This window comes from Bradyrhizobium sp. UFLA01-814, from assembly GCF_046718885.1.
GTDB lineage: Bacteria > Pseudomonadota > Alphaproteobacteria > Rhizobiales > Xanthobacteraceae > Bradyrhizobium > Bradyrhizobium elkanii.
Genome location: NZ_JAQOSR010000004.1, coordinates 57,672 through 113,533 on the forward strand (window position 1 = coordinate 57,672; position 55,862 = coordinate 113,533).

The window sequence follows — 55,862 nt, forward strand, 5'->3', positions numbered from 1 at the left end:
GTGGCGGCCAAGCCGCGCCGCAAGCGGCCCTCATCAAAGCCGGCCCCGAAGGCCGGTCCCGGCATGGTCGATACCGCACTTGCTGCCTTTGCCCATGAGGTGCGGACGCCGCTCACCGGAATCCTTGCGATCAGCAATCTGCTCGCGACATCCGATCTCGGCGAGCGCGAGCGGCGCTGGGTCGATACCATCAAGGCCGGCGCCGAGCATCTGGCGAGCCTTGCGACCCTGTTCGTCGACGCCGCCCGAAGCGAGGGGCCGGGGCTCGAGATCCGGCAGGATTTCTTCGACCTGCGCACCTTGGCGCGCCACGCCGCGGATTCGCTGGCCGGCCGCGCGGCAGCCAAGGGGCTGCAGGCTTCCGTCGAGGTCTCCGACCAGCTGCCTGCCTTCGCGGTCGGCGATCCCGTCCGCCTGCGCGCGGCGCTCGAAAATCTGATCGACAACGCGGTGAAGTTCACCGAGCAGGGCAGCATCGAGCTGCGTATCGCGCCGGTGGGCGCGGCCAAGGGAAGGTCGGGCGACAAGATCGGCGTTGCGTTCGCGATCTCCGACAGTGGCATCGGCCTGACGCTATCGGAGGTCAAGCGCCTGTTCCGGCCGTTCTCGCAGGCCAACGTCTCGATCGCCGCGCGGTTCGGCGGCGCCGGGCTCGGCCTGTCGTCCGTCAGGCAGCTCGCGCGCGCCATGGGCGGCGACATCGTCGCGGACCGGCGCGCCGGCGGGGGCACCACCTTCACGCTCAAGGTGGAGCTGGCGCCCGCCGAAGGGCCGGACGGCAGCGCCTCCGGCGAGCGCGCGGCGGCGCTGATGTCGCAAGGGCTGCGGCTGCTCAGTGTCGAGGACAATCCGTTCGGCCGCGTCGTGCTCAACACGATCCTGACGGAGCTCGGTCACCACGCCGAATTCGTCGGTCAGGGCGAGGCCGCGCCCGACCGGCTCGTGCAGGGCGCCTTTGACGCCGTGCTGATGGACATGGTGCTGCCCGGCATCGGCGGCATCGAGGCGATCAAGCGCATCCGCGCGCTGCCGCCGCCGCACGGCCGTATCGTGATCGTCGGGATTTCTGGCCGGGCCGAGGACGAAGCCGCGGCGCGCGCTGCCGGCGCCGACGGCTTCCTGGTCAAGCCTGTCTCTCCGCGGGCGCTCGCGACTGCGCTGCATGAAGCGACACGCCGTGCGGCAGCCGCGACTTGATGATCGCCGCGTTCAACTCGCCGCCGAACACGAAGATCGCGGCGATGAAATATAGGAACACCAGTGCGATCACCACCGAGGCCAGCCCCGCATACATCGTGACGTAGTTGTTGGCGAAGCGTGCGAGGTACATGCCGAAGCCGATGCCCGAGAGCAGCGAAGCCACCATGGTGAAGATGATGCCGGGCAGGATCTGCGTGAAGCTGCGACGGCCCGCCGGCAGCCAGGCATGCAGGATGAAGAGCGCGACGACCAGCGCCAGGATCGTGACGCCGTAACGGGCGGTGTTGAGCAGGCTCTCGTTCGATTCGACGAAGAACGGGATATAGCGCCGCGCCGCCTCGATGATCAGCGGTCCGAGCACGATCAGGAAAGCCATCGCGAGCGAGGTGAACGCCGCGACCAGCGTGTAGCCGATCGATTCCAGCCGCAGCCAGTACCAGCGCCGCGGCTCGATCACGGCATAGGCGCGGTTCAGCGCCACCCGCAGCGCCTCGACGCCGTTGGAGGCGAAGTAGACCGCGAGCACCGCGCCGATGGTCAGGATGTCGCCGCGGGTGTTGGTCAGCACGTCGTGGATCTGGCCAGACAGCGCTTCGGCGACCTGCTGCGGCCAGACCTGCAGCATCAGCCCGACCGCCTGGTCGGCGAGCTGCTTGGAGCCGAAGAAGCCGGCCACCGAGGTCAGTACGATCAGGAACGGAAACAGCGCCATCAGCGTCGACAGCGCGATGTGGCTCGCGATCGCCCAGCCGTCGTCGGCGAGGAACGTGTAAAAGGCATCCATCACGACGTGGGTGACGTAACGAAGCTGCTTCACATTCCACCCGGCATTGTCGAAAACCGCTCGGCCCGAGAACGGACCCAGCATCTGATATTACGCGCTGAAAAGCCAGTTGGTTGCATGGCGGGGCTGTGTGGAAGTCCGCGCCCTGCGGTGTTATGTACCGCAAATGACATCTCTCCTCAGCACGATCATTCTTCCCATCGCCGTCGGCGCCGTCGCGCTGGTGCTCCTGCTCGGCCTCATCAATATGATGAAGGGCGGCTCGCCGAACACGTCGCAGAAGCTGATGCGGCTGCGCGTGCTGCTGCAGTTCGTCGCCATCGTCATCGCAATGCTCGCGGTCTGGGCGATGGGGCGCTAGGTGAGGTAGATTTGTCGGGCTATTCTCCACCTCTCCCGATCGGAGTGGTGGACTCGAACATCGAACACCGGAGCCTGCCATGGTCGTTCTCAATCGGATCTACACGCGCACCGGCGATGACGGCACCACCGCGCTCGGCTCCGGCGAGCGGCGGCCGAAATACGATCTGCGCATTGCCGCCTATGGCACGGTCGACGAGACCAATGCCGCGATCGGCGTGGTGCGGCTGCATCTTGCCGGCAGCCCCGAGGTCGATGCGATGCTCGGCCGGATCCAGAACGATCTGTTCGATCTCGGCGCCGACCTCGCGGTGCCCGAGCGCGAAGGCAAGGCCGAACGTCTGCGGATGCTGGCAAGCCAGGTCGAGCGGCTCGAGCGCGATATCGACAGCCTGAACGACCAGCTCGCGCCGCTGACCTCGTTCGTGCTGCCCGGTGGCACGCCGGCCTCTGCCTATCTGCATCTCGCCCGGACGATATGTCGCCGCGCGGAACGGATGATGGTGGAACTCGCCGCCCAACCCGATGAGCCGGTCAATCAGGCTGGCATCCAGTATATGAACCGCCTGTCGGATTTCCTGTTCGTTGCCAGCCGCTTCCAGAACAATAAGGGAGCGGGGGACGTGTTGTGGGTGCCGGGCCAAAACCGCTAAACTGGTTCAAAACCGGGGGACGGTTTTTTTGGCTTTGGCGCGTTGACCGGGAGAAACGGGACCTTTAGGTTCCGCGCCAGCCAACCGAAACCCATAAAATCAAAGCGAAAGAGGATCGATGAAGGTTCTTGTGCCGGTAAAGCGGGTCGTCGACTACAACGTCAAGGTCCGCGTCAAGAGTGACGGGACGGGCGTGGAGCTCGCCAACGTCAAGATGTCGATGAACCCGTTCGACGAAATCGCCGTCGAGGAAGCGCTGCGGCTGAAGGAAGCCGGCAAGGCGACCGAAGTGGTGGTGGTGTCGATCGGACCCGCGCAGGCCTCCGAGACCATTCGTACCGGACTTGCGATGGGCGCCGACCGCGGCATCCTGGTCAAGGCTGAAGGCAATGTCGAACCGCTCGCGGTTGCCAAGATACTGAAGGCGGTGGTCGAGGCGGAGCAGCCCGGCCTCGTCATTCTCGGCAAGCAGGCGATCGACGACGACTCGAACCAGACCGGCCAGATGCTGGCCGCGCTGCTCGGCTGGTCGCAGGCGACCTTCGCCTCCAAGCTCGAGGTCGAAGGATCCGACTTCAAGGTGACCCGCGAAGTCGACGGCGGCCTGCAGACCATCAAGCTCAAGGGCCCGGCGATCGTCACCACCGACCTGCGCCTCAACGAGCCGCGCTATGCGTCGCTGCCCAACATCATGAAGGCGAAGAAGAAGCCGATCGACGACAAGAGCGTCGCTGACTACGGCGTCGATGTGACGCCGCGTCTGGAAGTGCTGAACACCGCGGAACCGGCAGGCCGCAAGGCGGGCGTCAAGGTCAAGGACGTCGCCGAACTCGTGAACAAGCTCAAGACCGAAGCCGGGGTTCTCTGATGACGACGCTGTTGATTGCTGAACACGACCACGAGACGCTGAAGGACGCGACCAACAAGGCGCTGACCGCGGCGAGCCAGCTCGGCGGCGATGTCCATGTGCTGGTTGCCGGTGGCGGCCAGGGCACCAAGGCGGCGGCGGAAGCAGCCGCCAAGCTTGCCGGCGTCACCAAGGTGCTGGTGGCCGAAGGCCCCGCCTATGAGCACGACCTTGCCGAGCCGCTGGCTGCGCTGATCGTTGCGCTGGCTCCCGGCTATGACGCGTTCGTCGCGCCCGCGACCTCGCGCTTCAAGAATGTGATGCCGCGCGTTGCAGCCTTGCTCGACGTCATGCAGGTCTCCGAGATCATCAAGGTCGTCGCGCCCGACACCTATGAGCGGCCGATCTATGCCGGCAACGCGATCCAGACCGTGAAGTCGAAGGACGCCAAGAAGGTGATCACCGTGCGCACCTCGACCTTCGCCGCCGCCGGCGAAGGCGGCAGCGCGGCGATCGAGAACGCCGCATCGGCCGCCGATCCCGGCCTGTCGACGTTCGTCGGCGAGGAAGTCGCCAAGAGCGACCGTCCGGAGCTGACCTCGGCCAAGATCATCGTCTCGGGCGGCCGCGCCATGCAGAGCCGCGAGAACTTCGCCAAGTACATCGAGCCGCTCGCCGACAAGCTCGGCGCCGGCGTCGGCGCCTCGCGCGCCGCGGTCGATGCCGGCTATGCGCCGAACGACTGGCAGGTCGGCCAGACCGGCAAGGTGGTAGCCCCGGAACTTTATGTCGCGGTCGGCATCTCCGGCGCGATCCAGCATCTGGCCGGCATGAAGGACTCCAAGGTGATCGTCGCCATCAACAAGGATGAGGACGCGCCGATCTTCCAGGTCGCCGATTACGGCCTGGTCGCCGACCTCTACCAGGCGGTTCCGGAGCTCACCGAAGCGCTCGGCAAGCTCGGAAAGTAAGCGACAAGACACCGGCCGGATGGGTAAGCTCCGGCCGGTGTTATTATTTTCGAGGCAATGATCCGGAAACGTTTTTCCGAAAGGATCATGCCCGACAGGGGAAATATGGGATCCGGGTGCGATTACCTGTAATCACATCATGGTCCCGGGAAACGTTTTCCGGCGGATTGGGCAACCCGGAAGGCTTCGCTTCGGGTATCGTTGGAATTGGGCAGGCGCGATGTGCGCGCCGTTCCGGTGGATGACAAGATGACGGTGGCAATCAAAAAGGTCGGCGTGATCGGTTCGGGTCAGATGGGCAATGGCATTGCCCATGTGGCGGCGCTGGCCGGCTTCGACGTGGTGCTCAACGACGTGTCCGGCGACCGGCTGAAGTCGGCGCTGGCGACCATCAACGGCAATCTGACCCGCCAGGTCGCCAAGAAGGCGATCAGCGAGAGCGAGCGCAAGCAGGCGCTCGACCGCATCACCTCCGCCGAGTCGCTCGACGCGCTCGCCGATTGCGATCTCGTGATCGAGACCGCGATCGAGAAGGAAGAGACCAAGCGCAAGATCTTCCATGAGGTCTGCGCGGTGCTGAAGCCCGAGGCGATCGTCGCGACCAACTCGTCGTCGATCTCGATCACAAGGCTCGCCGCCTCGACCGACCGCCCGGAGAAATTCATCGGCATTCATTTCATGAATCCGGTGCCGGCGATGGAACTGGTCGAGCTGATCCGCGGCATCGCCACCGACGACATGACCTTCGACACCGCCAAGGCGTTCGTCGCCAAGCTCGGCAAGCAGGTCGCGGTGTCGGAGGATTTCCCCGCCTTCATCGTCAACCGCATCCTGCTGCCGATGATCAACGAGGCGATCTACACGCTGTATGAAGGCGTCGGTAACGTCGAGGCGATCGATGCCGCGATGAAGCTCGGCGCGCACCATCCGATGGGCCCGCTCGAGCTCGCCGATTTCATCGGCCTCGACACCTGCCTGTCGATCATGCAGGTGCTGCACGAGGGGCTCGCCGACTCCAAGTACCGGCCGTGTCCGCTGCTGGTGAAATATGTCGAGGCCGGCTGGCTCGGACGCAAGAGCCAGCGCGGCTTCTACGACTATCGCGGCGACAAGCCGATCCCGACGCGGTAATCCATCGCGCCTTCAGGTCAGCGCCCGCAGCAGCGCAAGCGCCGCGGGCACCAGACCGATAATCATCGTCACACCCGTTCCAAGTCCGAACAGATGCGCCGCCAGTGCGAGGCGCTGGCTCTGTGCGTGAGGCGTCATTGCAGCGCCGCGCAGGCGCGCTTCAGCCGCCTTGCGGCCTCCTCGATGGTCGATGACGGGTTGGCGAAGGTGAGGCGGATATAGGGCGACAGCCCGAGATCCTCGCCGGGAAACACCGCGACATCGGCGGCCTCGAGCAGATAGGCCGAGAAATCGCGGTCGGTCCGGATCACCCTGCCATCCGGCGCGCGCTTGCCGATCACGCCGGCGCAGGCGACCAGCAGATAGAACGTGCCTTCCGGCGGCGTGCAGGATAGCCCGGCGCATTCGTTCAGCAGGTCGGCAAAGCGGTCGCGCTTGGCGCGCAGGATGGCGGCGCGCTCAAGCAGCACATCCTGCGCGCCGTCGAGCGCGGCAACCGCGGCGGCCTGGCTGATCGACGACGCGCCGGACGTGGTCTGCGACTGGATGGTGATCATCTCGCGGATCAGCGTCGATGGTCCGGCGGCATAGCCGATGCGCCATCCCATCATCGCGTAGCTCTTGGCGAGGCCGCTGACGGTCAGCGTCCGCGGCTTGAGGCGCGGCTCGATTTCCGCAAGCGTCGGCGCGGGCGCGCCGCCGAACACGATGTGCTCGTAGAGCCCGTCGGCCAGCACCCAGATGTCCGGATGCCGCAAAAGGACCGCGGCGATCTCGGACAGATCCTCACGCGAATACAGCGCGCCGGACGGGTTGACCGGATTGTTGACGATGATCCAGCGGGTTCGCGCCGAAATCGCCGCCTGCAAATCCTCTGCGCGCAGCTTGAAGCCGTTGTTCTGTGCGCACGGCACCACCACCGGCGCCGCGCCGGCAAGCCGCACCTGATCGAGATAGGGTGCCCAATAGGGCGCGGGGATGATCACCTCGTCGTCAGGCGCCAGCGTCGCCAGCAGCGCGTTGAACAGCGCCTGGGTCGAGCCGTTGGTGATGACGATCTCGTCCAGCCCGTAGTCGAGATGATGGTCGCGCAGCAGCGCGGCCCGCACCGCCCGCTTCAGCTCCGGCGTGCCGTCGACATCGGTGTAGCGGGTCTCGCCGCGCAATGCCGCTTGATGCGCCGCCGCGATCACGTGATCCGGCGTCGGGAAATCCAGATTGCCCGACGACAGCTCGATGATGTCGCGCCCGGCCGCGCGCAGTTCGCGGGCACGGCGCCGCAGCACCGACGCGGGCGATGCCTTGATGCCCCTCATCCGCGGCGAGAGGGATGGCAAGACGGATGGCAAGAAGGATGGGATGGCTGAAGCGGGCGCCATGGCGGTTCTCCTGTCGGGTTGGACCCAACCTAGGAGCTTCTTGATCATTGAAAAATCATATGGAATAGTATTTCAATGATTATGATTTTAAATGTATGACCATGAAGGCACTCGATATCGAGGCAGTGCAGGCCTTTGTGCTGGTCGCCGATCTCAGCAGCTTCACGCGTGCTGCGCAGGCGATGGAGACCACGCAGTCCGCGGTCAGCCTGAAGATCAGGCGTCTGGAAGACGGCCTCGGCCGGCGGCTGCTGGAGCGAACGCCGCGGCTGGTTCGGCTGTCAGCTGAAGGTGCCGCCTTCCTCGGCGCCGCGCGCAATCTGGTTGCCGCGCATCAATCGGCGATCGGCTCGTTTGCCGTCGAGCATCGGCGACTGGTCGTCGGCATCAGCCACCACATCGTCGGATCGGAGCTCGCCTCGCTGCTGAAGCGGATGAACACCACCGATCCCGGGCTGGTGATTCAGCTGCACGTCGATACGTCGCGTTCGGTGCTCAGCGCATTCGATGACGGCAAGCTCGATGCTGCGATCGTGCTTCGCCACGACGCCAAGCGCCGCGATGGCGACGTGCTGTTCGAGGAATCGTTCAGCTGGATGGCCGCGCCTGATTTTCACCATCGGCCGGGCGAGCCGTTGCGCCTCGCCACGCAAGCCGCGCCGTGCAGCGTGCGGGCCATGGCAGTCGAGGTTCTCGACGCCGCCGGCATCGCCTGGACCGAGGCGTTCGTCGGCGGCGGGCTGTCGACGATCGGAGCCGCGATCTCCGCAGGCCTTGCGATCGCGGCGCTGGCGCGGCGCGTGGCGCCGGCCGATACCGTCGACCTCGGGCCGCGGCTTGGGCTGCCGCCGCTGCCGTCCCGCGACGTGGTGCTGCACTCAAGGCTGTCTGACGCGCGGACACGGCAGGCGCTGCGCACCCTCGGCGCGGCCTTCGCGGCGAACGCGGCCTGAGACGCGGATCATCGAGCGAGCGGGAGCGTCGAGGCCTATGCGTCAGCCTGACGCGGCCATCGATTACCCAAGCATTAACTTTCGCGCGTTACCTCAAACCCCAGTTTTGGGAGTGCCGCGTATGGACATGATGAGCATGGTCACCAGCATCCTGTCGATGCAGCAGGGCAATTTGCAGGGCGAGATCGCGACCCGCGTCACCAAGCAGAACCTCGACGCCGAGAAGTTCGCGGTTCAGACCCTGCTCGGCACGCCTTCCACCGCGAATTTGTCGCCCGGCATCGGCGACAACCTCAACGCCGTCGCCTGATCCCACACTCCAAGCGCGCTTGTCCTCATCCTGAGGAGCCGCGCAGCGGCGTCTCGAAGGATTGAGGCCACCGACGGGCCGGCATGGTTCGAGACGGCGCTCCGCGCCTCCTCACCATGAGGGTCTGAGATCTCTAGAACCCGGCTGCGGCCGGCTGCAGCGCGGCCTTCACCAGCTTGATCGCGTCGTCGCTCGCCCACTCGGCGGGACCGGCGATATTGGCGATCTCGCAGCCGTTGCCGTCGACCAGCACCGAGGTCGGCATGCCGAGCGCCTTGCTTATGTTCTTAAGGTCCTGAAAAACCTTGGCTTTCTGATCCGAAAAATAACCGAGACTGGTCAGATTGGCCTCTTTCAGGAAGTTTTTCGGCTTGTCCGGGTCGCGGGTGTCGATGTTGATCGCGACCACCTCGAAATCCTTGCCGCCGAGCTTGGTCTGCAGGCTGTCGAGCGCCGGCATTTCCTTGCGGCAGGGCACGCACCAGGTCGCCCACAAATTGACCAGCACGGTCTTACCGCGCCAGTCCGAGAGCTTCTTCGGCTGGCCGTTGGCGTCCTCGAAGGTCAGGTCGGGCAGTCTCAGGGGGGTGGTCGCCATGGTCAGCGCCGCGACCTCGCCGTGGGCGAGCGGAGCGATCTTCTTCGCCAGAGCCACCGCGCTGTTGCAGGCGATATCGCCGCCCGCGGGATGCTTGAGGCTGGAGACCCCGACATAGCCGATCACGGCCCCGGCCAGCACGGCGCCGATCACCAGCGGGATACGCCACTTGGCGGTCGGCCTGGCGGTCGGGTTGGGTGGGGTCGTCTCGGGCATATCGTTTGTCATCCTGGGTCAGATGTGGCTAAGCAGTGCCGGGAATACGACCGGAACTGCGGTGCTGTTTCGCCGCCTCCGGCCATGAAACCGCAAGGCTGAAATACGAATTCGTGAGCGAGATGTCATGAGCAACAAGATGTGGGGCGGCCGATTCTCGGAACGTCCCGACGCGATCATGGAGGAAATCAACGTCTCCATCGACGTCGACCGTCACCTTTATGCCCAGGACATTGCCGCGTCCAAGGCCCACGCCGCGATGCTCGCCGCGCAGGGCATCATCACGTCAGCTGATGCGAAAAATATCGGCAAAGGTCTAGACACGATTTTGTCAGAGATCGGCAAGGGCGATTTCGATTTCAAGCGCGCGCTCGAGGACATTCATATGAATGTCGAGTCGCGGTTGTCCGAATTGATCGGGCCCGCGGCGGGCCGGCTGCACACCGCGCGCTCGCGCAACGACCAGGTCGCGACCGATTTCCGGCTCTATGTCCGCGACACCATCGATGAGACCAATGCGGCGCTGGCCGCATTCCAGCAGGCGCTGGTCGCCCGCGCGCTGGAGCATGCCGGCACGGTGATGCCGGGCTTCACCCATCTGCAGACCGCCCAGCCCGTGACCTTCGGTCATCATCTCCTGGCCTATGTCGAGATGGCCGGCCGCGACCGCGGCCGCTTCGCCGACGCACGCAAGCGGCTGAACGAATCGCCGCTGGGAGCGGCCGCGCTCGCCGGCACCTCGTTTCCGATCGACCGCGCCGCGACCGCCGAGGCGCTCGGCTTCGACCGTCCGATGGCCAATTCGCTCGACGCGGTATCCGACCGCGATTTCGTGCTGGAGACGCTGTCGGCGGCCGCGATCTGCGCCGTGCACATGTCGCGCTTTGCCGAGGAAATCGTGATCTGGACCTCGCCCTTGGTCGGCCTCGTCAAGCTCAGCGACAAGTTCACCACCGGCTCGTCGATCATGCCGCAGAAGCGCAATCCGGACGCGGCCGAGCTGGTGCGTGCCAAGACCGGCCGCGTGATCGGTGCGCTCACTGCGCTCCTGATCGTGATGAAGGGCCTGCCGCTCGCCTATCAAAAGGACATGCAGGAGGACAAGCAGGGCGCGATGGAGGCCTTCGAGGCGCTGTCGCTCGCGATCCGCGCCATGACCGGCATGGTCGAGGACCTGGTGCCGGACGAAGCAAAGATGAAGGCCGCCGCCGGCGAGGGCTACGCCACCGCGACCGACCTTGCCGACTGGCTGGTGCGCACCCTGAAGATGCCGTTCCGCGACGCCCACCACGTGACCGGGCGCATCGTCGGGCTGGCCTCGAAGCGGGGCGTGCCGCTGCACGAGCTGCCGCTCAAGGCCATGCAGGAGGTCGAGCCGAAGATCACGGCCGACGCGCTGAAGGTGCTCAGCGTCGAATCCTCGGTGCAGAGCCGGACCTCGTTCGGCGGCACGGCGCCGAAGAATGTGATGGCGCAGGCCAAGGCCTGGGCCAAGCGGCTGGAAAAAGAGCGAAAATTGGGCTGAACCGGAAAATTTGGCCGTGATTTCATGGCGCTCCGCCTCTCGCCAGAGCACGCCAATGTTTGTATGGTGCCGCCCGAATTGGGGAATTCGTCGTGATTAGCAAGAACCGCCTGACCCCGTCGGGATGGGCCATCATTGTGCTGGGCGTATCAGCGCTGGCGCTCGGCGGCTGCGGCCGCAAGGGACCGCTCGACCTGCCGCCGACCGCGAACGTCGCGCCGGGCGCAGCACCGAGCGACACCGAGAGCGAACGGGCGGCACAGCCCAGCGTGTTCAATCCGACCTACGGCTCGGATGCCGCGCCGGCCGCGCCGCGAGGCAATAAACGGTCTTTCCTCCTCGATCCGCTGCTCGGCAATTAGTATCTGGAGCATGATCCGGAAAAGTGGAAACCGGCTTTCCCTCGCGACAAACGCGGAAGGCGTTTGCGCGGAGATCATGCTCAAACAATCCAGCGTGTCATGAACCATTTCGACTATCGCGACGGCGTGCTGCACGCCGAGGCGGTCAATCTCATTGAGCTGGCGGAGGCCGTCGGCACGCCGTTCTATTGCTATTCGACCGCGACGCTGGAGCGCCACTACCGCGTCTTCACCGAAGCCTTCGCCGGCGAGAAGGCGCTGGTCTGCTACGCCATGAAGGCGAACTCCAATCAGTCGGTGCTGCGCACCCTGGCCAAGCTCGGCGCCGGCGCCGACGTGGTGTCCGGCGGCGAGTTGAAGCGGGCGCTGGCGGCCGGGATTCCGCCCTCGAAGATCGTGTTCTCCGGCGTCGGCAAGACCGAGAGCGAGCTGCGCGCCGCGCTCGCCACCGACATCCTCTGCATCAATATCGAGTCCGAGCCGGAGCTCGAGATGCTGTCGCGTCTCGCGGTCGAGATGAAGAAGACGGCCCGCATCTCGGTGCGGGTCAATCCCGATGTCGAAGCCGGCACCCATGCCAAGATTTCGACCGGCAAGTCCGAGAACAAGTTCGGCATTCCGATCGCGCGCGCCCGCGAGGTCTATGCCCGTGCGGCAACGCTGCCGGGCATCAAGGTCACCGGCACCGATGTGCATATCGGCAGCCAGATCACCGATCTCGGGCCGCTGGAGGTCGCTTTCCGGCTGCTCGCCGAATTCGTGCAGACGCTCCGCGCCGATGGCCACGACATCTCGCATATCGATTTCGGCGGCGGCCTCGGGATTCCCTATTACATGGATCGCGCCGCGCCGCCGGCGCCGGACGCCTATGCCGCGATGGTCAAGCGCGTCACGCACAATCTCGGCTGCACGCTGATGTTCGAGCCGGGCCGCATGATCGTCGGCAATGCCGGCATCCTTGTCACCCGCGTGATCCATGTGAAGCCGGGCGATGCCAAGAACTTCGTCATCATCGACGCCGCGATGAACGACCTGATCCGGCCGACACTGTATGAGGCGCATCACGACATTCTGCCGGTGCGTCAGCCTGCACCCGGCACCCCGACCATGATCGCCGACGTGGTCGGCCCGGTCTGCGAGACCGGCGATTACCTCGCGCTCGACCGCGCGCTGCCGCAGCCGAAGGCCGGCGATCTCCTGGCGATCATGACCGCCGGCGCCTACGGCGCGGTGCAGTCCGGCACCTACAACACGCGGCCTCTGGTGCCCGAAGTGCTGGTCAAGGACGACCAGTACGCCGTGGTCCGCCCGCGCATCGACGTCGACGCCCTGATCGCGATGGACAAGCCCGCGCCGTGGCTGTGAGGCACTGGCGTGCCGCATCGTGGTGTCGTCCCTGCGAAAGCAAGGACCCATAACCACCGCTCTTGATTGTTGTACCGAGCTGGGGCCCCAGCTCAGCTAAACCACGAAGTCCTGTGGTTATGGGTCCCGGGTCGCGCTTCGCTTGCCCGGGACGACAACGTTTATTTCGGCGAGAGCGCTATTTGGCTGCGTGAGCCCCGCCCTTACCACCACCGACGATCACGCCCGCGGCCTTCTCGATCGGCTTGATTGCCGCGGTGAAGTCCGAATCCGGTCCCTCGTCGCGGATGATGACTTCCCAGAGCCGGCCGACCGCTTCGGCGACTTCCATCGAAAGCCCGAGCGAACGCATTTCCTCGACCGCAAGCCGCACGTCCTTCACCATCAGCCCGGTGGCGAAGCCGAAGTCGAAGCTGCGCGGCAACACCGAGCGCGGAAACTTGTCGCGGCTCGCGGTGTTCAGCCCGGAGCCGGCATTGATGACGTCGATCATCACGGCCGGATCGAGCCCGGACTTCACGCCCATCACAACCGCCTCCGAGGTCGCCACCATCGCGGTTGCCGACAGGAAGTTGTTGGCGAGTTTCATGGTCTGGCCGGAGCCCGGCTTGGTGCCGATGAAGAACACCTTGCCGATCACGTCGAGCGCGCCCTTCACCAGCTCGAAATCGGCGCGCGGGCCCGACACCATCACCGCGAGCGTGCCCTTCTCGGCGCCGGAGACGCCGCCGGAGACCGGGCTGTCGATCTGCACGATGTTCTTCTTGGCCAGCAGATCGTGGATCTTCACCGCCATCTGCGAGCCGACGGTGGAGAGGTCGATGAAGCGTTTGACGCGCTTGCCCTCGATCACGCCGCCCGCGCCGGTCGCGACCTCGAGCGAAGCCTGCAGCGAAGGCAGGCTCGCCATCACGGTCTCGACGCGGTCGGCGATGTCCTTGGGCGAGCTTGCGGCCGCCGCGCCGAGCGCAACCAGTCTGTCGAGCGCGTCCTTGCTGGTGTCGAACACGGTGAGCTTGTGGCCGGCCTCGATCAGCCGGCGCGCCATCGGGAAGCCCATCTTCCCAAGGCCGATGAATCCGATTTCCATGAGTCGTTCCTCTACGTCGTTATGTGGCGAGCCGTGCACCCCGTACTCGATGTCGTCCCTGCGAAAGCAGGGACCCATTACCCCAGGACTAAGTTGTTTGGTTCCGCTGGGGCCACAGCCGTCGTAGCGACAGCGAGCTGTGGTTATGGGTCCCTGCTCGCGCTGCGCTTGGCCGGGACGACAACGAGTGGAGTTCGCTCACGCCTTGTCGAGTTCGGCGAACACCTCGCGCGCGATGCGGAAGCTGTCGACGCCGGCCGGGATCCCGGCATAGATCGAGACCTGCATGAAGATCTCGCGGATTTCGTCGCGGGACACGCCGTTGGTCAGCGCGCCCTTGATGTGGGCCTTCAATTCGTGCGGCCGGTTCAGGATCGAAATCATGGCGAGGTTGAGCATGCTGCGGGTCTTGCGCGGCAATTCCTCACGGCCCCAGACCGCGCCCCAGCAATATTCGGTGACGAGTTCCTGGAATGGCTTGTTGAAGCTGTCCGAATTCTTCAGCGCATTGTTGACATAGGCTTCGCCCAGCACCGCCTTGCGGATTTCGAGCCCCTTGTCGTGCGTTTTTTGGTCCATATCGCGTTCCTCATGCGTTAATGCGATGGTTCGGCCGCGACGTTACGGGGTCGAACCGCCGCAGTCACGCCTTCGTGTTATGCGTATTTCCCGGTGTGGGTTACGCCTTGGAACGGGTGCCTCAAAGCCGCCGCCGTGCTAGGCTGACCTGCCGGCTACCCCGGAGATTTTATTGAGCGGAGCCAACATCGATCCCTCTGACCCGTCACGCGCCGTCCGCGACAGCGATGCGGTCGCGCGGCTGAAACTGACAGAGGCTCTGCAGCGGGCAAGGTTCGCGATTGCGTGGGAACGGGCCTGGCCGCATCTGGCGCGGTTCCTGACGGTCGCAGGATTGTTCCTGGTCGCGTCCTGGGCCGGCCTGTGGCTGGTGCTGCCGTTTGTCGCACGCGTGGCTGGCGCCGGCCTGTTCGCGATTGCCGCGCTCGCGGCGCTGTCGCCGCTGGTGCGCTTCCGCTGGCCGAGCCGCGAGGAGGGCCTGAGCCGGCTCGACCGCGGCGCCGGCATCCGCCATCGCCCGGCGACCACGCTCTCCGACACGCTCACCAACAAGGACCCGTATGCGCTGGCGCTGTGGCAAGCGCAGCGCGAGCGCACGCTGGCCTCGATCAAGCGCATCCGCGCCGGCTTGCCGCGGCCGCGCGTCTCGCTGCACGACCCCTGGGCGCTGCGTGCGCTGGTCATCGTGATGCTGGTCGCGAGCTATGTCGCCGCCGGCGACGAGCGCGGTCTGCGGGTCGCTTCCGCATTCGACTGGAACGGCATCATGGCGCCGGCCAATGTCCGGGTCGATGCCTGGGTGACGCCGCCCAACTACACCGGCAAGCCGCCGATCATCCTGTCGAACGCCAACAAGGACGCCAACGCGGCCGACACCGCCCCGCTCGCGGTCCCGGCCGGCAGCACGCTCCTGGTGCGCTCCAGCGGCGGCAGCATCGACGTTGTCGTCGGTGGCGGCGTCACCGAGGTCGCGCCGGATGGGCAGGCGCCCAAGGGCACCAACGAGCGGCATTTCAAGATCACCGGCGACGGCACCGCGCATGTCCGTGCGCCGGCCGGCCAGCCGCAGTGGAAATTCACCGCGACGCCGGACCGTCCGCCGTCGATTGCGCTCGCCAAGGATCCGGAGCGGCAGGCGCGCGGCGCGCTGCAGATGTCCTACCGGCTCGAGGACGATTACGGCGTCAGCGAAGCGCGCGCGCAATTCGCGGCGCGGCCGACCGATGCGCCGAAGGATGCTGACGGCAAGAAGGATGCCGACGGCAAGGCGGCGCAGCCGCGGCCGCTGTTCGAGCCGCCGCAATTCGCGCTGGTGCTGCCGAATGCGCGCACCCGCAACGGCGTCGGCCAGACCGTGAAGGACCTCAGTGAAGACCCCTATGCCGGCGCCGACGTGACCTTGACGCTGACGGCCAAGGACGAGGCCGGCAATGAAGGCAAGAGCGAGCCGTTCAACATGCGGCTGCCGGAGCGCCTGTTCACCAAGCCGTTGGCGCGCGCGCTGATCGAGCAGCGCCGTATCCTGGCGCTCGACGCCAACCAGAACGGCCAGGTGTTCGCCGCGCTCGAGGCGCTGATGATCGCGCCGGAAATGTTCATGCCGGAGACAGGCCATTATCTCGGCCTTCACACCGTGAGCCGGCAGCTCGAGGCGGCGCGCACCGACGACCAATTGCGCGAGGTCGTCGCCAGCCTGTGGTCGCTCGCCGTCACCATCGAGGACGGCAACATCTCGGACGTCGACAAGGCGCTGCGCGCGGCGCAGGACGCGCTCAAGCAGGCGCTGGAGCGCGGCGCGACCGACGAGGAGATCAAGAAGCTCACCGACAATCTGCGCGCGGCACTGGACAATTTCCTGCGCCAGATGGTCGAGCAGTTCCGCAACAATCCGCAGCAGCTCGCCCGGCCGCTCGATCCCAACGCCAAGGTGTTGAGCCAGCAGGATCTCAAGAACATGCTCGATCGCATGGAGCGGCTGTCACGCTCCGGCGACAAGGATGCGGCGCGGCAGCTGCTCGAGCAGATGCAGCAGATGCTGGAAAACCTGCAGATGGCGCAGCCCAATCAGGGCGACGACGACATGCAGCAGTCGCTCAACGAACTCGGCGACATGATCCGCAAGCAGCAGCAATTGCGCGACAAGACCTTCAAGCAGGGTCAGGATTCCCGCCGCGACCGCATGCGCGGCAAGCAAGGCGAGCAGTCGATGGGCGACCTGCAGCAGGACCAGCAGGCGCTGCGCGACCGCCTGAAGAAGCTGCAGGAAGAGCTCGCCAAGCGCGGCATGGGACCGGACCAGCGCGGCCAGAAGGGCCAGAAAGGTCAGGGTCAGAAGGGCGACCAGGCGCAGCAGGGCGATCAAGGCGGCGACCAGGGCGATGACGGCGATGATGGGCTCGACCAGGCCGATTCCGCGATGGGCGACGCCTCCGGGCGGCTGGGCGAGGGCAATGCCGACGGCGCGGTGGATTCGCAGGGCCGTGCGCTGGATGCGCTGCGCAAGGGCGCCCAGAGCCTTGCCGACGCGATGCAGCAGGGCGACGGCGACCAGCCGGGCGACAGCCCCGGCAACCGCGCCGGCCGCCAGCAGAGCGGCGGCAACCAGACCGATCCGCTCGGCCGTCCGTTGCATGGTCGCGAATTCGGCGACGACTACACGGTGAAGATCCCCGGCGAGATCGACGTGCAGCGCGTCCGCCGCATCCTCGAAGAGCTGCGCCGCCGCCTCGCCGATCCGTCGCGGCCGCAGATCGAGCTCGACTACATCGAGCGGCTGCTGAAGGATTATTGAGGCCCGCGCCTCGTCCTCGACTGTCGCCGCGAAAGCGGGTGACAGCATTCAAGAGACATCAACGCCTGAATCGAACGGCCGTGGCAAGTTGGATGCCGCGCTTTCGCGAGCATGACGCGAAATCTGCACGACGGCCGTAAGCCGGCAGACGTCAGCTTCCGCGGGCGACGCACCTCGCGTTGCAATCGGTGCGATCGGGTCCGCCGGTTTCGCACAATTTCATTAAAATTGTCGGGTTCCCGTTGGTGCGCATTTAAGTCGCTTGCGTCACCTTACTTCGGAAAATTGGCAAGCGTCTCAGGAGAGCACATGAGGCACAGCCGTTTATTCATTGCTTCGTCATACCGGCCATTGGGTATTACTCGCCGGCACCAACATCAGACCAGCTTGGTTCGACACTTCGGTCGAGACCAGTCGGGCAGCTATGTCATCATTTCAGCGCTGCTCATGCCGGTCCTGGTCGGCACGGCAGGGCTCGGTACCGAAGTGGGATGGTGGTACTACAAACACAAGAACATGCAGAGTGCCGCCGACTCCGGCGCGGTCAGCGCCGCAACCGCGGCAAGTGCAGGCGCCGACCTTTTGTCCGAAGCCAACGCGGTCACGGCAAACTACGGTTACGCGAACGGGGCGAACAACGTCACGGTCACGGTCAATCAACCGCCGAAAACCGGCAGTCAGACGTCGAACCTGCAGGCGATCGAAGTCATCGTGAGCCAACCGCAACAGCGGTTGCTGTCGGCCTTGTTCGGCTCGGCCCCTGTGCCGGTCACCGCGCGCGCGGTCGCCCTGCCGAATTCCGGGACGGGCTGCGTACTTGCGCTCAACGCCAGCGCCAGTCCCGCGGTCAACGTGAGCGGCGGCAACCAGCTCAACCTGATCAAGTGCAACCTTTACAGCAACTCGGGTGCAAGCCCATCGCTCAACGTGGCCGGCAGCGCGACCGTCTCTGCGAATCAGGTCGGCGTCGTCGGCGACGTCTCCGGCACCAGCAACATCACCGCCACCAACGGTGTCAAAACGCACATGCAGCCGATGGCTGACCCGTATGCGACCGTCTCTCCGCCATCGAAGCCGAGCTGCACCAACGCCAAGATCACAGTCAATTCCAACGGAAAGACGAACTCGCTCAGCCCCGGCTGCTACTCCGGCAGCATTACGGTCAATGCCGGCGCAACGCTGAACCTCGATCCGGGCATCTACTATCTGGACGGCGCCAATCTGAGCGTCTCCGGGAACGCCACGATCACGGGCAGCGGCGTGACCCTGGTCTTCACCGGCTCGGGAAGCAAGTGGGGCACGGCTTCGATCGGCAGCAACGCGATCATCGATCTGACGGCGCCGACCTCGGGCTCCACGAAGGGCATCGTCATGTATGGCGACCGCAACATGCCAGCCGGGACTGCCTTTAATCTCACGGGTGGCGGCACCCAGAACTTCGGCGGCGCCATCTACCTGCCAAAGGTCAACCTCAGCTTCAGTGGTGGTAACGGCACCAGCACATCCTGCACCAAGATCATCGCAGATACCCTGACGTTCACCGGCACGTCGAGCGTTCAGGTCAATTGTTCGGCGCTCGGCACCGCGACGATCGGCTTGCAAACCGCGCAACTCATCGAATGAGGTTGGCCCCGATGCAAATCCAGAAATCCTCACCCTCGAGCCACGGCGGGTTGCTTTGCTCTCTGACACGGCGCATGAGCGCCGCCGTTCACGACAGACGCGGCGTCGCGGCCATCGAATTCGGCATCATGATTCCGTTGCTGTCCCTGATGGTCGTCTCGGTGACCGACATCGGGCTGGCACTCTATCGCAAGATGCAGATCGAGAATGCCGCGCAAGCGGGAGCGCAATACGCCATCGTGCGCGGCTTTGACGAGACTGGCGTTACCGGCGCCGTGACAGCCGCCACGAATTCCACAGCCATCAGCGCTTCGCCCAAGCCGTACCAGTTTTGCGGGTGCCCGACGAGTGCGGGGGTTAACACCGTCAGTTGCGGCGCGGTCTGCCCCAGCGGCGCGCAGGCCGGAACATATGCCATGGTTTCGGCGCAAGGGACCTACTACACGCTGATCAATTATCAGATTGTGGCGGCCTCATACACCTATAGCGCCCAGTCCACTGCGAGGCTGCAGTGAAACTCACAACACTATGGCGGGACAATCGCGGGGCCTCGGCGCTGGAATTCGCCCTGACCGCTCCCGCGTTCTTCCTGTTCATATTTGGCATCGTCGAATTCGGACTGCTGTTCTGGACCCAGCTCGGGCTACAGCACGGCACCGAAATGGCGGCGCGTTGTGCGACCGTCAACAGCACGCTCTGTCCAAGCGGCAGCGCCATCACGAATTACGCCGCGCAGCAGGCGTTCGGCCTTACACTGCCGGCGCAGACATTCACCTATTCCACGTCAGCCTGCGGCAACGTGGTCAGCGCGAGTTATGCATTTCAATTTGCCCAATTTCTCAATTTGTCCCCGGTGACGCTGACCGCCCGGGCATGCTTTCCGAGTTGACCTCGTAACCCTAGCTGGCCTTCCGCGCCGCCAGCGCGTCCGCGACTGCGGTGCGGATATCGGCCACCGAGAACGGTTTCGTCACCACGTCATGCACGATCGCCTCGAGGCCGGAGGCGCGCTCGCGCTGATGGGCGAAGCCGGTCATCAGCAGGATCTTCAACGCAGGGAAGTCGCGCGCCGCGGTCAGCGCCAGCGCGATGCCGTCCATCACGGGCATCTGGATGTCGGTGAGCAGAAGGTCGAACGCGCCTCCGTCGCGCGTCAGCACCTCCAGCGCCTCGGCGCCGTCCTGCGCGGTCACGGTTTCGTGGCCGTCCATGGCGATGGCGCGCGCCACCAGCGAACGCATCGAGTCTTCGTCGTCGGCGATCAGAACACGCGTCATGGTGATTGGTCGGTTCCCGATGGAGTTGACCGGCGGCTCACGCGCGGCTGCCGGTGAGATCACGCTTGTTGAAGAAGCGTACGTCGATATTGCGGCCTTCGGGCGGCGGCGAGGCGAGGCGCGACTTGAAGAAGGCCCGCTCGCCGGGATTGAGCACCGGCTGCTCCAGCACGGCGTTCCAGGCGTAGATTTCGGCGCCCTGCGCGTCGCGGACCGAGAAGCGCAGCCGCGGCAATTCGACCGGCTTCCTGGTCTGGCCGACGATCATGCCCTCGATCACCAGCACCGGCTTGCCGTCCACGGTCTCGTTGGTGATCTTGAGATCCTTGAAGGCGAGCCCGCGCAAATTCACGTCGAGCCCGGCCATCTTGTAGAACAGCGCGGTCTGCGGCAGCAGCCGCACCACGTCGTTGCGCCAGACGAACAGCGCGACGACCAGCGCGGCCATGGCGCCACAGGTGGTCGGCAGGGCGCCGATCACGGGCATGAACGGAATTCGGGGCAGGGCGGGCAGGCGGAACAGGCGGGGAAGCCGGGGCAGGCGGAAGCGGCCCCTGGTTCCCGCGTCCCCGTCGGCATGGGCCGCGGCATCGGCCTCGGCCAGCGCCGGCCATTCCGAGGCGGCGTCGCTGCCTTCGGCGGGCAAATCGGCCGAAATCGAGGGGCTCTCGACCACCGGGGTCGCGTCAGCCTCCTCCCGGCCCATGGCCTCCCATTCGGCGGCGAGATCGGAACCGGCGGACTGATAGGCCAGGGTGGGCGTGGTCGCCCCGATGGCGTCCTCCGGCCGGGCCAGCCAGACCTCCCGGCAGCGGGAACAGCGGACGGTACGTCCGGCCTCGCCCAGGGTGGCCGGATTGATGGCGTAGGATGTTGTACAATGCGGGCAAACAATATGCATGGAGGCCGAATCTCCACCGTGTGGATGCCCGGATGCTACCTAGCGACCGTTAACGAATCGGAAACCATAACCGAAGCACAAGCTTTCTGTGCGGTTCGCGGACGCTCGGCCGAAGTTCGGGCCGTCTTCGCCGTCGGTGTGGGGTATTGGGCCATCGGCCCTCTCGAACGGAGCTAGCGCATTGGTTCGGTTCGAAAATGTCGGTCTGCGCTACGGGCTCGGCCCGGAGATTTTGCGCGACCTCTCGTTCATGATCCCGGCGCACTCGTTCCAGTTCCTCACCGGGCCGTCGGGCGCGGGCAAGACCTCGCTGCTGCGGCTCTTGTTCCTGTCGTTGCGGCCGACCCGCGGGCTGGTCAATCTGTTCGGCAAGGACGTCTCGCTGCTGAGCAAGGACCAGGTCGCCGACCTGCGCAAGCGGATCGGCATCGTGCTGCAGGATTTTCGCCTGCTCGATCACATGACCACCTATGAGAATGTCGCGCTGCCGTTCCGCGTGATGGGCCGCGAGGAATCGAGCTATCGCCGAGAGGTGATCGATCTGTTGAAATGGGTGGGCCTCGGCGAGCGCATGGATGCGCTGCCGCCGATCCTGTCGGGCGGCGAGAAGCAGCGCGCCGCGATCGCGCGCGCGGTGATCTCGCGGCCGCAGCTGCTGTTGGCGGACGAGCCGACCGGCAGCGTCGATCCGACGCTCGGGCGCCGCTTGCTGCGGCTGTTCATCGAGCTCAACAAATCCGGCACCGCGGTCATCATCGCGACCCACGACATCACGCTGATGGATCAATACGAGGCGCGGCGGCTGGTGCTGCATCAGGGACGGCTGCACATCTATGAATAGGAGCGGCGACGAGAAAGTGTCGTTGGTCGATCTCGGGCGCGAACGCCCGCAGGTCCCGGCCACTGCGCGCAACATGTCGCCGATCGTGCCGCGCGCCTCGATCTCGGGCCGTGCGCTGGTCGCGGTCGTCGCGATCATGACCTTCCTCGCCTCGCTGACGACAGGCACCGTGCTGCTGGTCAGCGCGTCGGCCGCCGAATGGCAGTCGGAAGTGTCGAGCGAGATCACCATCCAGGTGCGCCCCTCGCCGGGCCGCGACCTCGATCGCGACGCGCAGGCGGCGGTGGAGGCGATGCGGGCGCAGCCCGGCATTCTCGAGGTCCGTCCGTTCAGCAAGGAGGAATCCGCCAAGCTGCTGGAGCCGTGGCTCGGCAGCGGGCTCTCGATTGACGAACTGCCGGTGCCGCGCGTCATCGTGGCGCGGGTGCAGCCCGGCACCACGCTCGATCTCGCCGCGTTGCGCGCGCGGGTGACGCAGGCGGCGCCGACCGCAAGCGTCGACGATCACCGTGCCTGGATCGAGCGCATGCGCTCGATGACCGGCGCCACGATGTTCGCCGGCGTCGGCATCCTCATCCTCGTGATCATCGCCACCATCATCTCGGTGTCGTTCGCGACCCGCGGCGCGATGGCCGCCAACCGCCCGATCGTCGAGGTGCTGCATTTCGTCGGCGCCGGCGACAGCTTCATCGCCAACCGCTTCCTGCGGCATTTCCTTCGGCTCGGCCTCCAAGGCGGGCTGATCGGCGGCGGCGCGGCGATGCTGGCGTTCGGCTTCTCCGAATCGATCGCCAACTGGTTCTCCGGCACGCCGGTGGGCGACCAGTTCGCGGCCCTGCTCGGCACGTTCTCGTTGCGTCCGTCGGGCTATCTGGTGCTGGCGATGCAGGCGGTGCTGATCGCGGCGATCACCGCGTGGGCATCGCGGCGCACCCTGTTCGCCACGCTCGACGACATCGACTGACGGCGCCGCGAAAACTCGAAATCATGGCGCCGCCTCGTGATCGCATTTCGTCGCCCAGGTGTGATTTCGCGCGCATGCACGCGGCCCTGGCGGAGGGGAAAACCGGTTTCCACTTTTCCGGATCATGCTTTAAAATCACCTGGGGGGAAGGATAACCGCATCACATGAGTTTGCAGTCCGACGATACGTCGCCGAATGACCTTGCCGCGCGCCCGCGCGGCTGGCTGCGCGCCGCCATCGTCGCGCCGCTGGCGCTTGCCTTCGTCGCCGCGGCGGTCGGCTTTGTCGGCTTCCTGTCGCAATTGCGCGGCGTCGAGACCGATCCGCCGCACAACGCCGACGGCATCGTGGTGCTGACCGGCGGCTCGTCGCGGGTGTCCGACGCGATGGAGCTGCTGGCCGCGGGCTACGGCAAGCGGCTTTTGATCTCGGGCGTGCATCCGACCAACGACGCCCACGACATTTCCCGCTCGGTTCCGGACAGTCAGGGGTTGATGCGCTGCTGCGTCGATCTCGACCGCTCGGCGGTCAACACCCGCAGCAATGCGGCGGAGACGCGGCGCTGGGCGCGCGAGCGCGGCTTCAAGTCGCTGATCGTGGTGACCTCGAACTACCACATGCCGCGGGCGCTCGTGGAACTGTCACATGCGATGCCCGACGTCACGCTGATCCCGTTCGCGGTGGTCGGCGACAAATGGCGCGACGAGCCGTGGTGGACGAGTGGCGGAACGTTCCGTCTCTTGCTATCGGAATACGCCAAATATGTCGCCGCGGAGATGCGGGTGCGGCTGGCCGATCTCGGCCTCGACCTGACCTCCGATCTCGCCGAGCAGCCGGCAACGCCGCCACCCCGCCCGGCTACGGCGCTGGCGAATTAGTACTGGGACTTAAATGATCTTCCTGCGTTCGCTGATCTTCAACGTGCTGTTCTATCTGGTGCTGGTGGCGCTCTGCATCATCGCGCTGCCGGCGCTGCTGCTGCCGCGCGGCGCGATGATGGCGATCGAGGCCGCGTGGGCCAACATCAGCCTGTTCCTGATGCGCGTGATCTGCAACATCAGGATCGAGTTCCGCGGCGTCGATAAGATTCCGAGCGGGCCGCTGGTGGTCGCCTCGAAGCACCAGTCGTTTTGGGAGACGTTCGCGCTGGTGCGCTTCTTCGAGCATCCGCTGTTCATCCTGAAGCGCGAGCTGATGATGATCCCGGTGTTCGGCTGGTACCTCAAGAAGGTCGGCATGATCTCGGTCGAGCGCGGCGGTGGTCCGCGTTCGCTGATCAAGACGCTGAAGCGCGCGGCGGCCGAGGTGAAGCTCGGCCGCCAGCTTGTGATCTTCCCCGAGGGCACCCGCACCGCGCCCGGTGCGGCGCCGAACTACAAGGCCGGCGTCGCGCAGATCTATGCCGAGAGCGGCGTGCCGTGCCTGCCGATCGCGCTCAATTCCGGGCTGTTCTGGCCGCGCCGCACCTTCATGCGCTATCCCGGCACGCTGGTGGTCGAATTCCTCGATCCGCTGCCGCCGGGATTGCCGCGCGATGAGTTCATGACCCGCCTGCGCGACCAGATCGAAACCGCCACCACCCGCATCGTCGAGGCCGGCCGCGCCGAGCAGGCGAAATTGTTCGGCGGTGTGCCGAACGCGAAAGGGTAGGCCGCGATGCGGTGAGTTACCGTATCGCGAATGGCGTCGCCCACTACTGACCGGCCGCAGCGTCGGTGTTGAAGGTCTCGCCTTGCGGCACCCAACTCTTCCCGTCGAACGTTGCGATCTGCATCTGCGTGAACGGCGCATAGCGGTCCGGCCGCGTCGAGATCGAGATGCCGGGCAGGAGCAGCGGCGCGGCGACCTTGTTGAGGTTGGTCGCCTGCTTCAGCAGGTTCTCGCGCGTCAGGTCGTCGCCGCACATCTCGATGATCTTCACTGTCATATAGGCCGAGATGTAGCCGGTGACGTTGCTGCCGTCGGCGATGTCGCCTTGCGGATACCACTTCGCCAGGAAATCCTTGAACTCCTTCACATCGGCCGCGTTCTCCCAGCTCGGATCAGTAGGCGTCTTGAACGCCAGCGCGGTCAATAATCCCTTCGAGGCTTCGATGCCGGCCGGCTCCATGACGCCCTTGATCGATGAGGAGACGCTGACCACGTAATTCAGCGGTTTCCATCCGAGCTCGTAGACCTTGCGGATCGCCTGCGCGCCGAACTTCGGCGTCGCCATCGTGAACAGCGTGTCGGCGCCGGATGCTTTCAGGGAGACGATCTGCGAGTCGACGGTGGGATCGGAGACCTCGTAGGTCACCTCCTTGACGATCATCGTCTTCGCCTTGTCGCCGAGGCCATCCTTCAGCCCCTTGACGTAATCCTTTCCGGCATCGTCGTTCTGGGAGAACACGCCGAGCTTCGCGTCGGGCTTGTTCTTCAACAGGTATTTGGCGAAGATCATGCCCTCCATCTGGTAGGGCGGATAGAGCTGCGTGGTCCACGGGAAGTTCTTCGGGTCGTCCCATTTGGCCGCGCCGGTCGAAATGAAGATCTGCGGGACCTTCTTCTGGTTGAGGTACTTCTGGATCGCTGAATTGGTCGGCGTGCCGATGGTGCCGATGATTGCCAGCACCTCGTCCTGTTCCACGAGACGTCGCGTCTGCTCCACGGTCTTCGGCGGCGAATAGGCGTCGTCCAGTGAAAGCAGCTTGATCTTTCGGCCATTGACGCCGCCCTTCGCGTTGATCATCGCGTAGTAAGCCTCTTCCATGCGCCCCTGGGTGCCATAAGCGGACGCTGGACCGCTGTACGGCATGGTCTGGCCGATCTTCACTTCGGTGTCGGTGACGCCGGGGCCGTATTTCTTGTCGGCGAACGCCGGTTGGGCGGCGGCAAGTGTGAGCGCGCAGAACAATGCGCCTGAGTAACGAAGCGTCATGGCGAATCTCCCCAAATATCGGCCACACTCTTCGGTGTGTGCCGCAGGCACTCATGATCGCTGCTCTGCGCTGCACGTCAAGTGCGGCCGCTTGGCGCGCGGGTGCCGTCGTACCTCTGTCCGTCCGAAAGAGGTGAAGCAAGCGACGTCAGTGCGGAAAGCTTACCGCATCACGAACGGGTTCGCCGGCACGTCCGTCGCGGTCGAGATCCAGACGCTCTTGGTCTCCTGATATTCGCGGACCGCGTCGATGCCGCTTTCGCGGCCGACGCCGGAGTGCTTCATGCCGCCGAACGGCATCATGTAGCTGATGGCCCGGTAGGTGTTCACCCACACGGTGCCGGCGCGCAGTTGCTTCGGCACGCGGATGGCGCGCGCGAGATCCTTGGTCCAGATGCCGGCGGCAAGGCCGTAGATCGTGTCGTTGGCGATCCGGATGGCGTCTTCCTCGGTGTCGAAGGAGATGATCGACAGCACTGGGCCGAACACCTCCTCGCGCGCGATCCGCATGGTGTTGTCGACATGGTGAAGATGGTCGGCTCGACGAACTGGCCGCCCTTGATGCCGTCGCCGGTGGCCGGCTTGCCGCCGAGCAGGCAGCGCGCGCCCTCGGCTTTCGCGATATCGATGTAGTCGAGCACCTTCTTGTATTGCGCCGGCGTCGTGATCGGGCCGACATTGGTATCTGACTGCATGGGATCGCCGATCTTGGCGGACTTCGCCAGCTCCAGCACGCGCGCGACGAACTTCTCCTTGATCGAGCTCTGCACCAGAAGGCGCGATCCGGCGATGCAGGTCTGCCCCGTGGCGGCGAAAATGCCGGAGATCGCGCCGGCCGCGGCGGCGGTGAGGTCGGCGTCCTCGAACACGATGTTGGGCGACTTGCCGCCGAGCTCGAGCGAGACGCGCTTCAGGCTCTTGGCCGCGGTCTCGTAGACCTTTGCGCCGGTCGTGTCCGATCCGGTGAAGGTGATCTTGGCGATGCCGGGATGGGCGATCAGCGCGGAGCCCGCCTCGGGACCGAAGCCGGTCACCACGTTGAAGATGCCGTCGGGAATTCCGGCCTCTTTGGTCAGCGCCGCAAATTCCAGCGTGCTGGCCGAGGTGAATTCCGACGGCTTGACGACCACGGCGCAACCGGCGGCGAGCGCGGCGGCGCATTTCCAGGCCACGAACAGCAGCGGCGAATTCCAGGCGGTCAGCGCCGCGACCACGCCGACCGGCTCATGGGTCGTGTAGGCGAAGGTGTCCGCCTTGTCGATCGGCACCAGGCCGCCCTCGAGCTTGTCGACGAGCCCGCCGAAATACCACCACCACTCCGGATGGTAGCGCAGCTGGCCCAGCATCTCGGCCATCAGCTTGCCGTTGTCGCGCACCTCGATCTCGGCAAGGCGCTCGGCATTGGCCGCGACGAGGTCGCCGAGCTTGCGCATCGCCTTGCCGCGTGCGGAGGCCGTCATCTTCGCCCAGGGGCCGCGCCACATCGCCTCATTGGCTGCCTTCACCGCCTTGTCGGCGTCGGCGGCCGTGCCGCGCGGAATCTTCGCCCAGGCCTCGCCGCGATAGGGATCGATGCTGTCGAACCATTCGCCATTGGCGGGGTCGACATACTGGCCGTTGATGTAGAGCTGATAGGTTTTCATGACATCCTCCCGCAAGGCGATGGTTCTGGTTGGCGGAACGCTATCACGCAATACGCGACGCCGTCATAACGCAGTCGCGTGAGCCGGTTGCAGCCGGGGCGGGCCACTATCGGCCATGCGGCGCGGCAAGCTCGGCCGCGATGATCGCGCCGAGCGCCATGTCGCTCTGCTGTCCGAAGCCATGATGCACGATGTTGCCGTCGCGGCCGATCAGGATGCTGGTCGGCGTTCCCTGCATGCCGTAGCGCTGCATGGTGACCGGGATCGGCGTGCCTTCGCCGGCCTCGTCGACGCCGATCGGGAACGTCAGCCGGTACTCGTGGATGAAGGCTACCAGCGACACCTCCGTCATCGCCGCATGGTGCTCGAATACGGTGTGCAGCCCGATCACCTGCAGGTCCGAATGCTTGAACAGCTCGAACGCGCGCTGGGTCTGCGGCGTGCCGTGCGCGACGCAGCCGGGGCACAGCATCTGGAAGGCGTGCAGCAGGACCGGGCGGCCGCGCAGCGCGGCCAGGGTCAGGGGTTCGCTGGTGTTGAACCAGCGCGACGCGGCGATATCAGGTGCGAGAGTCACAGCTGGGTTCCTTGCGTCTGCCACCTTGCGGCAGGGTGGCAAGATCGGCGCGGGTCTGTCAACGACCGGCGAAGCATGACCCGGAAAAGTGCGAAGCGGTTTCCGGATCGCGTGTCCTCTGCGGCCCAAGCCCGCTCGGCATACGTCGTCTCTTTCGTGATCGATGGATCATTCGGACAGGAGCGGCTCACGCAAGGGGCGGATTTTCTTCGAGACGCTCGATCAACAATTCAGTGAGGGCCCGTACCTTCCGTGAGGGATGTTGGCCCGGCGGGCGAACGACGTATGCACCTGCCGAAGGTGGTGGATGGCGTGTCATCACCGGAACCAGCGCTCCGGATGCCAAGTAGTCATGAATGACGCAATCGGGGAGCCAGGCGACGCCGAGCCCTGCCGCCGCGGCGACGGCGAGAGCTGTGCCGTTGTCGGCCTTGAAGCGCCCCCGCGGATGAACCGTGACGATTTCGTCGCCATCCATGAGTTGCCAGGTTTCGGTACCCTGCATCAGCGCTTCATGGGCGATGAGTTCGTCGAGCGTCTCGGGGGCACCGTGCGCCTCGATATAGTCCGGGCTCGCGACAAGCTTCCCGTAGATCGGTCCGACGCGTCTCGCGATCAGGTTGGAGTCTGGAAGATAACCAACCCGGATGGCGCAATCGAATCCTTCGGCAATAAGATCGACGAAGCGATCGCTGTAGGCGGTATAGATGTGAAGCTGCGGGTAGCGTCGCGCCATTTCCGCGAGTATGGGGGCGAAGTGGGTGGGTCCGAAAGAAAGCGGCACAGCAATTCGCAAGCGGCCACTTAGTTCTCCGCCAGGCAGGATTGTTTCCTTGGCTGCATCGATTTCTGCGCGGACTCTGGCTGCATGATCTCGAAATGTGTTGCCGGCTTCTGTGAGAGCAGCGCCACGGGTGGTTCTTGCAAGAAGTTGGACGCCTAGTTCCGCCTCAAGCCGGATCAGCCGCCGGCTGACGATCGACTTCGAAACGCCGAGCCGGCGCGCGGCGGCCGAGACGCCGCCAGCATCGGCAACTTCGACGAATGCAATCACGTCTTCGATGTCCAACTCAGCGTTCCCCATTTTGCGACACAGCTTGGCGGAATAGGGCGCTATCGTATCACAAAGGGGAATGACAAGTGTCCGGGCACGGCGCCGCAGGCGGCGCATGTCTCACCACAACAGAGGATGTATTCATGAGCTTTCGTAATGGGCTTGCTTCGCTTCTTCGCCCTGAAGACTCGGTGCTCGTTCTGATCGACCATCAGCCTTACCAGCTTGCGAACGTGAACAGCCACGAACCGCAGATGGTGATCAACAATACGGCGGGCTTGGCGAAGGCCGCCAAGGCCTTCAATGTCCCCACGATCCTGACGAGCGTGATAGCGGAACGCGGCGGGCTGCTCTTCCCCCAAATTACGGATGTGTTTCCCGGCCAGAAGGTGATCGACCGTACGTTTATCAACACCTGGCAGGACCGGAAGGTGGTGGATGCGGTCAAGGCGACCGGCCGCAAGCAGCTTGTCATCGCGGGCCTGTGGACCGAGGTGTGTGTCGCGATGCCGGCGATCCAGGCACTCGGCGAAGGCTGGGACGTGACGGTGGTCACCGATGCATCGGGCGCCGTGTCGGTCGAGGCGCACGAGGTCGCCATCCAGCGCATGATCGCGGCTGGCGCTAACATGATGACCTGGCTGGCGGTGGCGGCAGAATGGCAGCGCGACTGGGCCCGGACCGAACAGGCCGCCAAACTGACGGAGGTGGTCACGCAGCATGCCGGCGGCAGCGGCATCGCGTTTCTGTGGGAGCAACAGTTGCTCAACACGCCCGTGCCGAGCACTCGAGACTGATCTAACCGGGGATGACGAGAGCCACGAGCGATGCGCCGCGAGAGCTCACCGTTTGTCGAGCCTCGTCATTCCCCTCCCTATGAGAGTCGTCCACGCCTGGAAAGTGGGCGAGGCCCGATCCGTGGGCTCGATTGCGGCACCTTCGTCGCCTAGTCAGGACGCGCGTGCTGCGGCCCGGCGTGCGCGGCGCGCCGCGCGGCGGCGCTGGGTCCAGAGCCTGGCGCGGTCGAGATAGAGATAGACCACCGGCGTCGTGTAGAGCGTCAGGATCTGGCTCAGGATCAGCCCGCCGAAGATCGCGATGCCAAGCGGCTGACGCAGCTCGCTGCCTTCGCCGAGGCCGATCATCAGCGGCACCGCGCCGAACAAGGCGGCGAGGGTCGTCATCATGATCGGGCGGAACCGCATCAGGCAGGCTTCGTAGATCGCATCGCGCGACGACAGCCCGCGCTGGCGCTCGGCATCGAGCGCGAAGTCGATCATCATGATGGCGTTCTTCTTCACGATGCCGACCAGGAGGATCACCCCGATCATGCCGATGATGTCGAAATCGGTGTGCGACAGCATCAGGGCCGCCACCGCGCCGACGCCGGCCGAGGGCAGCGTCGAGAGGATGGTCAGCGGGTGGATGTAGCTCTCGTAGAGCATGCCGAGCGAGATGTAGATCGTCGCCAGCGCGGCGAGGATCAGGAACAGCTCGTTCGCCAGGGCCTGCTGGAAGATTTTCGCGGAGCCCGCAAAGCCGCCGGAAATGCCCGCGGGCATGCCGAGCGTGTGCATCGCGTTCTCGATCGTGGTGGTCGCCGTGCTCAGCGAGACGCCCGGCGGCAGGTTGAACGAGATGGTGCTGGAGACCAGGAGATCCTGGTGGTTGACCGAGAGCGGCGTCTCGCCGTGCTCGAAGCGGGCGACGCTCGACAGCGGGATCATGGTCTCCGCGCTGGTGGAGACCGCGGTTCCGGTCGATGCGACGCCCTTGCCGGTGGCGCCGATCGAATTGGTGGCCTGGTTGCGCACCACATTGGCGGCGACCGCGCTGACCGAGCTTTTTTGCGAGGACGAGGCCACCGTGCCGGCGACCGCGTTGGTGCTCTGCGTGCCGGTCGCCGAGCCGCCCGAGGTCGAGATATAGACCTCCTTCAGGGTCTGCGGGTCCTGCGAGAAGCGCGGCGCGACCTCCATGATCACATGATACTGGTTGCGCGCGACGAAGATGGTCGAGACCTGGCGCTGCCCGAACGCGTCATAGAGCGTGTTGTCGAGCTGGCTGACCGTGATGCCGAGCCGGGAGGCGGCGTCGCGATCGATGATCAGATTGGCCTGCAGCGCCTTGTTCTGCTGGTCGCTGTTGACGTCGGCGAGCGTCGGCTCCTTCTGCAATGCCGCGACGAGCTTTGGCGTCCACTCGTTCAGCTCCTCGAAGGTCGAGCCCTTCAGCGTGTACTGATACGCCGCGTTGCCCGAGCGCCCGCCGGCGCCGAGGTCGCCGATCGATTGCAGGAACAGGGTGGCGCCCGCGACGCTCGCTAACGGCTCGCGCAGCCGCTCGATGACCTTGTCGGCGCGCAGCCGGCGCTCGTCCATCGGCTTCAGCGAGGCGAACACGGTGCCGGTGTTGGTGCCGCCGGGACCCACGCCGCCGCCGCCGGTGAAGCCGACCGCGGTGTCGACCGCCGGATCCGACTTCACGATGTCGATGAACTGGGTCAGCTTCTGCTGCATCAGCTGGAACGAGGTGCTCTGGTCGGCCTGGATCGAGCCGATCAGCAATCCGGTGTCCTGCTGCGGCACGAAGCCCTTGGGCACCACCTTGTAGAGATGGAAGTTCAAATAGAGCGTCGAGCCGAGGATCAGCGTCACCAGGAGCGGATGGCGCAGTGCGAGGCCGAGCGTCGCGCGATAGCCGTTCAGCATCAGCTCGAAGATGCGTTCGCTGATCCGGTAAATCCGGCCGTGCGGCTGGCCCTCCTCCTTGCGCAGCAGCACCGCGCACATCATCGGCGTCGTGGTCAGCGAGACCACCAGCGAGATCACGATCGCGATCGTGATGGTCATGGCGAATTCGCGGAACAGGCGGCCGACCAGGCCGCCCATCAGCAGGATCGGCACGAACACCGCGATCAGCGACACGCTCATCGACAGCACCGTGAAGCCGACCTCGCGGGTGCCGACCAGCGTGGCCTCGAGCCGCGACAGCCCGGCATCCATGTGGCGGGTGATGTTCTCCAGCACCACGATGGCGTCGTCGACCACGAAGCCGGTCGCCACCGTCAGCGCCATCAGCGAGAAGATGTCGAGCGTGTAGCCAAGCAAATACATCACGGCGAAGGTCGCGATCAGCGACACGCCGACCGCCACCACCGGGACCAGCGTCGCCCGCGCATTGCGCAGGAAGGCGAACACCACCAGGATCACCAGGGCCACCGCGATCAACAGCGTGATCTCGACGTCGTGCAGCGAGGCCCGGATCGTCTTCGAGCGGTCCATTGCGAGGGTGATGTCGACCGCGGGCGAGACCGAGGCCTTCAGCTGCGGCATCAGCCCTTTGACGCTGTCGACCATCTTGATGATGTTGGCGCCCGGCTGCCGGTACACGATCATCACGACGGCCGGCTTGCCGTTCGAAACGCCGAGCGTGCGCACATTCTCGACGGAATCGATCACGTCGCCGACGTCGGTCAGGCGCACCGCCGCGCCGTTGCGGTAGGCGACGACCAGCGGCCTGTAGTCGGCCGCCTTGCGGGCCTGGTCGTTGGCGTAGATCTGGTAGCGCTGGTTGCCGACGTCGATGCCGCCCTTCGGGCTGTGCGCATTGGCGCTCGAGAGCGCGGCGCGGACGTCCTCGAGCCCGATGCCGTATTTGTAGAGCGCCGGCGGGATCAGTTCGACGCGCACCGCCGGCAGCGAGCCGCCGCCGACCGAGACTTCGCCGACGCCCTCGACCTGCGACAGCTTCTGCGCCAGCACGGTGGAGGCGGCGTCATAAAGCTCGGCCGGCGTCAGCGTGTCCGAGGTCAAGGTGTAGATCAGGATCGGCGCCGAGGCCGGGTTGAACTTGCGGTAGGTCGGGTTGGCGCGCAGGTTGGTCGGCAGGTCGGCGCGCGCCGCGTTGATCGCCGCCTGCACGTCGCGCGCGGCGCCGTTGATGTCGCGGTCGATGTCGAACTGCAGCGTGATGCGGGCGGAGCCCAGCGAGGACACCGAGGTCATTTCGGTGACGCTGGCGATCTGGCCGAGATGGCGCTCGAGCGGGCTTGCCACCGTGGAGGCGACGTCGGCAGGGCTCGCGCCGGGCAGCGTCGCCTGCACCATGATGGTCGGGATGTCGACGTCGGGCAGCGGCGACACCGGCAGCTTGAAGAACGCAATGATGCCCGCCACCACGAGGCCAAGCGACAGCAGCGTGGTGCCGACCGGCCGTCGGACAAAGGGGGCGGAGAGGTTCATCGAATTTGCGAGCGCTGTTTGCGGAAGAGCTTCTATCCGTCCGCGCCGGGATGCAAAAGCCTAAATGTCACAGGGCGGCGCCATACCGCCGCCGCGATGTGTCTGGCCGCAACACAGCGCCAGACGGCGGCCGTATTCCCGATCGTGTGGTTCTCGATCAATGCGCTCGAATCCGGTGCGGTGCGCGTCACGGTGCGTGGGAACGCGGGTGGAACTGAGCTAGGTTTCGGCCCTGATGATCGCAAGGGGGCGAGGTTGCAATGGCACGACTGATCGCACTGGCCGGGCTGCCCGGCGCCGGCAAATCCGGCATTGCGCGGCAGCTGGCGCCGCGCATCGGCGCGATGTGGCTGCGGATCGATTCGATGGACCAGGCGATCTGGGCATCGCCCTCCGCGCCGCGCGATCTCGCCGACTGGACCTACCGCGCGGCGCAGGCCGTCGCCACCGACAATCTCGCGCTCGGCTTCGACGTCCTCGCGGACTGCGTCAACGATTGCCAGGCGTCGCGCGAAGGATGGGAGATGGCGGCGCAACGGGCCGGCGCCGACATGAAATGGCTGGAGATCGTGTGCAGCGATCCGGCCGAGCACCGTCGGCGGGTCGAGACGAGAACGAGCGACATCGCGGGGCTCGCTCTGCCGGATTGGGATGCCGTCGCGCGCCGCGCTTACGATGCCTGGGATCGCGATCGGCTCATCGTCGACACGGCGCATCGCAGCCTTGAGGCCTGCGTCGACAAGGCGTTTGCTCTGCTGGGCAGATAGGCGCGTCCGGCCGCGGGCGCCGCATGCGGGCTATTTCGCCGCATTCTGGCTCGCGCCGCCGAAGTAGAAATCCTCGCTTCCCGGCACCGAACCATAGCTGAAGGGCTGCTGCCGGCGATCCGTCGCCGCCATGACGTCGTCGCGCACCAAGTCGAACAGCTTGCGGATCTCGATCCGCGGCGTCTGCATGCGCTTGATCAGGGCGGTCACGAACGGGCTGTGACCGCCGTCGCCGTCGAGCGCGACCTGGCCGTGCTTGGCGGCGTAGACGACCAGCGTGCCGCTGTCGGGCTCGACCTGCGCCAGTCCCCTGCCGATGGAGCGCGACGCGACGGTGCGCTTGATCTGGTTGGCGAAGGGATTGTCGCGACAGGCATCGAGGATGACGAGATGCAGCTTGCGCGCACCTTCGGTCGCGCCCAGCACCTGGGTCAGGGTAACCGCCTCGAACGGCACATCGCGGTCGGTGGCGAGTTTCGCGTCGACCGGCACCAGATAGTTCTCGCCCGCCATCTCCATGCCGTGCCCGGCATAGTAGATCACCGCCCAGTCCGCGCCGTCGGCCGCGTTGGCGAACGACTTCAGCGCCTCGACCAGGCTGTCCCGCGTGGCGTCGTTCACGAGGCGGACATCCTGAAAGCCGACGGCGCGCAGCGTATCGGCAATCGCCGCCGCGTCCTGGCCGGGGTTCGGCAGCACCGGCACGGAGCGATATCTGGAATTGCCCACGACCAGCGCGACGCGCCGCTCCGGAATTGCTGCCTTCTGACCCACGCCGATCGGCGCGATCGGCACAGCCGCGGCGACCGCGGGGGGTGGCTTGGCCGCACCGTGATCCACGATCACGCTCTTGTCCGTGGTGGCGACCTTGTCCAGCCGTTGCAGGCCGTCCCTGGCGACGCGCTGGCCCTGCGTCCGGTCGAGCTGATCGAGGCCGATGACGTCGAGCGCATGGCGGAAGTCGGCGCGCGCACCTTCGATATCGCCCTTCTTCTCGTCGGCGAGGCCTCGGCGTGCGTAATTCAGCGCGCCCTGTGCATTGAGTTGCGTGGCGCGATCGTAATCGCGCACGGCCTGATCGAGCTCGCCTTTGCTGGCCAGCGTCAGGCCGCGCAGCGAATAGAACTCGGATTGCCCGTCCTGGATGGCGATCGCGCGTTCGATATCCCGCGACGCATTGTCGATGTCGCCGGCGCTGATCTCGACCACCGCCCGGCAATAATAGGGGCCGCCTGCGCGCGGTGCGACCTTGATCGCATCCTGGCAATGCAGCGCCGCGAGCCGGTCCTTGCCGCGGAAATCGTAGACCAATGCGCGATTGACATAGGCGTACCACGAGCTCGGATCGAGCTCGATCGATCTGCCGTAGTCGGCGAGCGCGCGATCGTAGTCCCCGGTGGCGACGAACAGCTCGGCGCGATTGTTGAACCAGCCGGCGCTGAACGGGCCGGCAGGCTTCAGCCGGATCGCCTGATCGAAGTCGCTCAGCGCGCGGTCATAGTCCTGGTTCTGCAGGAAGACCTTGGCCCGCTGGCCATAGGATGGCGCGAACGACGGATTGATCGCGATCGACTGATCGTAGTCCGCCTTGGCGTTCTCCAGATCGCCCTTGTTATGCCAGGCGAGCGCGCGGTTGTAGTAGGTGATCGAAAGGTCGCGTCCCCCGGGATTGGCCGCGATCAGGCGGGTGCAGGCGGGGATCGCGAGCTCGGGGTGCGGATCCCTGGCGTCGCACGCCGCGCCATCCTCTCTGAGACCTGCATAAGATGGGGAATTCAGCAGCAACAGCAGGCCGATTGCGGCGAGCTTGGGCAATGAGAGGCGCATTCCGGTCATTCCATTCCAACGACCGGAAATTGAGACCACAATGTTGTTCGCGCCGTGGCGAAAAATGCGCGAGCGAGGTTCCGCGCCTCAGCCCGGATCGAGCCTGTCAGCCGCGCGCGCATCCCGATGCAGCGTGCCCGCGTCATGCAGCATCGCCGCCAGCTGGTGCAGCTGCGTGTCGCGAAAGCCCTGCCTCTCGATCGAGGCCACCGTCGAGAGCACGTAGTCGCGGTTGTTGCCGGAGCGGCCATGGCCCTGCAGCACCAGACGCTGCTGCTCGGCGAGCGACAGCCGCCCGGCATATTGCACATGGCCGCGATCGACCACATAGGCCAGCGCAGAGACGCGCTCGCGCGCCGCATTCTCCAGCCACACCGAGCGCATCACCTCGCGATAGACGTTGGTGGTCTGCTCGCGTCCGCGCAAATAGGCGATGGTGTCGTGGCGCAGGCGGGCGGCGACGCGGAATGCGATGCCGCGGCAGGCGCCGCCGCGGTCGAGCCCGAGCACCAGGCCCGGCTTCTCCGGCGTGCCGCGGTGGTCGAACGAATAGACGCAGAGCGCGCGATGCTCGCCGATCAGCCGCGCCGGCACCTGTTCCAGGAACTCGAAGCCCGGCTTCCACATCAGCGAGCCATAGCCGAACACCCAGAGGTCGCCGTCGGTTTCGGATTGGGGAGGATTTGCTGACATCGCGCTGATGGGCTAGCAGAACGGGCCGTCGAAGCGAAGCAGATTCCGTGATGTTTCCAAGGCTTGCTGAAGGCTTGCTGAAGGCTCGCTCAAAGGTTGCTCGGGGCTTGTTCAAGGCTCGCGGCCGCTTAGATTTTGACAAATTCGCCCGCCAAAGGACCTGCATGTCGGATCAGACCTCCGCCCCCCGCCGCCGCTCGCGCTTCGGCCTTTATGCCGTCCCCGTCGCGGTCCTGATCGCCGCGGTGCTGTGGAGTGCCTTCTGGTTCTTCGCCGCCTCGCAGGTCGGCGTGCAGGCCGATGCCTGGCGTGCACAGGAGGCGAAGGCCGGCCGGGTCTATGATTGCGGCGACCGTTCGGTGGCGGGCTACCCGTTCCGGTTCGAGGTCCGCTGCACCGATCCGAGCGTGATGCTGGTCTCGCAGACCGCCTCGCCGCAGATGGCGTTCGTGGCGCGGCTCGCCGAGATCCTGGTCGTGGCGCAGGTCTACGATCCCAAGCTCGTGATCGCCGAATTCAAGGGCCCGGCCACGATCGCCGAGCGCGGCGCACAGCCGACGCTGTCGGTGGGCTGGAGCAAGGGACGCAGCAGCGTCGTCGGCCTGCCGGCGGTGCCGCAGCGCGCCTCGCTGGTGTTCGACGATCTCGCCATCGACCGCACCGGCGGCGCGGCGCCGGCGCCGCTGGCGCGGGTCAATCACATCGAGTTGCACGGCAGGCAGGTCGACGGCTCGGCGCCGGACAGTCCCGCGATCGAGACCGTGCTGCAGATTGCCGGCGGCACCTTGCAGGACGTGCATCCGCTGCTGGCCCAGCCGTTCAACGCCGACATCCATGCGCGGCTCAACGGCCTGAAGGATTTCTCGCCAAAACCCTGGCCCGATCGCTTCCGCGAGATCCAGGCCGCCGGCGGCAGCGTCGAGATCCAGCAGTCGCGGATCGAGCAGGGCGATGTGCTGTCGGTCGCGGCCGGCACGCTCCGCCTCAACGCGCAGGGTCGCATCGAGGGCGAATTGCAGATGACGGTCGCCGGCCTCGAGCGCGTCATCCCCGCGCTCGGCATCGACAAGATGCTGGAGGAAGGCGTGCCGCAGTCGACGCTCGATCGCGTCGCGCCCGGCGTGAAGAGCCAGGACCTCAGCAATCTCTTTGGCGCGCTGGATCGCGCCATCCCGGGCCTCGGCAAGGTGATCAAGCAGAACGCCAATGCCGGCATTTCCGCTGGCATCAATTCGCTCGGCACCGAGGCCACCCTCGAAGGCAAGAAGGCGCGCAGCTTCCCGCTGCGCTTCGCCGACGGCGCGGTGTTCCTGGGGCCGCTGAAGGTCGCGCAGATTCCGCCGCTGTTCTGAGCGGATGGACGCTGCGGAAACATCCGTCATTGCGAGGAGCGATAGCGACGAAGCAATCCATGGCTCCGCATATGCCGCGCGATGGATTGCTTCGCTTCGCTCGCAATGACAGAGCTTACCGGTAAGGCCGCTCACTATCTCCTCTCGCGCGCGCTATCGTCGATCACCGCGATCTATTCCCGCCGCCGCGATGAGAAAAACGTGACCGGAATAATGCGCCCCGGCGCGAATATCACTCCCCGAGTACCGCTCTCTCTCGCCTGAGGAAACAACCTCGTGTGGAGGAAGCGATGCGAATTCTCGGGGGAATTCTGCTCGGCAGCGTGCTGCTGTCAGCGGGTCCGGTATTGGCGGAGGACGATGCGTCCGAGCTGCGTGCGTTGAAGGCACGGCTCAAGCAGCTCGAGCAGAAAATGGAGACGCAGGCGCGCAAGGAGGAGGCGCTGGCCGCAAGACAGAGCGCAATTCAGAACGCGCAGATGACGGCGAAGGCGCCGGTGCCGTTCGATCCCTGCGCATCGGGCAAGCTCTGCTACAAGGGCGTCACCTTCACCTTCGGCGGCTGGGTCGATCTCACCGGCATCTATCGCAGCCGCAACCTCGCCTCCGACTCGGGCTCGGTCTACAACTTCATCCCGTTCCCGCAGAGCAAGAACTACAACACCGGCGAGTCGCGCTTCACCGCGCGCCAGACCCGCTTCTCGGTGCTCGCCGAAGCCAACGCCACGGAGAACATCCACGTCGCCGGCTATGGCGAGCTCGATTTCGAGGGCGCGGCGCAGACCGCCAATTCGGTCGCGACCAACTCGTTCAATCCGCGGCTGCGGCAGGCCAGCATCGAGATCGACCGCAGCGATCTCGGCCTGCATGTCCTCGCCGGCCAATCATGGTCGCTGAACACGCCGAGCAAGGCGGGCATCGATCCGCGAGGCGCCGATACGCCGGGCGTGATCGATTTCGAACTGGTGCCGGGCTTCCTCGGCGCGCGTCAACCGGGCGTCCGAGTCTGGCAGGATATCGGGCCCGAGTTCAAGCTCGCGGTCTCGGCGGAGAACCCGCAGACATCCTTTTTCGGCGGCAACAACCCGCTGGTCGGCACGCCGGCGGTCGGCCCGCAGGGCGTGCTCAATCCGAACCTGCTGGTCAATCTCACCGGCCCGGGCGGCAGCTTCTTCAACAGCCTGAATAATGTCAGCCTCAACCACGTGCCGGATTTCACCGTGAAGGGCGCGTGGGATCCGCGGCTCGGGCCCTACAAGCTGCATGTCGAGGCGTGGGCGCTCTACCGCGACTTCTATGATCGCTTCAACTTCGCCAATCACGACGTCAACACGGTGAGCTTCGGCGGCCATCTCTCGGCCGAGATCGTGCCGAAGCTGCTCGAGGTGCAGGCCTCCGCCTCTTACGGTGCGCTCGGCCGCTTCACCGCAACGCCATTCCCGGATGCGACCGTGCGCCAGGACGGCTCGATCCAGCCGCTGCCGATCACGGCCTTCCTGGTCGGCTCGGTCTGGCACACGACGCCGTCGCTCGATCTCTACGCCTATGCCGGGCTCGAAAAGACCAAGGCGACCTTCTCCAATGTCGGCACGGTGCCGTTCGGCTACGGCAATCCGCTCTACAACAACCTCGGCTGCAACATCGAGAACTCGCCGGCCGCGACCTGCAACGGCAACACTTCGGAGGTGAGGCAGTACACCGCGGGCTTCTACGACACGATCTTCAAGGGCTCCTACGGCACCATCAAGGCCGGCGCGCAATATTCCTACACCCAGCGCTTCGCCTTCCAGGGTGTCGGCGGCGCGCCGAAGACCGACGACCACATCGTCATGACCCAGATCCGCTACTACCCGTTCTAGGGCTTCGTGTCGCAAGACCCTCATGGTGAGGAGCGCGAAGCGCGTCTCGAACCATGAGGCCCGGTCCATGGCCTGCATCCTTCGAGACGCCCGCAAGCGCGGGCTCCTCAGGATGAGGGGAAGTCGGTAGTGACCAGGACGGCTTCGCGCGCGGTGGACATTGATTCCGATGCGGCCAGAACCGATGCCGCTTCTGGAAAGGGAGGCTACAGATGAGGATCATGACCAGACCGAAGCAGAGGGCCGTGATCGCGCGCGAATTGATGATGGTCAGCCGCGCCGCGCATGTGCTGCAGCGGACCGGCCTGGCGATGGCCGGTGCCATGGCCGGCACGTTCGTCGCCGCCCAGCTCGCCAAGGGCCATGTCGCTGTCTTCGGCACGCTGATCTTCATCGCAACGACGATCGTGATCGGCGCCGCCGGTTTCTATCTCGGCATCGATATTCCCAAGCCCGCGATGCGCGGCACGGGGCGCATTGATGCCGTCGAGCTTATGAGCGCGGGCGGCATCTTCCTTGCCGCGCTGGCTGCGCTGGTGTCTGTCTACGGCATCGTGTTCGACGAAATTCCGCCGCGCGCCTGGGAGTTCGTGATCGGCTCCTGGTGGTTCGGTGGCGGCATCATGCTGGCGACCGCCGGCCTCGTCGGCCGTCAGCGGCCGGCGCAGAAGGCCGCCGCGATATCGGCGGGGCCGATCCGGGATCAACGGTTGCGGCGGTGAGCACGGTCGCGACGAGTGAATTCGAACGATCGCGCTCTCACTCCGTCACCCTGAGGTGGCCGCCTCTTCGGCGGCCCTCGAAGGGCGGCGGCCCGGCTGCGGCCGTGCATCCTTCGAGGCTCGCGTAGCGGCGCAGTTGCGCCGCTGTGCTCGCACCTCAGGATGACGGGGCTGACACCATTGCGCGCCTTGTCTCGACCAGTGCGTCGCAGCCTTCCGCTGCCACATTTCCCTGCTGCGCCAATCTGTCCCGTAGCTGCGACCGGCCGATGCGATACCCTCACCAAAAAATCGGGGAGGGACTTTAATGCCAGCGAAATTCACCCGCCGTCACGTCATCGCAGCCGGATCAGCGGCCGCCGCGATGCCCTTCCTGTCATGCGGAGCTTCGGCGCAAGCCGCCTGGCCCTCGCGGCAAATCCGCATGATCTGCAGCTACCCCGCCGGCGGGCAGACTGATCTCCTGGCGCGGGCCTTCGGCGAATTCATCGCAAGGCAAGTCGGGCAAACCGTCGTCATCGAGAACAAGGCGGGCGCCTCGGGCTCGATCGGCGCCGCCGAGGTGGCGCGCGCCGCGCCTGACGGTCACACCATCCTGTGTTCGATCTCGACCACTTACGTGATGAACCGCGCGATGATGAAGAACCCCGGCTACGACATGGACAAGGATCTGACGCTGGTCAGCCTGATCCCGGGCGCAGGGCTGCTGCTGGTCGCGAGCCCGAAATTGGGCGTCAAGACACTGGCGGAATTCGTCGCCTATGCGCGCAGCAGCGGCAAGGTGAATTTCGGCACCTACAGCGCGGGCTCCGCGCCGCACATGACGATCAACGAGCTCAACAAGCAGTATGACCTCACCATCGAGCCGATCCATTATCGCGGCGAGGCGCCGATGTGGACCGGGCTTGCGGAAGGCACGCTCGATGTCGCGATGGGCAGCTACACCGCCGCGCAAACCGTGCTGCAGAGCAACCGGGGCGTCGTCTTCGGAGTTCACTCGAAGAAGGTCGACGCGATCCCCGAGATCAGGACGCTGCCCGAGCAGGGCGCGACGTCGAAGTTCTTCACCGTGAGCGGCTTCTCGGGCTGGGCGCTGCCGAAGGCGACGCCGCAGCCGATCGTCGATCGGCTGTCGGAGATTTGCGTCGCCGCCAATAGCGATCCGAAGGTGAAGGAGGTGCTCGCGACCTTCGTGCTGGAGCCCGCGATCGGCTTCAAGGACAGCAATGCGCTGTATCAGCGCGAATTGCCGGTCTGGATGGAGGCCGCGCAGTCACTCGGCCTGCCGCCGGCTTAAAGCGATCAGGAACTGAAGGATGGCTGCATCGGCGGTCACCATTCGTCGTAGAACCACTCCCTTGGGATTCGAGGTCGCGCCCTTGCGTATGGCGGGATAGACGTCCGCTCGGGCTTGCGCACGGCCGGAGCCGGCTGTGTCGGAGGCGGTGAGGCCTTCGGCTCGGAAACCTTCGCGAGTGCCCGTTTCATTTCTTCCTGGCTCGCCTTGAGTTCCTCAATGGCTTTGGAGTTCTCGCGGGCCATCTGTTGCTGGTTCGCCTTTAGTTGCTCGATATTTCGCTCAACATTCGCGAGGTCGCGTGCGATCGTTTGCAGCAGCTGCGTCTGGTCGGGAAGGGCTGTGTTGGCTGTCGGCGCGGCGTCCTGCGGTGGTGCGGGCTGAGGCAACGGCGTCGCTTGGGGCGGAGCGGTGTCTGCCGCGGCGACCTGAACGGCCGGTGGAGCGGGCTGCGCCGGAAGCTGCGGATCATCCGGCGGCAAAGCTGGTGTTGAAACGAGCTGCGGCGCCCAACGGGCGACAAGCAGCTTGGCTTCCCCACCATATGACGACTGCAAAGCCAGGGCAGCGACAACGATACATGCTGCCACCGACAAGGCGGTGAGGGCTCGGAATATCGGTCTTCCGGGTCGCGATTGCGAGGCAGGTCCGGAAGAAGAGGGGCTCGGCCCGGAAGAAGCAGGGCTAGGTCCGACCGAGGGCGGGTTTGGCTGCACCGAAGGGCGGGACGCGGCATCGCGCTCCATTCTTGCGAGCTGTTCACTCAAGCGCGTGAGTTCTTCATCGGCGCGCGCAATCTGCTTTTGGGCTTCCGCGAGTCTTTCGTCGGCGCGCGCGCTCAGGCTATCGTTCGATCCAGCTGGATTCGGAGTGGGTGTGGAGTTCATTGACGTATCCCTTTCCGTCCAATGTCACCCAAGAGTACCGACTCGGCTATCCGTCAGGGGCGATCAGCCTCCAGCACTCGCTTCAGTCTTGTCCAAAGAATGGCCGGATGATAGCGCGCCTGAGGTCTCGTGATAATGGGGCGAGGTACCGGCAAGCCGACATCGGGGCAGGCTTGCGAGTTGTCCTTGGGGCAATGCAAAAGGTCCTGGCCAGCGTAGTCTCAGGCGTCCCGCTCCACCAACTCGAAGGTGATGCCCTCCGGGCCCTCGAACAGCCGGAGCTTCCGGCTGATGTAATCCATCTCGTCGCTCAGCATGGTGACACCGTTGGCCACCAGGTGCGCGGTGGCCGCCTCGATGTCGTCGACGCGGAAGGCGAGGTGATTGAAGCCCAGCTTTCGCAGATTGGTCGGGTGCACCCCCGGATCGGTCCCTGGGGGCGGGTCGAACTGGAGCAGCTGGATCTCGAAATCCGCTCCTTGGAGTGCGAGGGTGATGTGCTGCGCTCTCATGGCCGGCATGCCCATATACCGGGCGGGAACGCCGCCGTCGATGGTCGCGACGTGAGTCTTCCTGAAGCCAAGCAGTGCGAAGAACGCGATCGCCGGGCCAGCATCTGCCACTGCGATCGTCACATGATCCGGACTGAGTATCATCTGATCGCTCCCTGTCATCAGTGACGCGCCGGCTTTCCTGCTGGAGGCTACCAGCTCGCTCCGTCCGCCGGTAGGCGGACCGAGCCCCGCCTACGTCTTCAAATTCGCATGCGGCCGGCCGAAGTCGGGCGCGGCGGAATCCTGGCCGGTCTCGACGATGCCACGGCGGATGGCGCGGGTGCGGGTGAAGTGGTCGAACAGCGCTTCGCCGTCGCCGCGCCGGATCGCGCGGGTCAGCTTCGACAGATCCTCGTTGAAGGTGCCTAGCATCTCGAGCACGGCGTCCTTGTTGGCGAGGAATACGTCGCGCCACATCGTCGGGTCCGAGGCCGCGATGCGGGTGAAGTCGCGGAAGCCGCCGGCGGAGAATTTGATGACCTCGGATTCCGTCACCTGCGCCAGCTCGTCGGCGGTGCCGACGATGGTGTAGGCGATCAGATGCGGCAGATGGCTGGTGATCGCGAGCACGAGGTCATGATGATCGGGCGTCATGATCTCGACCTTGGCGCCGAGCGCGGCCCAGAACGCGCGCAATCGGTCGGTCGCCGCGGGATCGGTGCCTTCGGGTGGGGTGAGGATGCACCAGCGATTGATGAACAGCTCGGCGAAGCCGGAATCCGGCCCCGAATGCTCGGTGCCGGCCACCGGATGCGCCGGGACGAAGTGGACGCCGTCAGGCAGATGCGGCGCCATGTCCTTGACGACGGCGCCCTTCACCGAGCCGACGTCGGAGATGATGGCGCCGGGCTTGAGATGGCTGGCGATCTCGGCGGCGACCGGGCCGCAGGCGCCGACCGGGATGCAGAGGATGACGAGGTCGGCATCCTTCACCGCCTCGATATTGGTCTCGACGACGCGATCGACGATGCCGAGCTCGGCGACGCGCGCACGCGTCTGATCCGAGCGCGCGGTGGTCACGATCTCGCCGACCAGGCCTTGCGCGCGCGCGCCGCGCGCGATCGAGCCGCCGATCAGGCCGAAGCCGATCAGCGCGATGCGTTTGAAGAGCGGGGCGGTGGTCACGATGTCACTTTCCGGCCAGGAAGTCGCGCAGCCCCTCGACCACGAGGCGGTTGGCCTCCTCGGTCCCAATGGTCATGCGCAGCGCATGCGGCAGCTTGTAATTGTTGAGTGCGCGCAGCACGAGGCCGCGCCGTGTGAGATAGGCGTCGGCTTCCGCCGCGGTCTTGCCCTTGTCGGTCGGGAAATGGATCAACACGAAATTGGCGACGCTCGGCGTCACCTTCAGCCCGAGCTTGCCGATCTCCTCGGTCAGCCAGTTGCGCCATTGTTCGGTGTGGGTCCGCGACATCTGCACATGCGCCGTGTCCTCGATCGCCGCCACCGCCGCCAGCATCGCCGGCGTCGTGACGTTGAACGGACCACGGATGCGGTTGCAGGCATCGACGATATGCGCCGGCCCGAACATCCAGCCGATCCGCAGCGCCGCAAGGCCGTGGATCTTCGAGAAGGTGTGCGTCACCACCGTGTTGTCGGTGGTCGCGACCAGCTCGATGCCGAGCTCGTAGTCGTTGCGCGAGACGTAGTCGGCATAGGCGGCATCGAGCACCAGCAGCACATGCGACGGCAGCGCTGCGCGCAGCCGCTTGACCTCGTCGAACGGGATGTAGGTGCCGGTCGGGTTGTTCGGGTTGGCGAGCCAGACCAGCTTCGTGTGCGGCGTCACCACCTTGAGAATGGCGTCGACGTCGGCGGTGAAATTGGTCTCGGCCGCGATCACGTTCCTGGCGCCGTTCGCCATGGTGGCGATCGGGTAGACCAGGAAGCCGTGGGTGGTCGAGATCGCCTCGTCGCCGGGCGCGAGATAGGTGTGCGCCAAGAGATTGAGGATCTCGTCGGAGCCGGCGCCGCAGATGATGCGGTCGGGATCGAGCCCGTAGGCGCGGCCGATCGCCTCGCGCAGCACGCGCGAGGTGCCCTCCGGATAGTCCTCGAGATGGTCAGCCGCGGCCTTGTAGGCCGCGATCGCCTTCGGAGACGGACCGAACGGCGTCTCGTTGGCGGACAGCTTGAACACCTTGCGGCCCGGTTCCGGCACCGGGCTCTTGCCGGGCGTGTAGGGCGCAATATCGAGGATGCCGGGGTTCGGCACGGGGCGGGACATCATCAACTCCGAACAGAGCGTTTTCGAGCGAAGTGGATACCGGTTCGCGTGAAGAAAACGCGTCAAAACAAAAACCTGGACGGGCGGCCGGCTCCTACTTCAGGTCCTGGCCGATCCGTTAGAGGGCACCGTATAGCGCGTTGCGTGGCTGCCGACGAGGGCCGACGAGCGCACCGAGGCGCCGGCCTTGATCAGGGCGAGCTTGATGGCCTCGAAATCGTGGCCGGTGACCGAGACCAGGAGCGCCGCGCCGTCGAAGGCGGTGTCGGGGACCGCGACGATCTCGGCGAGCGGCGCAAGCGCGCGGGCGACATCGGCGTTCCAGCCGGAGACGCGCACGCTCCAGGTCTGCACTTCGGTGACCATGGCGTCGTCGGCGACCCGCGAGATCACGAACACCGGCAGCGCGGCGGGATGGTCGGCGCGTTCGAGGAACGGCAACCGCGCGATGATCTTCGGCGCGCCACTGGCCTCGAGCGCATTCCACCACGGCGTGCGGCTTGCGATCGCGGAGACCAGCGCGAGGTCGCCCTTCGACTTCGCCACCGCCTCGACCGCGGCCTGTGCGCTGAAATGCGAGACGTAAGGCACCACGAAGCCGAAGTGAAACCGCGCCGAGTCGCGCATGGCCGACTCGCCCACGGAAACATCGGCATGCACCGCGAACGGCGCCTGCACATAGGTGAAGGTCGAGATGATGACGCGCCAGATGCTCTCGATGGTGTCGAGCGGCAGGATGCCGCGATGACGCCGCACCAACTCGCGCATCATGCTGGCTTCGCGCGCCGGGCGGAACGCCGAGCCGACCTCCTGGGTCTTCTTGACCTGGATCAGGCGGTCGATGATGTCGCCGCGCGCCATCAACAGGCGGTGAACCTGCTCGTCGATCGCATCGATCTCCTTGCGGAGCTCCTGCAGCGAGGGCGGCGACGGGGGTGGGTTGGACATGCTCTCAAACCTTGTCGTCGGGGCGGCCCGTTGCCGCGTCGGACAGGGTCCCTGATTAGGAAAGACGGGCAGCGAAAGCAAAGAGAAACGTCGCAGGCGTGCCTTGCGCATTCGGTTAACCAATTGGCCGTGGGCAGGGCTGTCTTGACGGCGGGGGGCATGGGGACTACGTTCCCTGCGTCCCGTGGTCATTTGAGCCGGCCGGCTTGCAGCCACGTTAAACAACTCGCTAAACAGGCCGGGGACCTTATCAGCTCCCGGCCGAACCTTTGTTCAGGCCGGGTTTTTTATTGGCCTGAGGTCCGTCGAGCCCTCCCGCGCGGAGGCAGGGTCGCCTAGATGAGCAACGTGCGTCCGATACCGAGCCCACAAACCCCGAGCGATGATCGCGCCCATGAGGCCGACCATCCGTCGTCACTGGTGGCGAAGTTCGGGATGGACCAGCCGCTCAAGCTCGATTGCGGCGTCGATCTCGCACCGTTCCAGATCGCCTACCAGACCTATGGCGAGCTCAATGCCGACCGCTCCAACGCGATCCTGGTCTGCCACGCGCTGACCGGCGATCAGCATGTCAACAACATCCATCCCGTCACCGGCAAGCCCGGCTGGTGGGAGACCATGGTCGGCATCGGCCGGCCGATCGATCCCGATAAATACTTCATCATCTGCTCCAATGTGATCGGCGGCTGCATGGGCTCGACCGGCCCTGCGTCGCTGAACCCAGCGACCGGCAAGGTGTGGGGACTCGATTTCCCGATCATCACCATCCCCGACATGGTGCGCGCGCAGGCGATGCTGATCGATCGCCTCGGCATCACGACGCTGTTCTGCGTGGTCGGCGGTTCGATGGGTGGCATGCAGGTGCTGCAATGGACCGCGGCCTATCCGGAGCGCGTGTTCTCGACGCTCGCGATCGCCTGCTCGACGCGCCACTCGGCGCAGAACATCGCCTTCCACGAGCTCGGCCGCCAGGCCGTGATGGCCGATCCGGACTGGCGCGGCGGCCGCTATGTCGACGAGGACACCCATCCGCACCGCGGATTGGCCGTGGCGCGGATGGCCGCGCACATCACCTATCTCTCGGACGCCGCGCTGCATCGCAAGTTCGGACGGCGGATGCAGGACCGCGAGCTGCCGACCTTCTCGTTCGACGCGGATTTCCAGGTCGAGAGCTATCTGCGCTACCAGGGCTCGTCCTTTGTCGAGCGCTTCGATGCCAACTCCTATCTCTATCTGACCCGCGCGATGGACTATTTCGACATCGCCGCCGACCACAACGGCGTGCTGGCGAAAGCGTTCACCGGCATCCAGACGCGGTTCTGCGTGGTGTCGTTCACCAGCGACTGGCTGTTTCCGACCGCGGAATCGCGCGCGCTGGTGCATGCGCTGAACGCGTCGAGCGCGCGGGTGTCGTTCGCCGAGATCGAGACCGACAAGGGGCACGACGCCTTTCTGCTCGACGTGCCGGAATTCCTCGAGATCTCCCGCGCTTTCCTGCTGGCCGCAGGCAAGGCGCGCGGATTGAAGGACGACGGCCAGCCATGAGCATGCAGCAGACATTGCCCTTGCCGGGCATCGCGCCGGAGCGGACCGGCGGCTATCGCACCGATCATCTGCTGGTCGCCGACATGGTGCGGCCGGGCTCGCGCGTGCTCGATGTCGGCTGCGGCGATGGCGAGCTGTTGCAGCTGTTGGAGAGCCGCGGCATCGACGGCCGCGGCATCGAGCTGTCGCGCGAGGGCGTCAACGGCTGCGTCGCCAAGGGGCTCGCCGTGGTGCAGGGCGATGCCGACACCGACCTCGTCAACTATCCCGACGATGCGTTCGACTACGTGATCCTGTCGCAGACCTTGCAGGCGACGCGGCAGCCCAAGGTGGTGCTGGAAAATCTGCTGCGGATCGGCCAGCGCGCCATCGTCTCGTTCCCGAATTTCGGGTTCTGGAAGATGCGGCTGCAGCTCCTGATCGGAGGCCACATGCCGCGCACGGAGAATTTGCCGGCGAGCTGGTACGACACCTCGAACATCCATTTCTGCACCATCAAGGATTTCGTGCAGCTCTGCGAAGAGATCAACGTCAAGATGGAGCGCGCGGTGGCGCTCGATCTCTACGGCCGTCCGGTGCCGCTCAACCTGCCGTGGTGGGTGTGGAACATGTTCGGCGAGCAGGGCGTGTTCCTGCTCAGCCGGGGCGGGCAGGGGAAGTGACGTCATGGCGTCATTCCGGGGCACGCGAAGCGTGAACCCGGAATCTCGAGATTCCGGGTTCGATGCTGCGCATCGCCCCGGAATGACAGGACTACACCGGCGCCGCCACCAGCGACCGCGGATCGCGCACCGGCCAGCGGCCGGCCTCGACCAGCGCGATGAAGCGCTCGACCATCTCGTTGAACAGCGCCGGCTCCTCGAGGTTGAGCACGTGACCCGACTTCGGGAAGAACGAGAGACCGGCGGCCGGCAGATGCTGCTTTAGGAACATGCTGGGGGCGATGCAATTGTCGTCCTCGTCGCCGCACAGGATCAGCGCCGGCGTCGCGGCGCGCTTGATCGCGTCGGTCATGGTGTAGATCGAGGGCCTGCCGCCCTGGAAGCTGCGCATCGTGTTGGCCGAGCCCCTGGCGTCGTGGCGGGCGAGCGCGGCGTAGAAGTCGGCGTGGCCGCGCGGATCCTTGACCAGGAACGGAATCCGGCTCGGCGCCTCGCGCGTCACCTTGGCGACCTCGACGGAGCCGATGCTCTCATATTGCTCGGCATTGGCACGGCACTGCGCGCGGAAGGCATCGAGATTCTCGAGGCTCGAGCCGGAGCCGACGGCGGCCAGCGTCATCGACAGCGCGCGCTCCGGCGCATTGAGCGCGATCTGCAACGACGAATAGGAGCCCATCGAGAGCCCGACGAAATGCGCCCTTGCGATGCCGAGATGGTCGAGCACCGCGAGCGCGTCGGTATAGAAGTGCTGGTAGGTGTAGACGTCGGCGCTCGGCGGCACGTCCGACGGCGTGTAGCCGCGCGCCGAATAGGCGATGCAGCGGTGGCCGCGCGCGAAGTAGCGCATCTGCGGCTCCCAATTGGTGTGATCGGCGGCGAACTCGTGCAGGAAGATGATCGAGGTTCCGCTGCCGGCCTCTTCGAAATGGAGGCGGACATGATCTTTCGTCGTGGCGTAGGGCATTGAAATTCTCCTCTCGTTGGCCGCGCCCCCAGATTTGCAGTTAATTTTCAGGGCCGCAATGCGGCAGTTCCGGTTCCTTTCTCGTCATCGAATCATCGCGGAATGACCCAGAAATTGTTCCCGCAACGCCGCATGAAATCTTCCTCGCGCCATCCCGATTTTCAAAACCACCGTCGCGTTCCCCCGGGAACGCGACGGGGAGTTGGGGGGCGTTACAGAGGATCTAGTGAAGTATGGTTCAGTTGCTTGCGTGTCGCCGGTCGCTTCGTGTTTTGGCGCTGGCTCTGTGTTCGCTCACTCTCGCCGTCATCTCCGTTGCTCCGGCATCCGCCCGTCCGCACCACTCACGTCACGCGCATTCGGCCCATGCCGGTCATCACGCGCGTCATTATGCCCGTCATCACTATCGGCACACCGCGCGGCTGTCGCGCGCCGAGCGCCGCGCGCTCGCGCAGCCGGGCGGGATCGTCGAAACCAACGCAGCGCCGTTGCCCGGCAGCGCTGACCCCGTGCCCAACACCGGCGGCGTCAGCGCGGCAGGCGGCTTCGGCTCGTCCGGCATCGTCGCCGAGGCGCGCCGCTATCTCGGCGGTAATCCGACCGACCGCTCCAGCCTGTGGTGCGCGCGCTTCATGAACATGGTGCTGCAGCACACCGGCCATCGCGGCACCGGCTCCGACATGGCGAGCTCGTTCGCCAAATACGGCACGCGCGTTTCGGGACCGCAGGTCGGCGCCATCGCCGTGATGAGCCGCCGCGGCGGCGGCCATGTCGGCATCATCACCGGCGTCGATGCCAAGGGCAATCCGACCATGATCTCGGGCAACAGCGGCCACCGCGTCCGCGAGACGCCGGTCTCGCGCGGCCGGATCTACGCCTATGTGATGCCGACCAACTGACCGGTCGAAAGCGGGGCAGGGCGCGTACGCGCCTTGCCCGGCCTACGACGCGACAGGTCCCTCGGCGGCAATCGTGTCGCCGACGGCGGCGCCGCCATCGCTGATGATCTCGGCATAGATGCCGCATTCATTGTTGCCGAAGCGCTGCATCAGCGTGTTCGGCACCGAGAGGTCGCGCGCGCCGGTATCGGGATCGACATTGACCGCGGCGCAGCGGGTGATGCGCTTCACCACCCTGGCCCGCGCGCTGCCGATCGCGATGGTCTGGTCGAGCAGGCTGGCTTCATGCCAGGCCGGCCAGCCCTCGACATAGAGATTGGCGCGGAAGCGCAGCGGATGGACCGGCGCCTGCACCGTCTCCTCGATCGCCCGCAGGCTCGCCAGATTGATGATCGAGACCACCTTGCGCGGCACGTCGGAGAAACTGTGGCCCGGGCTGACCAGCACCTTGGGCGGTCCCTTGATCTGGCCGGTGTGACGGTCGGCGAAATAGCGCTCGATGGCCGCGCGGCCTTCCGCGGTCTCGAGGTCGCCCTGGGCCACCATCGCGCCATCCCGGCGCAGCGTCAGCACGTGGCTGTCATCGTCGAACTGGGCGCGCAGCGGCGCCAGCCACTCGTCCCGCTGCAGCATCAGGAAATGCGGCTTCGGCAACCACTTCGGCGTCGAGGGATCGAAACCGCTCGGGCCGTTCTCGATCGCATAGCGGCGATCGGAGCGGAGCGTCTCGCCGGCCTTGAGCTCTGCGTGCGGCAGCGACTCGGGCGTGAGGCCCTTGACGGGGTAGCGGTAGATGCCGGTGATCCTGGCGGAGGAGGGCTGTGCGTTGTCCATCCGCTCGCTCTAGCCTGTTTGGCGGGCGAGGAGAACTGCCGGCCGCGGGAAGGTACTAGTCGGCGCGCGCCGCTCCAGGAGCGTCCAGCAGGCGCTGCATGAACACGAGATCGAGCCAGCGGCCGAACTTGCGTCCGACCTCCGGCATCCGGGCGACCTCGACGAAGCCGGCCTGCGCGTGCAGCCGCAGCGAGGCCGGATTGCCGCCGTCGATGCCGGCGATCATGACGTGCTTGCCGAGCGCGGTGGCCGCGGCGATCAGTTCGTCGACGATGATCCGGCCGAGGCCGCGGCCGCGATGATCGGCATGGATATAGACGCTGTGCTCGACGCTGTAGCGGTAGCCCGGAAAGGCCCGGAAATCGCCGAATGTGCCGTAGCCGAGCACCGTCGTCCCCTCGACGGCCACCAGCACCGGATAGCCGAGCGCCTGCCGCGCGTTCATCCAGGCCAGCCGCTCGGCGTCGGAATCCTGCTTCTCCGTCCAGATCGCATTCGAGTTGGCGACCGCCTCATTGAAGATCGCGGTAATCGCCGGGATGTCCTGCTCGGTGGCGGGGCGGATAATCATCGGTGGTTCCTTGACGGGCCTCTTGAACGGACCCCATCGTCTACTATATAAGATGATATGTCAATTATAGAGGACAAGGCCGATGAGGCTCTCGGGCGGCGGGTTCGCGCCGAACGGGAGGGCCGCGGCTGGTCGCTGGCGGATCTCGCCGGGCGGGCCGGCGTGTCCAAGGCCATGCTGAGCAAGATCGAGCGGGCGGAGGCAAGCCCGACGGCGGCGACGCTGTCGCGGATCGCCACCGCCTATGGCCTGACCATGGCCGCGCTGTTCGAGGTTGCCTCACATAGCTCCCGCCTGCAGCGGGCCAAGGATCAGCCGGTCTGGCGCGATCCGAAGGCGGCCTATCTGCGACGGCAGGTGTTCCTGCATCCGGCCAATCCGCTGGAGCTGGTGGAGATCGAGCTGCCCGCGAGGCAGGAGGCCGGCTTCCCCGCCAGCGCCTATCACCTGGTCCGCCAGGTGGTGTGGGTGATCAGCGGCCGCCTCACTTTGATGGAAGGCGCGGAGCGCCACGAGCTCGCTGCGGGCGACCGCGTCGAGCTTGGTCCGCCGTCGGACATCGTCTTCCGTAACGAAACGGCTCAGCCTTGCCGCTACCTTGTCGCCATCGTGCGGCGCTGAGCTTCATCGGGCGAAATCGCAGACTGCGGCTCTTCCGTTTTGGAACCAAGTGCCCACATTTGCGGCAAGCCTGAAAAATGATGGCGACGACCAGAGGCTGGTTGAGGAACGTCAACGCGGCCCGCGGAAACCCAATGAAGATGCCGGAACCATGCCTGAATGGGTGGTGACGGCAGGCCGAGGGAAAACGAATGAACATTGAGAAGTACACCGAGCGCGCGCGCGGATTCATCCAGTCTGCCCAATCGCTCGCAATGCGCGACGGTCACCAGCAGTTCTCGCCGTTGCATCTGTTGAAGGTGCTGCTGGACGACAATGAGGGACTCGCCGGCGGTCTGATCGACCGTGCTGGCGGTAATTCCAGAGCAATACTGAAAGCGACCGAAGAGGCGCTGAACAAGCTGCCGAAGGTCTCGGGCAATGGTGCCGGGCAGGTCTACCTGTCGCCGGAGTTGGCGCGTGCCTTCGATGCGGCGGAAAAGGCTGCCGACAAGGCCGGCGACAGTTTTGTCACCGTCGAGCGGCTGCTGCTCGGGCTCACGCTCGAGAAGGGCAGCGAGGCCGCCTCCATCCTGAGCAAGGGCGGCGTCACGGCGCAGAACCTGAACGCGGCGATCGAAGCGCTGCGCAAGGGCCGCACCGCTGATAGTGCGACCGCCGAGAACGCTTACGACGCGCTGAAGAAATATGCCCGCGACCTGACCCAGGCTGCGCGCGACGGCAAGCTCGACCCGGTGATCGGCCGCGACGAGGAGATCCGCCGTACCATCCAGGTGCTGTCGCGGCGGACCAAGAACAATCCCGTCCTGATCGGTGAGCCCGGCGTCGGCAAGACCGCGATCGTCGAGGGCCTGGCGCTGCGCATCCTCAACGGCGACGTGCCGGAGAGCCTGAAGGACAAGAAGCTGCTGTCGCTCGACATGGGCGCCCTGATCGCCGGCGCGAAATATCGCGGCGAGTTCGAGGAGCGGCTGAAGTCCGTCCTGCAGGAGGTCTCGACCGCCGAGGGCGGCATCATCCTGTTCATCGACGAGATGCACACGCTGATCGGCGCCGGCAAGACCGACGGCGCGATGGACGCGTCCAACCTGTTGAAGCCGGCGCTCGCGCGCGGCGAGCTGCACTGTATCGGTGCGACCACGCTCGACGAGTACCGCAAGCATGTCGAGAAGGATGCGGCGCTGGCCCGCCGGTTCCAGCCGATCTATGTCAGCGAGCCGACGGTCGAGGACACCATCTCGATCCTGCGCGGCCTGAAGGACAAGTACGAGCAGCATCACGGCGTGCGAATCACCGATTCCGCGCTGGTGGCCGCGACCACGCTGTCGAACCGCTACATCACCGACCGCTTCCTGCCCGACAAGGCCATCGACCTGATGGACGAGGCGGCAGCGCGGCTGAAGATGCAGGTCGATTCCAAGCCGGAAGAGCTCGATTCGCTGGATCGCGACATCATCCGGCTGAAGATCGAGCAGGAGGCGCTGAAGAAGGAGAACGATGCCGGCTCCAAGAGCCGCCTGCAGACCCTGGAGAAGGAGCTCGCCGGGTTGGAGGAGCGGTCGACGGCGCTGACGGCGCGCTGGAGCGCGGAGAAGAACAAGCTCTCCAATGCCCAGAAGCTGAAGAGCGAACTCGATGCGCTCCGCGTCGAGCTTGCCAATGCGCAGCGTCGCGGCGAATTCCAGAAGGCGGGCGAGCTGGCCTATGGCCGGATTCCCGAGCTGGAAAAGAAGCTCGCCGATATCGAGGCGCAAGCGAACAGCAAGCCGAACGGCGGCGAGATGATGGAGGAGGCGGTCACCGCCAACCACATCGCGCAGGTCGTCTCGCGCTGGACCGGCGTGCCGGTCGACAAGATGCTCGAGGGCGAGAAGGACAAGCTCCTGAAAATGGAGGACAGTCTCGCCAGGCGTGTCGTCGGCCAGGCCGAAGCCGTGCGTGCGGTGGCCACCGCCGTGCGCCGTGCCCGCGCGGGCCTGCAGGATCCGAACCGGCCGACCGGCTCGTTCATGTTCTTGGGCCCCACCGGCGTCGGCAAGACCGAGCTGACCAAGGCGCTCGCCGCTGACCTGTTCAACGACGAGACCGCGATGGTCCGCCTCGACATGTCCGAGTTCATGGAGAAGCACTCGGTCTCGCGGCTGATCGGCGCGCCTCCCGGCTATGTCGGCTACGATGAGGGCGGTGCGCTGACCGAAGCCGTGCGGCGGCGGCCCTACCAGGTCGTGCTGTTCGACGAGATCGAGAAGGCGCATCCCGACGTCTTCAACGTGCTGTTGCAGGTGCTCGACGATGGCCGCCTGACCGATGGTCAGGGCCGCACCGTCGACTTCCGCAACACGCTGATCATCATGACCTCGAACCTCGGTTCGGAATTCCTGGTGAATCAGCCGGAAGGCGAGGACACCGCGGCGGTCCGCGATCAGGTGATGGGCGTCGTGCGGGCGCATTTCAGGCCGGAATTCCTGAACCGCATCGACGAGATCATCCTGTTCCACCGCCTGCAGAAGAGCGAGATGGGCCGCATCGTCGAGATCCAGTTCGCGCGGCTGACCAAGCTGCTCGAGGATCGCAAGATCGAGCTCACGCTGGACGCCAAGGCGCGGGACTGGCTCGCGGAGAAGGGCTGGGATCCGGCTTACGGCGCCCGCCCGCTGAAGCGGGTGATCCAGCGCAGCGTGCAGGATCCGCTGGCCGAGATGATCCTCGCCGGCGAGGTCAAGGACGGCGATCACGTCGTGATCTCGGAGAAGGGCAACGTGCTGACCTTCAACGGTCAGGTGCCCAAGACCGCCGAGATCGTGCAGTTCGAGGCCCCGGTCTCGAGGCGCAAGCTGAACTGACGGCGCAACACCAGAATCCTCCCCGCAGGTCGCGGGGAGGATCTTCATTTGCGAATCACTCCTGCGGGACGATCGGCGGCGAAGGGCTGGCGGGCTCGTCGTCCTCGGCGGACTCGAGCTCGGAAAGGATATCGACCAGTTCGCGGGCACGGCCGGTGGCCAGCGGCCTGCCGGCATTGATCAGCGGTTCGTCATTGGCGAGCCAGGCCTGCGCCTCGGCAAGCTCGGTGATGGTTGCTCCCGACGCAATGATCCTGGCAATCGTGACGTCGTCGGTGTGGCCGACGGCCTTCAGCACATCGTCGCGGGTGAGCTGGGTCATGGTGCAAATCCTTGTGCATATCTTCGTTGAGCGCAACCAAACCCTCCCCGCCGGCGATCCGCGCCAGCGGGTAGGGATGGATCAGTTCAAGGCCTCAGCTGTGCGTCGTGAGCCGAGGCGGATGCTGGGACATCGCCCAGAGCTCGATCGCCGCAAGGACCGCGACGGCGATGCCGATCACCACGTGCACGGTCGTCGCGGTGGTCATTCCCTGGAAACCCAGGACCCAGGGCGAGACCAGCGCCCAAAGCCCGACGATGAGGTTCAGCCACTCCTCCCAGACGGCGAATGCCGCGAGCGCGGCGATCGCAAG

General features: G+C 65.6%; 55 protein-coding genes, 1 pseudogene and 1 riboswitch (2 of these 57 cut by a window edge). Of the genes and pseudogenes, 31 read left to right on the forward strand and 25 right to left on the reverse strand.

The window, feature by feature from the left end:
• A protein-coding gene (locus PMN64_RS02190) for an ATP-binding protein (RefSeq protein ID WP_411779542.1) crosses the window boundary here: on the forward strand, positions 1-1,197 show its 3' portion. The gene continues 165 nt to the left of window position 1, outside the view; only the last 1,197 of its 1,362 coding nucleotides appear in the window; its start codon lies off the left edge, out of view; the stop codon is at positions 1,195-1,197.
• Here PMN64_RS02190 and PMN64_RS02195 read toward each other — a convergent pair.
• The gene (locus tag PMN64_RS02195; RefSeq protein ID WP_411779603.1) at positions 1,124-1,984 is read right to left on the reverse strand and encodes a YihY/virulence factor BrkB family protein; all 861 of its coding nucleotides are present in this window, start codon (positions 1,982-1,984) and stop codon (positions 1,124-1,126) included. The genes PMN64_RS02190 and PMN64_RS02195 overlap by 74 nt on opposite strands.
• A 166-nt stretch (positions 1,985-2,150) precedes the next feature.
• Between PMN64_RS02195 and PMN64_RS02200 the strand changes: the two genes are divergently transcribed.
• From PMN64_RS02200 to PMN64_RS02220, 5 genes are all read left to right on the forward strand, one after another.
• Positions 2,151-2,345 (forward strand): twin transmembrane helix small protein, encoded by a 195-nt coding sequence (locus PMN64_RS02200; protein ID WP_028340366.1) that lies wholly within the window; start codon positions 2,151-2,153, stop codon positions 2,343-2,345.
• A 79-nt stretch (positions 2,346-2,424) separates the two neighbouring features.
• On the forward strand, positions 2,425-2,997 hold the full coding sequence (locus tag PMN64_RS02205) for a cob(I)yrinic acid a,c-diamide adenosyltransferase (protein ID WP_069280212.1): 573 nt from the start codon (positions 2,425-2,427) through the stop codon (positions 2,995-2,997).
• A 118-nt stretch (positions 2,998-3,115) separates the two neighbouring features.
• Complete coding sequence (locus tag PMN64_RS02210; RefSeq protein WP_411779544.1) at positions 3,116-3,865, forward strand: electron transfer flavoprotein subunit beta/FixA family protein; 750 nt, start codon at positions 3,116-3,118, stop codon at positions 3,863-3,865.
• Positions 3,865-4,815 (forward strand): electron transfer flavoprotein subunit alpha/FixB family protein, encoded by a 951-nt coding sequence (locus PMN64_RS02215; protein ID WP_028340368.1) that lies wholly within the window; start codon positions 3,865-3,867, stop codon positions 4,813-4,815. Before PMN64_RS02210 ends, PMN64_RS02215 begins: the two co-directional genes overlap by 1 nt.
• A 249-nt stretch (positions 4,816-5,064) precedes the next feature.
• Positions 5,065-5,946, forward strand: a complete 882-nt coding sequence (locus tag PMN64_RS02220; RefSeq protein WP_411779546.1) for a 3-hydroxybutyryl-CoA dehydrogenase — start codon at positions 5,065-5,067, stop codon at positions 5,944-5,946.
• A gap of 12 nt (positions 5,947-5,958) precedes the next feature.
• Here the strand turns inward: PMN64_RS02220 and PMN64_RS02225 are convergent, their stop codons facing one another.
• Complete coding sequence (locus PMN64_RS02225) at positions 5,959-6,084, reverse strand: hypothetical protein (protein WP_259245020.1); 126 nt, start codon at positions 6,082-6,084, stop codon at positions 5,959-5,961.
• Positions 6,081-7,262, reverse strand: coding sequence for a pyridoxal phosphate-dependent aminotransferase (locus PMN64_RS02230; RefSeq protein WP_411779604.1), 1,182 nt, complete (start codon positions 7,260-7,262; stop codon positions 6,081-6,083). Before PMN64_RS02230 ends, PMN64_RS02225 begins: the two co-directional genes overlap by 4 nt.
• 158 nt (positions 7,263-7,420) lie before the next feature.
• Here PMN64_RS02230 and PMN64_RS02235 point away from each other — a divergent pair, with 158 nt between their 5' ends.
• Together PMN64_RS02235 and PMN64_RS02240 are read left to right on the forward strand one after the other, a co-directional pair.
• Entirely contained in the window at positions 7,421-8,278 is an 858-nt protein-coding gene (locus PMN64_RS02235; RefSeq protein ID WP_411779547.1) for a LysR substrate-binding domain-containing protein, read from the forward strand.
• Between the two features lie 121 nt (positions 8,279-8,399).
• Complete coding sequence (locus tag PMN64_RS02240; protein WP_069280209.1) at positions 8,400-8,588, forward strand: putative motility protein; 189 nt, start codon at positions 8,400-8,402, stop codon at positions 8,586-8,588.
• Between the two features lie 133 nt (positions 8,589-8,721).
• Here PMN64_RS02240 and tlpA read toward each other — a convergent pair whose 3' ends face one another.
• A complete protein-coding gene (gene tlpA, locus PMN64_RS02245; protein ID WP_411779548.1) occupies positions 8,722-9,414 on the reverse strand; it encodes a thiol:disulfide interchange protein TlpA in 693 nt (230 codons plus the stop codon).
• A gap of 115 nt (positions 9,415-9,529) precedes the next feature.
• On the opposite strand from tlpA, the gene argH reads away from it, so the two are divergent.
• From argH to lysA, 3 genes are all read left to right on the forward strand, one after another.
• Entirely contained in the window at positions 9,530-10,927 is a 1,398-nt protein-coding gene (gene argH, locus PMN64_RS02250) for an argininosuccinate lyase (protein WP_411779550.1), read from the forward strand.
• A 92-nt stretch (positions 10,928-11,019) separates the two neighbouring features.
• On the forward strand, positions 11,020-11,289 hold the full coding sequence (gene lptM / locus PMN64_RS02255) for an LPS translocon maturation chaperone LptM (protein WP_411779552.1): 270 nt from the start codon (positions 11,020-11,022) through the stop codon (positions 11,287-11,289).
• 99 nt (positions 11,290-11,388) lie between these two features.
• Positions 11,389-12,654 carry a diaminopimelate decarboxylase gene (lysA, locus tag PMN64_RS02260; RefSeq protein ID WP_411779553.1) on the forward strand — a complete coding sequence of 422 codons (1,266 nt, stop codon included), beginning with the start codon at positions 11,389-11,391 and terminating at the stop codon, positions 12,652-12,654.
• Positions 12,655-12,832: 178 nt separating this feature from the next.
• Here the strand turns inward: lysA and PMN64_RS02265 are convergent, their stop codons facing one another.
• Both PMN64_RS02265 and PMN64_RS02270 read right to left on the reverse strand, forming a co-directional pair.
• Positions 12,833-13,744, reverse strand: coding sequence for an NAD(P)-dependent oxidoreductase (locus PMN64_RS02265; RefSeq protein WP_411779554.1), 912 nt, complete (start codon positions 13,742-13,744; stop codon positions 12,833-12,835).
• Positions 13,745-13,942: 198 nt separating this feature from the next.
• The gene (locus PMN64_RS02270) at positions 13,943-14,323 is read right to left on the reverse strand and encodes a carboxymuconolactone decarboxylase family protein (protein ID WP_050629459.1); all 381 of its coding nucleotides are present in this window, start codon (positions 14,321-14,323) and stop codon (positions 13,943-13,945) included.
• 172 nt (positions 14,324-14,495) lie between these two features.
• On the opposite strand from PMN64_RS02270, the gene PMN64_RS02275 reads away from it, so the two are divergent.
• From PMN64_RS02275 to PMN64_RS02290, 4 genes are all read left to right on the forward strand, one after another.
• Complete coding sequence (locus PMN64_RS02275) at positions 14,496-17,114, forward strand: TIGR02302 family protein (protein WP_411779556.1); 2,619 nt, start codon at positions 14,496-14,498, stop codon at positions 17,112-17,114.
• 309 nt (positions 17,115-17,423) lie between these two features.
• The gene (locus PMN64_RS02280) at positions 17,424-18,737 is read left to right on the forward strand and encodes a pilus assembly protein TadG-related protein (RefSeq protein WP_411779557.1); all 1,314 of its coding nucleotides are present in this window, start codon (positions 17,424-17,426) and stop codon (positions 18,735-18,737) included.
• Between the two features lie 74 nt (positions 18,738-18,811).
• Positions 18,812-19,252, forward strand: a complete 441-nt coding sequence (locus PMN64_RS02285; protein ID WP_411779559.1) for a TadE/TadG family type IV pilus assembly protein — start codon at positions 18,812-18,814, stop codon at positions 19,250-19,252.
• The gene (locus PMN64_RS02290) at positions 19,249-19,626 is read left to right on the forward strand and encodes a TadE/TadG family type IV pilus assembly protein (RefSeq protein WP_411779561.1); all 378 of its coding nucleotides are present in this window, start codon (positions 19,249-19,251) and stop codon (positions 19,624-19,626) included. The genes PMN64_RS02285 and PMN64_RS02290 overlap by 4 nt, the downstream gene beginning before the upstream one ends.
• A gap of 10 nt (positions 19,627-19,636) precedes the next feature.
• Here PMN64_RS02290 and PMN64_RS02295 read toward each other — a convergent pair whose 3' ends face one another.
• Entirely contained in the window at positions 19,637-20,014 is a 378-nt protein-coding gene (locus PMN64_RS02295) for a response regulator (protein WP_411779563.1), read from the reverse strand.
• 37 nt (positions 20,015-20,051) lie between these two features.
• The gene (locus PMN64_RS02300; protein ID WP_411779565.1) at positions 20,052-20,915 is read right to left on the reverse strand and encodes an MJ0042-type zinc finger domain-containing protein; all 864 of its coding nucleotides are present in this window, start codon (positions 20,913-20,915) and stop codon (positions 20,052-20,054) included.
• 181 nt (positions 20,916-21,096) lie between these two features.
• Here PMN64_RS02300 and ftsE point away from each other — a divergent pair, with 181 nt between their 5' ends.
• The 4 genes from ftsE (at position 21,097) to PMN64_RS02320 (ending at position 24,370) form a co-directional block, all read left to right on the forward strand.
• Entirely contained in the window at positions 21,097-21,756 is a 660-nt protein-coding gene (gene ftsE / locus PMN64_RS02305) for a cell division ATP-binding protein FtsE (protein WP_016845305.1), read from the forward strand.
• Complete coding sequence (locus PMN64_RS02310; RefSeq protein WP_028340385.1) at positions 21,749-22,720, forward strand: cell division protein FtsX; 972 nt, start codon at positions 21,749-21,751, stop codon at positions 22,718-22,720. Before ftsE ends, PMN64_RS02310 begins: the two co-directional genes overlap by 8 nt.
• A gap of 164 nt (positions 22,721-22,884) precedes the next feature.
• The gene (locus PMN64_RS02315; RefSeq protein ID WP_304497347.1) at positions 22,885-23,598 is read left to right on the forward strand and encodes a YdcF family protein; all 714 of its coding nucleotides are present in this window, start codon (positions 22,885-22,887) and stop codon (positions 23,596-23,598) included.
• A 13-nt stretch (positions 23,599-23,611) separates the two neighbouring features.
• Entirely contained in the window at positions 23,612-24,370 is a 759-nt protein-coding gene (locus PMN64_RS02320) for a lysophospholipid acyltransferase family protein (RefSeq protein ID WP_304497346.1), read from the forward strand.
• A gap of 43 nt (positions 24,371-24,413) precedes the next feature.
• Here PMN64_RS02320 and PMN64_RS02325 read toward each other — a convergent pair whose 3' ends face one another.
• The 4 genes and pseudogenes from PMN64_RS02325 to PMN64_RS02340 form a co-directional block, all read right to left on the reverse strand.
• Positions 24,414-25,637 carry an ABC transporter substrate-binding protein gene (locus PMN64_RS02325; RefSeq protein ID WP_411779569.1) on the reverse strand — a complete coding sequence of 408 codons (1,224 nt, stop codon included), beginning with the start codon at positions 25,635-25,637 and terminating at the stop codon, positions 24,414-24,416.
• 162 nt (positions 25,638-25,799) lie between these two features.
• Positions 25,800-27,280, reverse strand: a pseudogene (locus PMN64_RS02330) (aldehyde dehydrogenase).
• Between the two features lie 106 nt (positions 27,281-27,386).
• On the reverse strand, positions 27,387-27,857 hold the full coding sequence (locus PMN64_RS02335) for a peroxiredoxin family protein (RefSeq protein ID WP_411779570.1): 471 nt from the start codon (positions 27,855-27,857) through the stop codon (positions 27,387-27,389).
• Between the two features lie 187 nt (positions 27,858-28,044).
• Entirely contained in the window at positions 28,045-28,926 is an 882-nt protein-coding gene (locus PMN64_RS02340) for a LysR family transcriptional regulator (protein WP_028340391.1), read from the reverse strand.
• Positions 28,927-29,054: 128 nt separating this feature from the next.
• Between PMN64_RS02340 and PMN64_RS02345 the strand changes: the two genes are divergently transcribed.
• The gene (locus PMN64_RS02345) at positions 29,055-29,708 is read left to right on the forward strand and encodes a hydrolase (protein WP_411779572.1); all 654 of its coding nucleotides are present in this window, start codon (positions 29,055-29,057) and stop codon (positions 29,706-29,708) included.
• 153 nt (positions 29,709-29,861) lie between these two features.
• Here the strand turns inward: PMN64_RS02345 and PMN64_RS02350 are convergent, their stop codons facing one another.
• Complete coding sequence (locus PMN64_RS02350) at positions 29,862-33,155, reverse strand: efflux RND transporter permease subunit (RefSeq protein WP_411779574.1); 3,294 nt, start codon at positions 33,153-33,155, stop codon at positions 29,862-29,864.
• A gap of 18 nt (positions 33,156-33,173) precedes the next feature.
• Here PMN64_RS02350 and PMN64_RS02355 point away from each other — a divergent pair, with 18 nt between their 5' ends.
• Complete coding sequence (locus PMN64_RS02355; RefSeq protein ID WP_411779576.1) at positions 33,174-33,428, forward strand: hypothetical protein; 255 nt, start codon at positions 33,174-33,176, stop codon at positions 33,426-33,428.
• Complete coding sequence (locus PMN64_RS02360; RefSeq protein ID WP_411779578.1) at positions 33,416-33,922, forward strand: AAA family ATPase; 507 nt, start codon at positions 33,416-33,418, stop codon at positions 33,920-33,922. The genes PMN64_RS02355 and PMN64_RS02360 overlap by 13 nt, the downstream gene beginning before the upstream one ends.
• A gap of 30 nt (positions 33,923-33,952) precedes the next feature.
• Here the strand turns inward: PMN64_RS02360 and PMN64_RS02365 are convergent, their stop codons facing one another.
• Together PMN64_RS02365 and PMN64_RS02370 are read right to left on the reverse strand one after the other, a co-directional pair.
• Positions 33,953-35,749 (reverse strand): caspase family protein, encoded by a 1,797-nt coding sequence (locus PMN64_RS02365; RefSeq protein ID WP_411779580.1) that lies wholly within the window; start codon positions 35,747-35,749, stop codon positions 33,953-33,955.
• Positions 35,750-35,836: 87 nt separating this feature from the next.
• A complete protein-coding gene (locus tag PMN64_RS02370) occupies positions 35,837-36,442 on the reverse strand; it encodes a gamma-glutamylcyclotransferase (protein WP_411779581.1) in 606 nt (201 codons plus the stop codon).
• 164 nt (positions 36,443-36,606) lie between these two features.
• Here PMN64_RS02370 and PMN64_RS02375 point away from each other — a divergent pair, with 164 nt between their 5' ends.
• The 4 genes from PMN64_RS02375 (at position 36,607) to PMN64_RS02390 (ending at position 41,672) form a co-directional block, all read left to right on the forward strand.
• The gene (locus tag PMN64_RS02375) at positions 36,607-37,794 is read left to right on the forward strand and encodes a DUF2125 domain-containing protein (protein ID WP_411779582.1); all 1,188 of its coding nucleotides are present in this window, start codon (positions 36,607-36,609) and stop codon (positions 37,792-37,794) included.
• 290 nt (positions 37,795-38,084) lie between these two features.
• Positions 38,085-39,653 carry a hypothetical protein gene (locus tag PMN64_RS02380; RefSeq protein WP_411779583.1) on the forward strand — a complete coding sequence of 523 codons (1,569 nt, stop codon included), beginning with the start codon at positions 38,085-38,087 and terminating at the stop codon, positions 39,651-39,653.
• 221 nt (positions 39,654-39,874) lie between these two features.
• The gene (locus PMN64_RS02385; RefSeq protein ID WP_411779584.1) at positions 39,875-40,375 is read left to right on the forward strand and encodes a hypothetical protein; all 501 of its coding nucleotides are present in this window, start codon (positions 39,875-39,877) and stop codon (positions 40,373-40,375) included.
• Between the two features lie 307 nt (positions 40,376-40,682).
• Entirely contained in the window at positions 40,683-41,672 is a 990-nt protein-coding gene (locus PMN64_RS02390; protein WP_411779585.1) for a Bug family tripartite tricarboxylate transporter substrate binding protein, read from the forward strand.
• Between the two features lie 35 nt (positions 41,673-41,707).
• On the opposite strand, the gene PMN64_RS02395 is transcribed toward PMN64_RS02390, so the two are convergent.
• The 5 genes from PMN64_RS02395 to PMN64_RS02415 form a co-directional block, all read right to left on the reverse strand.
• Positions 41,708-42,559, reverse strand: coding sequence for a hypothetical protein (locus tag PMN64_RS02395; protein ID WP_411779586.1), 852 nt, complete (start codon positions 42,557-42,559; stop codon positions 41,708-41,710).
• A 221-nt stretch (positions 42,560-42,780) separates the two neighbouring features.
• A complete protein-coding gene (locus PMN64_RS02400) occupies positions 42,781-43,215 on the reverse strand; it encodes a VOC family protein (protein ID WP_411779587.1) in 435 nt (144 codons plus the stop codon).
• Between the two features lie 90 nt (positions 43,216-43,305).
• Entirely contained in the window at positions 43,306-44,238 is a 933-nt protein-coding gene (locus tag PMN64_RS02405) for a prephenate/arogenate dehydrogenase family protein (protein WP_411779588.1), read from the reverse strand.
• 4 nt (positions 44,239-44,242) lie between these two features.
• Positions 44,243-45,340, reverse strand: a complete 1,098-nt coding sequence (gene hisC / locus PMN64_RS02410) for a histidinol-phosphate transaminase (RefSeq protein WP_411779589.1) — start codon at positions 45,338-45,340, stop codon at positions 44,243-44,245.
• Positions 45,341-45,439: 99 nt separating this feature from the next.
• Positions 45,440-46,288, reverse strand: a complete 849-nt coding sequence (locus tag PMN64_RS02415; protein WP_411779590.1) for a chorismate mutase — start codon at positions 46,286-46,288, stop codon at positions 45,440-45,442.
• A gap of 174 nt (positions 46,289-46,462) precedes the next feature.
• Positions 46,463-46,542: riboswitch (SAM riboswitch) on the forward strand.
• A gap of 85 nt (positions 46,543-46,627) precedes the next feature.
• Between PMN64_RS02415 and metX the strand changes: the two genes are divergently transcribed.
• The gene (metX, locus tag PMN64_RS02420) at positions 46,628-47,833 is read left to right on the forward strand and encodes a homoserine O-acetyltransferase MetX (RefSeq protein WP_411779591.1); all 1,206 of its coding nucleotides are present in this window, start codon (positions 46,628-46,630) and stop codon (positions 47,831-47,833) included.
• The gene (gene metW, locus PMN64_RS02425) at positions 47,830-48,495 is read left to right on the forward strand and encodes a methionine biosynthesis protein MetW (protein WP_057017864.1); all 666 of its coding nucleotides are present in this window, start codon (positions 47,830-47,832) and stop codon (positions 48,493-48,495) included. Before metX ends, metW begins: the two co-directional genes overlap by 4 nt.
• Positions 48,496-48,586: 91 nt before the next feature.
• On the opposite strand, the gene PMN64_RS02430 is transcribed toward metW, so the two are convergent.
• Positions 48,587-49,459, reverse strand: a complete 873-nt coding sequence (locus tag PMN64_RS02430) for an alpha/beta fold hydrolase (RefSeq protein WP_411779592.1) — start codon at positions 49,457-49,459, stop codon at positions 48,587-48,589.
• 233 nt (positions 49,460-49,692) lie between these two features.
• On the opposite strand from PMN64_RS02430, the gene PMN64_RS02435 reads away from it, so the two are divergent.
• On the forward strand, positions 49,693-50,358 hold the full coding sequence (locus PMN64_RS02435; protein WP_411779593.1) for a TIGR02594 family protein: 666 nt from the start codon (positions 49,693-49,695) through the stop codon (positions 50,356-50,358).
• Positions 50,359-50,400: 42 nt separating this feature from the next.
• Here the strand turns inward: PMN64_RS02435 and PMN64_RS02440 are convergent, their stop codons facing one another.
• Both PMN64_RS02440 and PMN64_RS02445 read right to left on the reverse strand, forming a co-directional pair.
• Positions 50,401-51,192, reverse strand: a complete 792-nt coding sequence (locus tag PMN64_RS02440; protein ID WP_411779594.1) for an MOSC domain-containing protein — start codon at positions 51,190-51,192, stop codon at positions 50,401-50,403.
• A gap of 55 nt (positions 51,193-51,247) precedes the next feature.
• Positions 51,248-51,763 carry an N-acetyltransferase family protein gene (locus PMN64_RS02445; protein ID WP_411779595.1) on the reverse strand — a complete coding sequence of 172 codons (516 nt, stop codon included), beginning with the start codon at positions 51,761-51,763 and terminating at the stop codon, positions 51,248-51,250.
• 57 nt (positions 51,764-51,820) lie between these two features.
• Between PMN64_RS02445 and PMN64_RS02450 the strand changes: the two genes are divergently transcribed.
• Both PMN64_RS02450 and clpB read left to right on the forward strand, forming a co-directional pair.
• Positions 51,821-52,384, forward strand: a complete 564-nt coding sequence (locus PMN64_RS02450; RefSeq protein WP_411779596.1) for a helix-turn-helix domain-containing protein — start codon at positions 51,821-51,823, stop codon at positions 52,382-52,384.
• Positions 52,385-52,575: 191 nt separating this feature from the next.
• Entirely contained in the window at positions 52,576-55,227 is a 2,652-nt protein-coding gene (clpB, locus tag PMN64_RS02455; protein ID WP_411779597.1) for an ATP-dependent chaperone ClpB, read from the forward strand.
• A 55-nt stretch (positions 55,228-55,282) separates the two neighbouring features.
• Here clpB and PMN64_RS02460 read toward each other — a convergent pair whose 3' ends face one another.
• Together PMN64_RS02460 and PMN64_RS02465 are read right to left on the reverse strand one after the other, a co-directional pair.
• Positions 55,283-55,549, reverse strand: a complete 267-nt coding sequence (locus PMN64_RS02460) for a hypothetical protein (protein WP_038385289.1) — start codon at positions 55,547-55,549, stop codon at positions 55,283-55,285.
• Positions 55,550-55,643: 94 nt separating this feature from the next.
• Positions 55,644-55,862 carry the 3' portion of an SPW repeat protein gene (locus PMN64_RS02465; RefSeq protein ID WP_304497324.1) on the reverse strand. 144 nt of this gene lie beyond the right edge of the window, so only the last 219 of its 363 coding nucleotides appear in the window; its start codon lies off the right edge, out of view — the gene reads right to left on this strand; it ends in the stop codon at positions 55,644-55,646.

Bases quoted from the DNA above. Each gene is read 5' to 3' on its own strand.
- PMN64_RS02195 (WP_411779603.1), bottom strand. From the start codon at position 1,984: ATGGATGCCTTTTACACGTTCCTCGCCGACGACGGCTGGGCGATCGCG.
- PMN64_RS02200 (WP_028340366.1), top strand. From the start codon at position 2,151: ATGACATCTCTCCTCAGCACGATCATTCTTCCCATCGCCGTCGGCGCC.
- PMN64_RS02205 (WP_069280212.1), top strand. From the start codon at position 2,425: ATGGTCGTTCTCAATCGGATCTACACGCGCACCGGCGATGACGGCACC.
- PMN64_RS02210 (WP_411779544.1), top strand. From the start codon at position 3,116: ATGAAGGTTCTTGTGCCGGTAAAGCGGGTCGTCGACTACAACGTCAAG.
- PMN64_RS02215 (WP_028340368.1), top strand. From the start codon at position 3,865: ATGACGACGCTGTTGATTGCTGAACACGACCACGAGACGCTGAAGGAC.
- PMN64_RS02220 (WP_411779546.1), top strand. From the start codon at position 5,065: ATGACGGTGGCAATCAAAAAGGTCGGCGTGATCGGTTCGGGTCAGATG.
- PMN64_RS02225 (WP_259245020.1), bottom strand. From the start codon at position 6,084: ATGACGCCTCACGCACAGAGCCAGCGCCTCGCACTGGCGGCGCATCTG.
- PMN64_RS02230 (WP_411779604.1), bottom strand. From the start codon at position 7,262: ATGAGGGGCATCAAGGCATCGCCCGCGTCGGTGCTGCGGCGCCGTGCC.
- PMN64_RS02235 (WP_411779547.1), top strand. From the start codon at position 7,421: ATGACCATGAAGGCACTCGATATCGAGGCAGTGCAGGCCTTTGTGCTG.
- PMN64_RS02240 (WP_069280209.1), top strand. From the start codon at position 8,400: ATGGACATGATGAGCATGGTCACCAGCATCCTGTCGATGCAGCAGGGC.
- tlpA (WP_411779548.1), bottom strand. From the start codon at position 9,414: ATGACAAACGATATGCCCGAGACGACCCCACCCAACCCGACCGCCAGG.
- argH (WP_411779550.1), top strand. From the start codon at position 9,530: ATGAGCAACAAGATGTGGGGCGGCCGATTCTCGGAACGTCCCGACGCG.
- lysA (WP_411779553.1), top strand. From the start codon at position 11,389: ATGAACCATTTCGACTATCGCGACGGCGTGCTGCACGCCGAGGCGGTC.
- PMN64_RS02265 (WP_411779554.1), bottom strand. From the start codon at position 13,744: ATGGAAATCGGATTCATCGGCCTTGGGAAGATGGGCTTCCCGATGGCG.
- PMN64_RS02270 (WP_050629459.1), bottom strand. From the start codon at position 14,323: ATGGACCAAAAAACGCACGACAAGGGGCTCGAAATCCGCAAGGCGGTG.
- PMN64_RS02280 (WP_411779557.1), top strand. From the start codon at position 17,424: ATGAGGCACAGCCGTTTATTCATTGCTTCGTCATACCGGCCATTGGGT.
- PMN64_RS02285 (WP_411779559.1), top strand. From the start codon at position 18,812: ATGAGCGCCGCCGTTCACGACAGACGCGGCGTCGCGGCCATCGAATTC.
- PMN64_RS02295 (WP_411779563.1), bottom strand. From the start codon at position 20,014: ATGACGCGTGTTCTGATCGCCGACGACGAAGACTCGATGCGTTCGCTG.
- PMN64_RS02300 (WP_411779565.1), bottom strand. From the start codon at position 20,915: ATGCATATTGTTTGCCCGCATTGTACAACATCCTACGCCATCAATCCG.
- PMN64_RS02310 (WP_028340385.1), top strand. From the start codon at position 21,749: ATGAATAGGAGCGGCGACGAGAAAGTGTCGTTGGTCGATCTCGGGCGC.
- PMN64_RS02315 (WP_304497347.1), top strand. From the start codon at position 22,885: ATGAGTTTGCAGTCCGACGATACGTCGCCGAATGACCTTGCCGCGCGC.
- PMN64_RS02320 (WP_304497346.1), top strand. From the start codon at position 23,612: ATGATCTTCCTGCGTTCGCTGATCTTCAACGTGCTGTTCTATCTGGTG.
- PMN64_RS02325 (WP_411779569.1), bottom strand. From the start codon at position 25,637: ATGACGCTTCGTTACTCAGGCGCATTGTTCTGCGCGCTCACACTTGCC.
- PMN64_RS02345 (WP_411779572.1), top strand. From the start codon at position 29,055: ATGAGCTTTCGTAATGGGCTTGCTTCGCTTCTTCGCCCTGAAGACTCG.
- PMN64_RS02350 (WP_411779574.1), bottom strand. From the start codon at position 33,155: ATGAACCTCTCCGCCCCCTTTGTCCGACGGCCGGTCGGCACCACGCTG.
- PMN64_RS02360 (WP_411779578.1), top strand. From the start codon at position 33,416: ATGGCACGACTGATCGCACTGGCCGGGCTGCCCGGCGCCGGCAAATCC.
- PMN64_RS02365 (WP_411779580.1), bottom strand. From the start codon at position 35,749: ATGCGCCTCTCATTGCCCAAGCTCGCCGCAATCGGCCTGCTGTTGCTG.
- PMN64_RS02370 (WP_411779581.1), bottom strand. From the start codon at position 36,442: ATGTCAGCAAATCCTCCCCAATCCGAAACCGACGGCGACCTCTGGGTG.
- PMN64_RS02375 (WP_411779582.1), top strand. From the start codon at position 36,607: ATGTCGGATCAGACCTCCGCCCCCCGCCGCCGCTCGCGCTTCGGCCTT.
- PMN64_RS02380 (WP_411779583.1), top strand. From the start codon at position 38,085: ATGCGAATTCTCGGGGGAATTCTGCTCGGCAGCGTGCTGCTGTCAGCG.
- PMN64_RS02385 (WP_411779584.1), top strand. From the start codon at position 39,875: ATGACCAGACCGAAGCAGAGGGCCGTGATCGCGCGCGAATTGATGATG.
- PMN64_RS02390 (WP_411779585.1), top strand. From the start codon at position 40,683: ATGCCAGCGAAATTCACCCGCCGTCACGTCATCGCAGCCGGATCAGCG.
- PMN64_RS02395 (WP_411779586.1), bottom strand. From the start codon at position 42,559: ATGAACTCCACACCCACTCCGAATCCAGCTGGATCGAACGATAGCCTG.
- PMN64_RS02400 (WP_411779587.1), bottom strand. From the start codon at position 43,215: ATGATACTCAGTCCGGATCATGTGACGATCGCAGTGGCAGATGCTGGC.
- hisC (WP_411779589.1), bottom strand. From the start codon at position 45,340: ATGTCCCGCCCCGTGCCGAACCCCGGCATCCTCGATATTGCGCCCTAC.
- PMN64_RS02415 (WP_411779590.1), bottom strand. From the start codon at position 46,288: ATGTCCAACCCACCCCCGTCGCCGCCCTCGCTGCAGGAGCTCCGCAAG.
- metX (WP_411779591.1), top strand. From the start codon at position 46,628: ATGAGCAACGTGCGTCCGATACCGAGCCCACAAACCCCGAGCGATGAT.
- metW (WP_057017864.1), top strand. From the start codon at position 47,830: ATGAGCATGCAGCAGACATTGCCCTTGCCGGGCATCGCGCCGGAGCGG.
- PMN64_RS02430 (WP_411779592.1), bottom strand. From the start codon at position 49,459: ATGCCCTACGCCACGACGAAAGATCATGTCCGCCTCCATTTCGAAGAG.
- PMN64_RS02435 (WP_411779593.1), top strand. From the start codon at position 49,693: ATGGTTCAGTTGCTTGCGTGTCGCCGGTCGCTTCGTGTTTTGGCGCTG.
- PMN64_RS02440 (WP_411779594.1), bottom strand. From the start codon at position 51,192: ATGGACAACGCACAGCCCTCCTCCGCCAGGATCACCGGCATCTACCGC.
- PMN64_RS02445 (WP_411779595.1), bottom strand. From the start codon at position 51,763: ATGATTATCCGCCCCGCCACCGAGCAGGACATCCCGGCGATTACCGCG.
- PMN64_RS02450 (WP_411779596.1), top strand. From the start codon at position 51,821: ATGTCAATTATAGAGGACAAGGCCGATGAGGCTCTCGGGCGGCGGGTT.
- clpB (WP_411779597.1), top strand. From the start codon at position 52,576: ATGAACATTGAGAAGTACACCGAGCGCGCGCGCGGATTCATCCAGTCT.
- PMN64_RS02460 (WP_038385289.1), bottom strand. From the start codon at position 55,549: ATGACCCAGCTCACCCGCGACGATGTGCTGAAGGCCGTCGGCCACACC.